Genomic DNA, 56,275 nt, shown 5'->3' with positions numbered 1-56,275 from the left:
AACTGCGGGGGCACCATCGACGTCGCTTGCTTGGAGGTTGGCCGTCAGGGCTACACGGGCCCCTTCGGCTTGGCACTGGCAGTAGTACCGGTGGTGCTGCTCCTTATTTGTGCCGACGGCATGAGGCGGGGACGTCGGCTGGCACTGGGAATCGCTATCGGTGTTCAGCTGGTGGTGGTGGCGTTGTCGGCCATCTACCTTGGACTATTCGCCGGAATGCCCCGGCCGCCGGGCCGCCCGCAGGTGGGAATGCTGAACTCGGCAGTTGTGCATCTGATCCCCCTCGTCCTGGTCCCGTTGGTTCTTGCCATCCTTCTGTTCGCTTACCGCGGCCACTTCAGGGTGGTGTCTTCGGACCGCCTCCGGCGCAAGGTCTTCTGGTTGGTAGGACTCACCGGGGGAGCATTGATTCTGGCCTATACGGTGGTGTGGTTGGCTTCGGGAGGCATGGACCGCGACGGCGGCCTCTTGGGATTGGCGGCTGAGCTCGCCAGGCAGTACCTCCCCGTTCCCCTGCCGGGGGTCTACCGGAAGGTCTTTGCCGAACGAGACGTTCTGGAGGTCTTCCTCTTTTCCTATTCGGGTACGGTTTTTTGGCTTGTTGCCCTAGTGGGCGTGTGGATCCTGCTTATTCGCGGCCACCATTCCGGCGGCTTGGACCATCAGACACGGCAGGCTGCCCGCGCCCTAGTGAAGCGCGGCGGTGATTCGTTGTCGTGGATGGCCCTGTGGGAACCGAATAAATACTGGTTCAACCCTGAAGGCACTGGAGCGGTGGCGTACCAGCAGCATGGACATGTGGCGCTGACTTTGGCCGGACCGATTGGTTCCGCTGAACACCACGTGACAACGGCCAACGGCTTCTTGGACTACTGCTCGCAGCACGCGTTGATACCTTGCCTGTATTCGTGCACCGACGAGCTCTGGCCGATGCTTCGGGGGCGCGGTTTCCGCAGGGTGGCGGTTGCGCAGGAAACAAGGCTCCGGATCAGGGACCTGGAGTTCAGGGGCAAGGAGTGGCAGAACGTCAGAACGTCCCTGAATCGAGCCGGGAAGTTGGGGATATCGGCCAAGTGGGGCCGCTACTCCGAGCTGTCGCACGGAGTGCGCGCACAGGTGAGCGAGGTTTCAGAGGAGTGGGCGGCGCAGAAGAAGATCCCGGAGATGGGCTTCACGCTGGGCGGCCTGGACGAACTCGACGACGACGATGTGCTGTGCTGCGTCGCCGTGGATGACACGGGGCTTGTCTATGGGGTTACGAGTTGGCTTCCTGTTTACCAGGACGGCAGGGTGGTCAGCTGGACACTGGACTTCATGCGCCGGCGGGGCGACACCTTCCCTGGAGTCATGGAGTTCCTCATCGCCTCGGCCGTCCTCCACTTGCGTGACTCCGTCGAGGTGATCTCACTATCCGGTTCGCCGTTGGCCCGGGAGAAGGGCGAGATCGAGCAGCAGGCAAAAGGCCTGGCCGGAATTCTGGACGTTGTGGGGCAGGCGCTGGAACCTGTTTATGGTTTCAGGTCGCTGGCTTCCTTTAAGTCGAGATTCCAGCCCGAGTACCGAACACTGTATATGTATTACCAAGACCCGCTGCACCTTCCCGCAATGGGTCGCGCACTGAGCAGGGCGTACCTGCCGGGATTGTCAGTGCGGCATTCTGCGCGGCTGCTCAGGACCTTGGTTGGTTGAATTGTCAACGCTTATTCGAGGCCACGTTTTCGCATTTCTTCAAGGTTAGTAACAGTCGTTGTCGAAATATCAGACAACTTCGCTGGCATTACCTTGGTTAAACAGGTTGACCCCGGCCCTAAAGCCGGGGTCAACCTGTTTGCTGCATCTGCGACAAGCAGAATTCAGCGGGTAAGGCTAGACGACAGTAACGCCGGTTGCCTGGGGGCCCTTGGCGCCCTGACCGATCTCGAACTGAACGCGCTGGTTCTCATCGAGGGTCTTGAAGCCGCCGGTCTGGATCTCGGAGTAGTGAACGAAAACGTCACCGTCCGAGTCATCCGGGGTGATGAAGCCGAAGCCCTTTTCAGCGTTGAACCACTTGACGGTTCCCAGTGCCATGTATTTCTCCTCATTATGGAACAGCAGTCCGATACACCTCGTACCGGCTTTGTTACTCCGCGAGAAGACCATGGAATCCGTCCGGGATGGGCCCGGATGGTTTCGCAGGAGCTTCACGCTCGCAACTCGTCTTGCGAGCATGAAAACCACCTACACAAAGACTGCTACAACACTTTCATGTGCCCTGCCGGAGGTCAACGGTCTTTTGGGCAATTCGGGAAAATTTTCGGTAAAAAGAAGGTAACAGGAGGCCCTGCAATTCCCTCAAGGCTTTGTTACGACAACCATTGGCCGTTGCGCAGCACGCCGGTGAGTTCCAGATCCTCATTGGTAACTACAACGTCGGCGCGGAGGCCGCGTCGCAGTCCGCCTACTTCGTCGGAAAGTCCCAGGACAGCCGCGGGCACTGCCGTTGCGGAACAAATCGCGTCAGGAAGTGCGACGCCGGCCGCGACAGTCTTGCGGACTATCTCCAGCATGGTTGCGGTGCCTCCTGCGATGGATCCGGTGGCATCCAGGGTGGCGACGCCGTCGCGGACAGTCACGGGGGAGGGGCCCAGCATGTAGCTTCCATCCGACAGTCCGGCGGCCGCCATGGAGTCGGTGACAAGGACGATGTTGGCGGCTCCCACGAGCTGGAAGACCGTGGCTACTGTGCTGGGGTCCAGGTGGGTGCCGTCCGCGATGAGCTCGACGACTGCCTTGCCTTCCTGGGCCATCCGCAGGCAAGCGGCAACAGGGCCCGGTGCACGGTGATGCATGGGAGGCATCCCATTGAAAAGGTGAGTGACCGTGGGAAGTGAGCTGACGCCGTCGAACCCCGCTGACTCAAGCCCCTCGCGGGCCGCAGCCAGCGACGCCGCCGCAGTGGCGTCGTCGCAGTCTGTGTGGCCCAGTGAGGGGGTGACACCGTGGGAGGTCATCAGGTCCACCAGCGCAGCGGCCCCCGGAAGCTCCGGGGCGTAGGTCATGGTGGCGAGTTTGCCGGCAGCGGCGCCGACGAGCTCGTCCATGAGGTCAAGGTCGGGTTCCAACAAGTAGTCCGGGTTCTGGGCTCCGCAACGGGCGTGGGACAGGAAGGGACCTTCGAGGTGGATGCCGGCCACAAGCCCTTCGTCAACGAGCTTTACGTAGAGCTCGATGCCGCGCAGGAGGTCCTCGCGGGGAGCCGTGACCATGCTGGCAAGGAATGTGGTGGTCCCTGAACGGTGGAGGAACTCGATGGCCTTGCGGGCCGAAGCCTCTTCGCCGCCAGGAAAATCACCGCCGTTGCCACCGTGGCAGTGAACGTCCACGAGGCCCGGGATGAGGTAGCTGCCGCTGGGAACGCCCAGGCGGATTGCGCTCTGGAAACCCTCGAACGTCTCAGCATCAAATCCGTCGGCTGGTCCGGCGTAGGCGATCCGGTCACCGTCGATCGCAAGCAGCCCGTCCTCCACCACCTCGCCATCGCTGACAAGCGTTCCTTTGATGATCTGGTGGCTTGGCGCGGAAGAAGTGGGAAAACGGGATGCGGCAGTCATGGTTTTGATTCTAGTGGTCTGCGGCACACTGGCTTGAAGGTGCGGGCCTAGAAGAGCCGCGACTCACTGTCATCCACGCCGCGCATCGCGTCATAATCCAGAGTGACGCAGTCGATGCCGCGATCATTGGCCAGGACCTTGGCCTGAGGCTTGATCTGCTGGGCGGCGAAGATCCCGCGAACAGGTGCCAGCAGGGGGTCGCGGTTAAGCAATTCCAAATAGCGGGTGAGCTGCTCAACGCCGTCAATGTCGCCGCGGCGCTTCAGCTCAATGGCCACTGTGGCGCCCTTGGCATCCCTGGCCAGGATGTCCACTGGGCCGATCGCCGTGAAGTACTCGCGTCGTATGAGCGAATATCCGGATCCCAGAAGCTCGATTTGCTCGGCCAACAGCCGTTGGAGATCCGCTTCGACGCCGTCCTTGATCAGGCCTGGATCAGTGCCGAGCTCATGGGAGGTGTCGTGCAGGTGCTCATAGATGTTGATGATGAGGCGGTCATCGGTTTTGGCGGACTGGACCGTCCACTGTTCCACCACCCCTTCTTCCACCTCGGTCTCCTCCGGGGACGTCACCCGCAGCGTGGCTGGTGGGCTCATCCAGTTCAGCGGCTTGTAGGAACCACCGTCGGAATGCACCAGCACGGAACCGTCCGCCTTGACCAGCAGCAGCCGGGTGGCGAGGGGGAGGTGGGCCTTCAGGCGGCCAACGTAATCAACAGAACAACGGGCTATGACGAGTCGCACCCGCCCCACATTACCGTCTGTGCCCGGTTGTCTGGGGCAGAATGGAGGTATGCCCCGCTCCAACCGTCCCCGCCGCAACGCGTCCGGCCCACGTACCGGCGGTGGTGGAGGCAAATGGACGGAACCGGTGCCTGAACTCGACCTCGAGCGGGCCCGGGCGGGGATCGCCCGGCGCGAAAGTGCGCCGGACGGCGACTGGATGGTGCGGACCATGACGGCCAAGAAGGCGGAAAAGCAGTACATCTGCCCGGGGTGTTCAACGGCGATCCTGCCGGGAATCGCGCACCTGGTGGTGTGGTCCGACAACCACCTGTTCGGCCAGGCGGCCGGGTTGGCTGAACGCCGCCACTGGCACACCAATTGCTGGACATCCCGGACCTACCGGTACCGCTGATTCGCTTAGGCTTGGAAGCATGACTTTCGACCCCGCCTCGTTCGTTTTCACCCCGCAGGATGCTCCCTCGGAGATCCGCGCCTCCACGGTCCTCCCGGCCAAGCGCGAAAATGTGGAGTTCACCACCGAGGACGGCAAAGTGCTGCGCGGCGAGCTTGCCATGCCGGAGTCGGGGGAGATCACAGCCACGTTGATTACACTGCACCCGCTGCCCACCCACGGCGGATTCATGGATTCGCACGTCTACCGGAAGGCTTCGTACCGGCTCCCTGCGCTGGCCGGAGTTGCTGTGTTGCGGTTCAACACGCGCGGCACCCAGTCGCCGCGGGGGACCAGCGACGGGCAGTTCGAGGAAGGCATTGGCGAGCGTTACGACGTCGAGGCGGCCGTGAGGTTCGCGGTGGAACGTGGCCTTCCCAATCGATGGCTCGTTGGGTGGTCCTTCGGTACCGAGCTCGCCCTGATGTACGGAGCGGTGGAGCCTGTTGCGGCGCAGATTGAGGGTGCAGTCCTGTTGTCGCCCCCGTTGCACCGGGCCACGGACGTTCATCTCAAGGAGTGGGCCGCCTCCGGCAAGCCGCTAACCGTCTTGGTGCCTGAACATGACGACTACCTGCAGCCGCCTGAGGCAGCCCAGCGGTTCAGTTTGGTGCCGCAGGCCCGGCTGGTCGGCGTCGACGGCGCCAAGCACCTCTGGGTGGGCGAGAAGTACGCGGCGCGGGTGCTGAATGAAATTGTCGACGACGTCACTCCCGCAGGTGCCGGCGTTGACGGTCTGCCCCGCGAGTGGGCGGGGCCGGTTACGACCGGATAGCCGGATTTTCCATGGAGTACAGGTAATGCCCCTCAACAACATGTCGGGGGGCATTACCTGTACTCCAACACAGGGAACTCAGTGCCGGTCTTGTCGGATGATGAAGACTTCCTTGATGAGCAGCATGATGGCCGCGGCAGTGGGGATGGCGATCAGGGCGCCGAGCACCCCCAGCAGGCTGCCGCCGGCGATAACGGAAATCACCGCTACGGCACCTGGGACAGCCACTGCGCGCTGCATGATGCGGGGCGAGATGAAGTACGCCTCGAACTGCAGGTAGGCGAAGTAGGCGATCGCGTAGACAACCGCCGTCTGCCAGCCGCCGGTGAGCGCCACCAGGATGACAACGACGGCAGCGATCATGCCGCCCACCAATGGAATGAATGCCAGCAGTGCAACGACGAACGCAAGCAGGACGCTGAAGGGGATGCCCAGGATGGTCATCACGATGAAAGCGAAGATCGCGTTCAGGAGCGCAACGCAGGCCTGGCCGATCACATAGTTGCCCACGGAGTCGGTGATGGCTTCGGAGAGCGCCTCGACCCTGGGTCGCCGGGAGCGGGGAGCCAGGCGGTAGGCCCACTTTTTCATGGACGGAAGGGCTGCGAGGAAGTAAAGGCTCAGGACCAGGACAATGAGCGAGCCGAACAGTCCATTCGCCACAGTGGAACCGAAGCCCACCACGCCGCCGAAGATGCCGCCCATGGCTTCAGGATCCTTGACGAACTTATCCAGCTCCGTTGTGATCCGGTCCCGAACGCCAAACTGGCTGTCGGCGTTGCGGAAGAAGTCGGAGTCGAGGAAGCCTCGGATCCACTCGGGTGCTTGGCGAACGATTTCCGACACCTGTTCAACGATGGTGGGAATCAATGTTGCGAAGAAACCGGCGACGGCGAGTACCAAGGCCGAGACGGAGATCAGGATGCCTGCGGGGCGGGGGACCCTGCGGGACTCCAACCACCGGACCACGGGGTCCAGGCCGAGTGCAATGAAGAGGGCGGCGACGATCCAGAGGATCAATTGGGTCGTGTTGCTGGCGATGTAGAAGACTGCCAAGGCAACGCCGACGCCTGCAGTCCCCATGAACCCTACATATAAGGGGTGCTGCGAGGACATCCGGGGGCCGGGCGCCCCGAAGCCGTGGTCGTCCTCGGGGCGGAGGCCCTCGCGGGTTCCTTCATCTTGGTCTTCCGGAGGCATCTCGAAGCGAACACGGGTACGGGCGCCGGGGATGGGCTGCCGCAGCCTGCGGCCGAGGGCTGCAAGGCGTCCGGTTCGGACAGGAACCGTAGCGGCGGTGCCGTCTGAGGGCGCCTCCACCGCACTTGACCCGGGCTCATTGGCGGGACGGGGTTCCAAGTGGTCTTTCACGCGGTTTAGCTGCCTTTTCATTGGTGGAGCGAGGGTGAATCAGGCGCCGGATGGCCCGAATATCATGATCATCGCCACACTATCAGGAGGGCCGAACAGGGCTGCAGGGGCGCCACGGCGGGGTTTTCCGGATGTTGGGGAGATCACGCCGATCTGACTCTCTGATAACAAAACGGTTACCCTTGAAGTTCAACGACCGCTGATGATAGGTGATCCTGTGCGTTTGAAGACTGCAGCCTTGCTGGTGCTGCTGGGCCTGCTGACGATGCTGGCCGGCATTGGCCAGCTGACTTTTTGGGCCCCCGCCGAGACGGTGACGGCTTCGGTTCCCAGCGATACCAAAGCTGCCCCGCTGACCGTGATCGACCCAAAGTTGATCGCTCTCCATGACGGGCCGGTGAAGATCAAGATCCAAGGTGAAGGCAACTTCATGGTCGCCACGGGTCGCCCGGACGACGTCGAAGCGTGGGTCGGAAAGACTGCCCACACCACGCTGTCCGGAGTCTCGGCTGACCAGAAATCGCTTGAGACCGCCTCAGTCGACGGAGAGGCCACTGCGCCGTCTCCGGCTGGATCCGATCTCTGGGTCAGCACCGAGGACGCCAGCGGCGACCTGGACTACACCTGGAACCCTCCCGCTGATGGCGAGTGGTCCCTTCTGGTAGCCGCAGACGGAACCCAGCCTGCGCCGTCGTCCATTTCCATGACGTTCCCGAACAACGCCACCACCCCCTGGGCCGTGCCGCTGATTGTCTTGGGCATCATCATCATCCTGGTTGGTGCGGCTTTGCCGTTCGTCGCCAAGGCCCTCAGCAACCGCCGTCATGACGGGGAGGGTGATGGCCCGCACGATGGCGGCGAAACCACCACCTTGCCCGTGCAGACGCCGGCCAGCGACGCCGCCCGCCGTCGTGGCAACGAAACCGAAGGCCCCGCCCTTCGCGTCACTGCCCTCGCTGCTGCCCTGGCAGCCGTGATGGTTGGCGGAACCGCCGTCGCCGCGCAGGCGACGACGACCCCCGAGCCGACCACCACCAGCGCTGCAGCGGCCCCCGCTGAAGGTGAAGACGGCACGCCGGTTCTGTTGGAGTCCCAGTTGCAGCGGATCCTGGAGCAGGTTGCCAGCACCGTGGATGCTGCCGACGCCGCCAAGGACGCCGCCAAACTGGCTCCGCGCGTTGACAAGATGGAACTTCAGATCCGCACGCAGAACTACAAGATCCGATCGGCTGTCTCTGCCTACGAACCGCGCATGCCTGTCCGTGCCACCAAGCTCCAGAGCAGTGTTATCAGCACCAAGCGCGATTGGCCGCGCACGGTCTTCGCCCTGACGCAAGGTGAAGGAAACGTTGTTCCGCAGGTACTGACGCTCGTACAACTTTCACCGCGTGAAAACTACAAGCTGTGGGCCAGTGCACCGCTGCAGCCCGGCACCAACTTCCCATCCTTCCCCGTCCCACGGGAGGGAACCGAGGCCGTTCCCGCCGCCGACAACACCGGCTTGGCCTACAGCGGCAACGAGGCCTTGGGCATCCTGGCTGAAATGCTGACCACTCCTGACTCTCCGAACCGAAGCAAGTTGGCCGATGGACAATCGTCGCCGTACATCGCTGGGGCCCTCGCCTACCAGGCGGACACTGTGAAGAACGGAACCAGCGCCAACTTCAAGTTCACGCACACTCCGGTTAATAACCAGACCGTGGTGTTGCGCACTGCCGATGGTGGCGCACTGGTTGTCGGCCGCCTGGACTTCGCTTTTGAGGGAACGCCCAAGGCCGCTGGCGATAAGCTCCTGCTTGAAGACGATTCCGCAGTCTTCGCCGGGGGCAAGGAAACCACAACAGGCATGGTGCTGAACTTTGCCGAGTCCGTGGCCGTGTACATTCCGCCGGCCGGCTCAACCGATCCGATGAAGCTCGTGGCAGCTACGCGTGGCCTGGTGGGGGCCAGCTTCAAGTAGGCGAACCCTTGGCAGGGCAGCGGCTAGAGTGGACGATATGAGTTCGCCCGGATACCGACCCACTCCAGCCGCTGCCAGCCAGCTCAATCTTCGCGGCGCAGTCGACCTCTCGTCGTTGCGCCGCCAGGCCGCGCCCCCGGCGCCACCGGCCTCCGTTTCAGCGGACGGCGGGGCGCCTGACGGCGGCGACGCCGGCAAGGCACCGCTTCGTGTGGAGGCCACTGAAACAAACTTCCAGGACCTGGTGCAGCTGTCTGCCCAGATCCCTGTGCTCTTCCTCCTGTGGTCGCGCTACGCAGCGGAATCTCCCGCAGTACTTGAAGCTGCCGAGCGAGTCGTTGAAAGCTACAGCGGTCGTTTGGTTCTTGCAGCCGCGGACGTTGACGCGTTCCCGCAACTTGCCCAGGCTTTCCAAGTGCAGGCCGTGCCTACCGCCGTTGCCGTGATCAAAGGCCAGCCCGTTCCCCTTTTCCAGGGTCCGGCCGACGACGAGCAGATCCGAAACCTCGTGGACGAGCTCCTCAAGGTGGCCGCTGCCAACGGCGTCACCGGAAGCATCGGTGACGCCGCCCAGGACGAGGACACCGAACCGGAGCCAGTGCCGCCGCTTCACCAAGCCGCCATCGACGCGATCGAGGCCGGTGACTACGCCGGAGCAGCCTCCGCCTACAAACAAGCCCTCCTCGAGCAGCCTGCCGATTCGGACGCCAAAGCCGGCCTCGCCCAGGTTGAGTTGATGGCCAGGCTGGACAAACTCTCCGCTCCCGACGCTGAAAGCCTTCGCGAACAGGCCGCCCAAGAGCCGGACAATGTCCAGGCCCAGTTGGGCGTCGCTGACCTCGACATCTCCGGCGGCCACATCGAGGACGCCTTCAACCGCATCATCACCTTTATTGGCAGGAATTTCGGTCCCGAGCGTGAAACTGCCCGCGTGCGGCTTCTGGAGCTCTTTGAGGTAGTCGGAACACAGGACGAACGGGTGGCCAAGGCCCGCCAGGGACTCGCGAGGGTTCTCTTCTAGTGCCGTCAGCACTGTTCTCCCCATTGCAGTTGCGTTCGCTCACCGTGCCTCACCGCGGTTGGGTGTCACCCATGTGCCAGTACAGCTGCCACCCGGAGACCGGAGAGGGCGTCCCCAACGACTGGCATTTGATGCATCTGGGCGCTTTCGCCGCGGGTGGCGCCGCTCTGATCATGAGCGAGGCCGCCGCGGTGAACGCGGCGGGCAGGATCAGCCCCCTGGACGCAGGCCTGTACTCCGATGAGCAAGCAGCGGGCTGGGAACGCATAGTCCGGTTTGTGCACCAGCATGGGGCCGTAGAGTGCAAAATCGGTGCCCAGTTGGCCCACGCAGGGCGCAAGGCCTCCACGTACTGGCCGTTCTCCGGCCGATCGGGTTCTGTACCGGAGTCCGACGGCGGATGGCTTACCGTGGGACCCACCAGCCAGGCTTTTGACGGCTATGCAGCGCCGGCGGCCATGAGCGAAGAGGACATCCAGGGCGTGGTGTCCGATTTCGCAAGTGCGGCAGCCCGCGCCGTGGCTATTGGCTTCGACACCGTGGAGATCCACGGCGCACACGGGTACTTGTTGCACCAGTTCCAGAGCCCCCTCATCAACACCCGAACGGACGGCTGGGGTGGAAGCGAGGACGGCAGGAACAAGCTCATGCTCGCAGTGGTGGACGCAGTCCGTGAGGTCATCCCTGATTCCATGCCCCTCCTGCTCCGAATATCGGCGTCCGACTGGGCGGATGGGGGAGTGGACGTCGCGGCGTCTGTCCGTCTTGCCCGTGCAGCGTCCGAGCGCGGGGTGGATCTGGTGGATGTCTCCAGCGGTGGCGCCGTGGCGCATCAGGACATCAGGGCCGTGCCTGGCTACCAGGCGGGATTCGCCGAGCAAGTAAAGCGCGACGCCGGTGTCCCCACCGGGGCGGTGGGGCTCCTCACGAGTGCCACACAGGCAGAGGATATCGTCGCCAACGGCCGCGCCGACGCCGTTTTCATGGCCCGTGCGGCCTTGCGCGATCCACACTGGTGGCTGAGGGCAGCCTATGAACTCGGCCATGACATTTCGTGGGTTCCGCAATACCAGCGGGCCGTTCCCCGCCACGGCTTCTAGGGCTCCCTCAGGTTCCCGCACGCGCGGTTAGGCTGGTCACATGACGGAACCACGCCATGAACCCACGCCCATGTCCGCGCCGCCACACCTTGACGCGCCGCCACACGCCCTGCAACCGCCCCAGGCCGCGGCTCCAGCCGCACCGAGCGAAGGTTCCGTTGCGGGGGCGCCGATTGCTGCGCTGTCCATTCGAGGCTTGGCCAAGCGCTTTGGAGAGAAGATCGCCGTCGATGGTGTGAGCCTCGAGGTACCCGCGGGGTCGTTCTTTGGGATGGTCGGTCCCAACGGTGCCGGAAAGACCACCACTCTTTCCATGGCTACAGGATTGCTGCGGCCGGACTTCGGCACGGCCCTGGTTCACGGCGTGGACGTTTGGGCGCGGCCGCTGGAGGCCAAGAAGCTCATGGGGGTCCTGCCTGATGGTGTACGCCTCTTTGACAGGCTGACGGGCGAGCAGCTGGTCACCTACTCGGGACTGTTGCGCGGCATGGACCGCGATGTTGTCGGGACCCGGGTGTCTGAATTGTTGGCAGCCCTGGACCTTGAAGCGGACGCCGGCTCTTTGGTGGTTGATTACTCGGCCGGTATGACCAAGAAGATCGCTTTGGCTTCCGCCCTGATCCACGCGCCCCGCCTCTTGGTCCTGGACGAGCCGTTCGAATCGGTGGACCCGGTGTCCGCTGCGAACATCCGCGGCATTCTTGAAAGCTACGTCGCCTCAGGCGGCACCGTGATCGTTTCCAGCCATGTGATGGATCTGGTCCAGCGCATGTGCAGCCATGTTGCAGTGGTGGCCGGTGGCCGCGTGCTGGCGGCGGGATCCGTGGACGAGGTCCGTAACGGGTCAACCCTGGAAGAGCGCTTTGTCCAATTGGTGGGCGGCGGACACCGGACGGAGGGGCTGGAATGGTTGCGCACCTTCTAGGCCTGAAGTGGCAACTGCTCCTCAATGGGTTCAAGCGCAGTCCTTGGCAGTTGGTCGGCATGGCCCTCGGGCTGCTTTATGCCCTGGGCGTCCTGGTCCTCCTGGTGGGCGGCTTGATTGCCCTTCGGTGGGCCGACGCCGAAATTGCCCACACCGTTGTGGTCCTGGGCGGTGCCGCCACTGTCCTGGGATGGGCGATCATTCCGCTCGTTGCCTCGGCTGCGGACATGACCCTGGATCCCGCACGTTTCACCACGTTCGCTATCCCGCCAAGGCAACTGCTGGCCGGACTCGCCCTGGCGGGCTTCATCGGGATTCCGGGGCTGGCTACCCTCATAGCGGCCTTGGGGTCTGTTGGAACCTGGTGGCGCAGCGTTCCGGCCGTTACCGGGGCGTTGGTGGGGGCGGTTTTGGGAGCCTTCACCTGCGTGGTGTTGTCGAAAGTGGTGACGACGGCGACTGCCGGTCTTGCCTCCTCGCGACGCTTCAAGGATGTCAGCAGCATCATCGTGTTCATCCCATTGATGTTGCTGGGGCCCATCATGGTTGGTGTCGTCGACGGGGTACGAAGCAGCGCTGACTATCTCCCCGTGCTTGCCCGCACTGTCTCCTGGACACCACTTGGTGCCGCGTGGTCCCTCGGGGGCGATCTTGAGGCCGGTGACTTCGCAGCGGCAGGATTGAAGTTCCTGATCTCGGCGGTCACCATTGCCGGTCTCCTCCTGTGCTGGCATCTCCTGCTGCAACGCGCCCTGGTGACACCTCCCTATTCCGGAGGATCGGCCAGGAAGGGCGGCAAGCTTGGACTGTTCGGCCTTCTTCCCGCAACGCCGTCCGGTGCTGTTGCCGCGCGGGCTTTGATCTATTGGATGAAGGACCCCCGCTATGCGGCATCTTTGGTGATTGTCCCGCTGTTCCCGGTCCTCTTCTTCTTCAGCGGCTCACAGGGAGGTGGCTATGGCTTGCTCATGATCCTTGGGCCTTTGACCGCCTTCATGATGGCATGGTCGATCTGCGCTGATGTTTCCTACGACAACACTGCATTTGCCCTGCACCTTGCTGCCGGAGTTCGAGGGGTTGACGACCGGCTGGGACGGGCCATGGCCTGCCTGGCCATCTCCCTCCCTGTGGTGCTGGTCTTCACGGTCGGACCGCTTTTCGTCACGGGTGATTGGCAATGGCTGCCCAACCTCCTGGGCTTGTCGCTGGGTACCCTCTTCACGGGCCTGGGCCTTTCCTCCGTGATTTCTGCGCGCTACAACATCGCCGTGCCCCTCCCCGGCGACAGCCCCTTCAAGAAGCCGCCAGGAAACGTGGCTCAGACCCTGGCCGTCCAGGCCGTGGGGATGGGTGTCCTGGCGCTACTGCTGATCCCGGAACTTGCCCTGGTGGCTGTCCAGGCGTTCAGCGGCGGTCCTGAGGCGGGCTGGATCAACCTGGCCGTTGGTCCTTTGCTCGGCGTCATACTGTTCGTAGTGGGGGTCCGTCTCGGTGGAAAATGGTTGGACGCCCGTGGTCCTGAAATGTTCGCCCAGCTCAGTGTGAACCGCTAGTTGCGTAACAACCATGCCCAAAGGTGGGACATGGGATAACCTCTCAGACAGATAGTTCGACGACCCTTACCTAGAAAGGCGTGACGATGGAAGTTGTCATTCTCCCTGGCACCAAACAGATCGGTGCGCTTGCCGCCGACGCCATCGAGGCGCTGGTCCGCCGCAAGCCGAACGCTGTGCTGGGCCTGGCAACAGGGTCCTCGCCGCTGCCTGTCTACGACGAGTTGGCGAGTCGCTATGAAGCCGGGGGCCTGGATTTCAGCCAGGCCCACGGCTTCGCCTTGGACGAGTACGTCGGCCTGGAAGCCGGACACCCGGAGTCCTATCGCGAGGTCATTCGCCGCGAATTCACCAACCGTGTCAACATCAAGCCTGAGAACGTCCATGGGCCGGACGGTGCGGCAGAAGACCTCGAGGCGGCGTGCCAAGGCTACGAAGACGCCATTAAGGCTGCGGGTGGCGTGGACCTCCAGATCTTGGGCGTGGGCACGGACGGGCATATTGGCTTCAACGAGCCCGGCTCCTCCCTGGCTTCCAGGACGCGCATCAAAACGCTGATCGAACAGACCCGCAAGGACAACGCCCGCTTCTTCGACAGCATCGACGACGTTCCCCACCACGTTGTGACGCAAGGCCTGGGGACCATCATGGACGCCCGGCACGTGGTGTTGATCGCAACAGGCGCTCAAAAGGCTCAGGCCGTGCGCGATTTCGTGGAAGGCCCAGTAGCGGCAATATGTGCGGCATCCATTCTGCAGATGCACCCTCACGCCACGATCTTGGTGGACGAGGCTGCCGCGTCATCGTTGAAATTGGCGGACTACTATCGGCACACCTACGACAATAAGCCGGAGTGGCAGGGCCTGTAGACGGTAAGATGTTTGGCATGACTACGCTTCCTCCGGATCCATTCGAAAACGACCCCATGCGCGAGCTTTCCGGAGCCGGAACGTCCACTGCCACCATTGAGCGCGAGGAAACGCGCCAGGAAGTGGAGCCCGGCGACCGCGAGCGGTTTTCCCACTATGTGCGCAAGGAAAAAATCATGGAGTCGGCTCTGACCGGCGAACCCGTCATTGCCCTGTGCGGCAAAGTCTGGACGCCGGGTCGCGATCCCCAGAAGTTCCCGGTCTGCCCGGAGTGCAAGGAGATTTACGAAGGCCTCCGCCCCGGCAACGACGGTGGAAAAAACGGCGGCCCGGGCAACTCCAAGTAGTGGGTGGGAAGAGAACACAGGCCCCTTCTGATCGTTACCGCCTCGCGGTCCGCTGCGGCGTGCCGGGAGAGCGTGGGACACTTGTCGCTGCCGTCAGGCCGGGGGAATCAGCATGACAGAAACACTTTTTGGCGGTCCATCCCTGCCTCCGGCGTATCCGGAACGTGCCGCGTGGGGTACAGCCCCCAAGCTCCGTGCCTGGCAGCAGGAGGCCCTTGATCTCTACATGACCCGTAACCCGAAAGACTTCCTCGCCGTGGCTACGCCGGGTGCGGGTAAGACCACTTTCGCGCTGCGGATTGCCACCACCTTGCTGGACAGCGGAGTGGTGAACCGCATTACCATCGTGGCACCCACCGACCACTTGAAGCGGCAGTGGGCAGATGCTGCAGCCAAGGTGGGTATCGCCATCGATCCCAACTTCAAGAACTCCGATGGCCAGCACGGCCGCGGGTTCGTGGGCGTAGCTGTGACGTATGCGCAGGTGGCCAGCAAGCCCATGCTGCATCGGGCGAAAACCGAAGCTGCCCGCACCCTGGTGATTCTGGACGAGATCCACCACGGCGGCGAAGCCCTCTCGTGGGGAGACGGGCTGCGTGAGGCCTTTGACCCGGCCGCGAAGCGCCTGTCGCTGACAGGTACGCCGTTCCGTTCGGATACTTCGCCTATTCCTTTTGTCGAGTACGCGGAGGACCGGGACGGTATCCGCCGTTCCAAGGCGGACTACACCTACGGTTACGGCAACGCCTTGCGGGACCACGTGGTGCGCCCGGTGCTCTTCATGGCTTATTCGGGCCAGATGCGCTGGCGGACCAGCGCTGGCGACGAGATGGCAGCCTCGCTTGGTGAGGCTGCCGTCACCAAAGACATCACCTCGCAGGCCTGGCGCACGGCGTTGAACCCCACGGGCGAATGGATTCCAGCCGTGCTGGCTGCGGCGGACAAGCGGCTCAGTGAGGTACGGAGGACTGTGCCGGATGCCGGTGGCTTGGTCATTGCCACGGATCACGACGACGCACGCGCTTACGCCGGGCAGCTGAAGAAGATCACGGGGCAGTCGCCCACGGTGATCCTTTCGGATGATTCGAAGGCCTCCAGCAAGATCGAGGAGTTCTCCGCCGGCGACAAACGCTGGATGGTGGCCGTCCGCATGGTGTCCGAAGGCGTGGACGTTCCTCGCCTGTCGGTGGGCGTCTATGCAACGTCAACGTCAACGCCACTGTTCTTTGCCCAGGCCGTTGGCCGCTTCGTGCGTGCCCGCAAAAGGGGAGAGACGGCGTCGGTGTTCCTGCCGTCAGTACCTCCGTTGATGATCCTCGCCAATACCATGGAGGCGGAGCGCGACCATGCGCTGGACCGTCCCGAGAAGGACGACGACGGACTCTTCAGCCCCGAAGAGAACCTGATGGCGGAGGCCAACCGCGAGGACAAGGCCTCAGACGAGCTGACCAAGGGAAAGTTCGAGGCCCTGGACTCACAGGCGTCATTTGACCGCGTGCTTTTCGACGGCGGCGAGTTCGGCACGGGAGCGGACATCGGTTCCGACGAGGAACTGGACTTCCTTGGCATTCCAGGACTTCTGGACGCCGAACAGGTTGGAACCCTGCTGCGTCAGCGCCAGCACGAACAGCAGTCACGGAAGAAACGCCAGTCGCCGTTGGCTGCTGCGGCATCGCCGGCAATTCCTGACCACCGTATGCTGATGGACCTCCGGAACGAGCTGGCGAAGAACGTGGCTGCATGGTCGGCCCGTACCGGTACACCGCACGGAGTGGTTCATACCAAGCTGCGTGAAGTGTGTGGTGGGCCGGCAGTTGCCCAGGCCAACGAGGAGCAGCTGCAGGCCCGCCTGCGGAAGCTCCAGGACTGGTTCATCGGCAGGAAGTAGCCACCCTGCCTTGGTCAGGCAGGGGTAGGCAGGGGCTGGTAGGGACAGACAAGGCCGACTGGCAGACAGACGAAAGGGCGCCGCTTTCTGCGGCGCCCTTTCGTGTGCTGATAGGTGATGGGAGGGTCAGTCGCGTTCAACCTCGACGCCGGCCGCTTCCATTTCGTCGAACGCCTCGGAGAGGTCCTCGGCGATGCCTGCCGTGAGCCCGGCGATCACGGAGGTGTTGTACCCGGCCTGGATGGCATCGAGTGCGGTGGCTTTGACGCAGTAGTCGGTGGCGAGACCCACCACCACAACCTCTTCGACATCGTGGCTCTGCAGCCAGTCGTCCAAGCCGATCGCGTCTTCATCAAGGACTTCCGCCACCGCGGCTCCGGCTTTCAGGTCGCCCGTGGGGACGTCGTCTTCCGGCGCCAGGACGCCCTCAAAACCGGAGTAGGCAGCCGTGTACTGTCCCTTGCGGAAGTAGGCCTGGATGTACTCGGGGTCCAGGTCCTCGTGGAGCTCCGCCCCTTTCGTCCGGGCCTGGCAGTGTGGCGGCCAGGAGTCCACCATGTCGGGTTCGTCGGAGAAGTGGCTTCCGGGTTCGATGTGCCAGTCCTGGGTTGCCACGATGTGGTCGAAGTGTTGCTGGTTGGCGTCAACAAATTCGGTGATGGCGCCGGCTACCGCGGCTCCGCCTTCAACTGCGAGGGTGCCTCCCTCGCAGAAGTCGTTTTGCACATCGACGATGATCAGGGCCCTGGACATCAGTTCTCCTCGTAGATGGTGGGAATGGCAGCTTCGCCGCGTTGCAGGCGGTTCACGACGGCGGGCAGTTCAGCCATGGTGGCCGCGTGCCTCTCCTTGGCCCGGACTACGCCTTCAGGGCCGGTCCACCCGGGCAGTACCTCGCCGTTCTTGACGAACTGCTGGAGCAGCGAGCGGTCGTTGCCGTCATCCTCGGGCCGGTGGCCGATACCCACGATTTCATGGGTGGCGCGGCCCCGTTCATTGAGCTTGCGGAGGGCGTATTTGCGTCCGCCCACGCTTGCCTTGTTCTTGGCGGCCTTGGCAACGGAGATGAATTCGCCGGCGTCGTTGGTGCGGCTGACCAACTTGTAGACCATGCTGGCTGTGGGGGCGCCGGAGCCGGTAACCAGAGAGGTGCCCACCCCGTACGAGTCCACCGGGGCGGACTGCAGGGCCGCGATGGCGAACTCGTCCAGGTCCGAGGTCACCACGATGCGCGTATTGACGTTGCCAAGGTCGTCCAGCATCTGCCGGACCCACTGGGCCTGGGCCACCAGGTCGCCTGAATCGAGTCGTACCGCTCCGAGCTTGTCGCCGGCGAGTTCGACGGCGGTTCGCACCGCCGTCTCGACGTCGTAGGTATCCACCAGCAGCGACGTTCCGGGCCCGAAGGCCGCGATCTGTGCTTCGAAGGCTTCACGTTCGGTGTCATGGAGGAGCGTGAAGGAGTGTGCCGCGGTGCCTACGGTCTTGATGCCGTACCGCCGCCCGGCTTCCAGGTTGGAGGTGCTGGCGAAGCCAGCGATTACCGCGGCGCGTGCGGCCGCCGTCGCCGATTCCTCCTGGGTGCGCCGGGACCCCATCTCGATGCATGGCCGGGAACCGGCCGCAGAGGTCATCCTCGAGGCAGCGGAGGCAATGGCGCTGTCGTGGTTGAGGACTGAGAGGATGTACGTTTCCAGGATGCAGGCCTCAGCGAACGTGGATTCCACGATGAGGATGGGGGAATTGGGGAAGTAGGCATCGCCCTCGGCATAACCCCAGATGTCCCCACTGAATTTGTAGTTGGCCAGGTAGTCCAGGGTCTCTTGGTTGACCACCTTGTTCTGCTCCAGGAACGCGAGCTCGGCGTCGCCGAACCGGAAGTCGGCGATGCCCTCCAGCAGGCGTCCGGTGCCGCCCACCACGCCGTAGCGGCGGCCGTCAGGCAGTCGCCGGGCGAAGGCTTCAAACACCGACCGGCGATGGGCGGCACCCGAGTGAAGGGCGGCCTGAAGCATCGTCAGTTCGTAGTGGTCTGTGTACAAGGAAGTTGCGGGGTGGTCCCACGACGTGGCTCTACTCACGAATTCACTCTAGTGCGAGCCGCCATAGAATGGACAGATGAGCCCTAGCGTTGCGTTTGGCACAGACATCGATGAACGGACGGAAGCTGCAGAGCAGACGTCCACCGATGTCCTGACAGCCCCTGATGTCCCCTGGAACCTGGTGATCTGGAACGATCCCGTCAATCTCATGAGTTACGTGAGCTACGTGTTCCAGAGTTACTTCGGTTACTCCGAGTCCAAAGCACACAAGCTGATGATGGAGGTCCACAAGAAGGGCCGGTCCATCGTGGCGTTCGGGAGCAAGGAACAAGTGGAGCAGCACGCGGTGGCCATGCACGGCTTCGGCCTCTGGGCAACGGTGGAGAAAGCCGCCAGCGGCAACGAGACACCCGGAAAGGGCGGCCGCCAACGTGGCTAAGGCATTCAAGTACGGTCTCAAGGGCATCACTGGATACCTTGAACCGGCGGAACGGGACCTCCTTCGCGGTTTGTTGGACGATGTAATTTCCATGCTGGAATCCGATGTCCGGGAAAATGAGGACCCGTTGGCGGCGCTGATCGGGTTGGACATGGACGTGAAGCAGCCCAGCGACCGCGCACTTCTGCGGCTCTTGCCGAACGTCATGAAGGACGACGACGGCGGCTCCCTGGAATTCAGGCAACTCACCGAACGCTCCGTCCGGGAGAATAAGATCGGTGCCTTGAAGGCTACGGCCATGGGCCTGGACAAGGACGACCTTGCCCTGACGCTGGAGGATGCCACCCGCTGGTCCATGGCGTTGAACGACGTTCGGCTGGTGCTGGCCGAACGCCTGGACATCCGGGACGAAGCAGACGCCGAGCACATCCACAGCATGCAGGACTGGAGCCAGGCGGAGGACGTGGAGAGCTATTTGGCCTTGGTGTACAACTTCACCACATGGCTGCAGGAGTCCTTGGTGCAGGCCATGATGTCCGCCAGGCAGGCAAAATCCTGATCCGGGCGGCCGACGGAGTTCCCGTCCTGTGACACATCAGACACGAGGCGGAGACCACAGGTAATGGCCGCACACCATGGGAAGCCTTATTCTCGAATAATTATGACTTCAGCATCGGGCAGTTCAGCGGGCGCCCAGGGCAGTGGCGCCTCCACCAGCACCGGGGGCATCGTGGGGGCGCGCCCGATCGGCATCTTCGACTCCGGCGTGGGCGGCTTGACGGTGGCGCGGTCCATCATCGACCAACTTCCCAACGAGTCCATCCTGTACGTGGGCGACACCGCCAACGGGCCCTATGGTCCACTGCCCATCGCCGAAGTACGTGCCAACGCCCTGGGCGTCATGGATGAACTGGTGGACTCAGGCGTCAAGCTGTTGACCATCGCCTGCAACTCCGCTTCGGCCGCCGTACTCCGGGATGCCCGGGAACGCTACACGGCCCGGTACGGCATTCCGGTCATCGAAGTCATCCAGCCCGCAGTCCGGCGTGCCGTCTCTGCAACGCGTTCCGGCAAGATTGGGGTGATTGGGACCTCTGCGACCGTGGGGTCGCGGGCTTATGAGGATACGTTTGCCGCTGCTCCGGACCTCACCATCACGTCCGTGGCGTGCCCCGCGTTCGTGAACTTCGTAGAGGCCGGCGTTACTACGGGAGCTGACCTCCTGGCTGCTGCCAATGAGTACCTGGCGCCGCTCAAGCAAGCGGGCGTGGATACGGTCGTCCTGGGGTGCACCCACTACCCGTTGCTGACCGGTGTGATCTCCTTCGTAATGGGCGAGGATGTCACCCTGGTGTCCAGCGCCGAGGAAACCGCCAAGGACGTCTACCGCGCACTGGCCAACAACGGCATCCAGCGCACCGAGCCCAGCGCTCCGAGTCACGAATTCATTGCCACCGGTGACGCCGCCCAATTCGAGACCCTGGCCCGCCGTTTCCTGGGACCGGAAGTCCTCTCGGTGAAGCACGTGGACCACGTTGCCGCGCAGTACCCCACAGGGAGCTTGGCTCGCATAACCCCTGAAATGCTGGAAGCGGCGCGTTCCGGATCCGGCCTGTCGCGGCGGTCCTACTTCGTGCAGCCCGATGACATCCTCAATGCCGGCGCAACCATGGGGCGTGCCTGGTGAAACTGACCATCGTAGGGTGCACCGGTTCCTTCCCCGGTCCGGGCTCCCCGGCGTCGTGCTACCTGGTGACAGCGCACGACGGTGAGCGCGAGTGGAAGATTGTGATGGATCTGGGCAGTGGTGCCCTCGGTGCCATCCAGCGCTACACCGATCTGGAGGACATTGACGCGATCTTCCTCACCCACCTGCACCCGGACCACTGCATGGATCTGTGCGGACTCCACGTCGCGGTCCGCTGGAAGCCCGGCGGCTGGGGCAGGGACAGGCTTCCCGTGTGGGGTCCTGCGGCTACCGCGGACAGAATGGCCACAGCCTACGGACTTGAGCTGGACCCGGGCATGCATGAGGAATTCGACTTCACCAACTGGACTGAGCTCAAGCCCGTTACGGTCGGTCCCTTTACCGTGACGCCCTTTGCCGTTAACCATCCTGTGGAAGAGGCCTACGCCCTCCGGGTGACGGCCACGGAACCGGGCAAGGACGGGGTCCCTGTCACCAAGGTCCTGACCTACTCCGGGGACACCGATTCCTGCCAAGGGTTGGAGGACGCGGCCAAGGGATCCGATCTCTTCCTCTGCGAGGCGGCGTTCGAGGAAGGCCGGGACGACGACATCAAGGACGTGCACCTCACGGGCAAACGGGCGGGTGAAGCGGCGACTAACGCCGGTGCCAAGCGCCTGCTCCTCACGCATATTCCTGTGTGGACCTCGCAAACCAAAGTATTGTCCGAGGCCAAGCCTGTCTTCGCAGGCGACGTCGCCGTGGCGGTTGCCGGGGTGCATTACACGATCTAGCGGCAGGCGGCACGGGTACCACCGTCATCGTCGCTAAGCTTGGAGCATGACTTCTGAAGCTACCGCCACACCCGTCATCCGCGCTGATGGCCGGACTCCCGACCAACTGCGCCCCATCAGCATCACCCGCGGTTGGTCGAAGCAGGCCGAGGGCTCGGCGCTGATCGAGTTCGGCAACACCCGGGTTCTGTGCACGGCTTCGCTCACCGAGGGCGTACCCCGCTGGCTCAAGGGGGAGGGCCGCGGTTGGGTCACCGCCGAGTACGCCATGCTTCCCCGGGCTACCAACACCCGTTCGGACCGGGAGTCCGTCAAGGGAAAGATCGGTGGGCGCACCCACGAGATTTCGCGCCTTATCGGCCGTTCTTTGCGGTCCATCATTGATACCAAAGCCCTCGGCGAGAACACGATCGTCCTGGACTGCGACGTCTTGCAGGCGGACGGCGGCACCCGCACGGCCGCGATCACCGGCGCCTATGTGGCGCTTGCAGAGGCCATCCGTTTCGCCCGCGAGAACAAGCTCATTGCCCGCAACGCCGAGCCGCTGGTGGACACCATCGCAGCAGTCTCTGTGGGCATCATCGACGGCGTCCCCATGCTGGACCTCCCATACGTTGAAGATGTCCGCGCCGAGACGGACATGAATGTGGTGGTCACCGGCTCCGGCAAGTTCGTGGAAGTGCAGGGCACCGCTGAAGGCGCTCCCTTCGACCGCGACGAGCTCAACGCACTGCTGGACCTCGCCCTGCTGGGTACCACCCAGCTGTCCGCCATCCAGCGTGAGACGCTGGCGGAGGCTCCGTGAGCGCCGCAGGTGTGGACCAGCCCCGGTTGGTCCTTGCAACCCACAACAAGGGCAAGCTGAAGGAACTCCGCGAACTTCTTCGAGGCCAGGTTCCGGGGTTGGACGTCGATACCCAGGTAGTGGATGCCGCTGCGGCCGGAGCGCCGGACGTTGCCGAAACGGGTGTGACGTTTGCCGAGAACTCGCTCCTTAAAGCTCGCGCAGTCGCTGAGGCGACTGGCCTGGTGGCCATCGCGGACGACTCAGGCTTGGCCGTGGATGTACTGGGCGGGGCGCCGGGCATTTTCTCGGCACGCTGGTCCGGACGGCACGGGGACGATGTCGCCAACCTGAACTTGCTGCTGGCGCAACTTTCCGATGTGCCGGATTCCTTCCGCGGTGCAGCGTTTGTTTGTGCCGCTGCCTTGGCCGTTCCCGGACCTGACGGCATTGCCCAGGAAACCGTGGAGTACGGCCAGCTGGAGGGAACGCTGCTGCGTGAACCTCGCGGTGAAGGTGGCTTCGGCTATGATCCCGTCCTGCAGCCGGCTGGAATGGACCGGAGTTGCGCGGAACTGACCTCCGAGGAGAAGAACGCCATCAGCCATCGGGGACAGGCGTTCCGGGCGTTGCTTCCGTCGATCGTTTCCGCGTTGTTGAAGGCCGGTTCGAACTAGTACCCTCCAGACAAAACAAATGGCACCCCGCGAATGCGGGGTGCCATTACTTGTTGGAGCTGGTCTCCGGCGCTCAGTGCTCGCCGTGCTTGCCGCCCTCGTGTTCCTCGATGAATTCCTCCACGGGGTCGGTACCTTGTGCAGCCGCCTTGCGCTTGGCCATGAAACCACGGGCTACCTCGATGAAGACCGGAATGACCGAGATGAGGACGATGACGATGAAGATGATGTCCAGGTTGTCGCTGACCCACGGCACCCGATCGCCAAGGACGTAACCCAGCAGGGTGACACCGCCACCCCAGAGTAGGGCGCCGATGACATTGAAGAGGAAGAACTTCCGCTTGTCCATCTGGGCCACGCCCACGATCACGGGCACGAAAGTGCGGATGATGGGGACGAACCTCGCCAGGATCAAGGCCTTGCCGCCATGCTTTTCAAAGAAAGCATGGGCACTTTCGACGTTCTCTTTCTTGAAGAGCTTGGAGTCGGGGCGGTTGAAGATCGCAGGGCCGGCCTTGGAACCAATGAGGTAACCGGTTTGGTTACCGATGATCGCAGAGACGATGATCAGGGCCGCCAACGCCCAGATGTTGAACTTGATGGTGTCTGTGGCCACCAGGAGACCCGCGGTAAAAAGCATGGAGTCGCCGGGGAGGAAAAAGCCCACCAGCAGACCTGTTTCGGCAAAGACGATGCCGCACACAAGCAGCACAACCCAGGGGGCGAGGGCCGGGTCGGCCAGGAAGATCTGGGGGTTCAACCAGTCCGGCAGGAACGAGGCCATGGCTGGCTGCACCGGTCCAGCGCCCCCGATGGTGGATACGGCAAGGTCGCTCATCGCAGAAAAGATCACCCAACAAGCCTACTTGACGGCCGTCGTTGTGATTTTCGGGGGAGACCCTTGACTCCTGCCTCACTGCTTGTATGGTTAGTTACATGAGTAATGAACCAGTGAGGCGGCGGTGCTCATGATCGATGACAGCAAACCGATCTTTATGCAGATCGCCGAACTCATCGAGAACGGAATCGTGGACGGCAGTATGGCCGAAGAGGCGCAAGTGCCCTCCACCAACGAGTTCGCAGCGTTCCACCGCATCAACCCGGCAACCGCTGCCAAGGGCGTCAACCTGCTGGTGGATTCAGGAATTCTCTACAAACGCAGGGGGATAGGGATGTTCGTGGCTACAGGGGCGCGCGCCCAGGTGATAGCGCGCCGCACCGAGGAATTCTTCGAACAATACGTGAAGCCGCTGGCGCTGGAAGCCCGCAAGCTGGGCATCTCGGCAGAGCAGCTGAACACCATGATTGAACGCAGCTCCGGACTCGCGCCGGAATCCGGAACAGACAAGGAAAGGAGCGCGGCCCTGTGAACGACACCATCGTCGAGGCCCGTAACCTGTTCAAGCATTACAAAGAGCTCAACGCGCTGGATAACGTCAACCTGAGCCTCACGGCCAACCGCATCTACGGCTTGTTGGGACGCAACGGCGCTGGCAAGACTACCTTGATGTCCATCCTCACAGCCCAGGCCTTCGCAAGCTCGGGGGAAGCCCTCGTCTTCGGTGCCAGCGCCTACGAGAACGACTCTGTACTGTCCCGGATTTGCTTCATCCGTGAATCCCAAAAATACCCGGATGACTTCCAGCCCCAGCACGCCTTCCGCTCAGCTGCGTTGTTCTACAAGAACTGGGACCAGGAATTCGCGGACCGGCTGGCCGAGGACTTCCAGCTTCCGGTCAAACGGCGGATCAAGAAGCTCTCCCGCGGACAGCTGTCCGCCGTCGGCGTCATTATTGGCCTCGCCTCACGCGCGGAACTGACGTTCTTCGATGAACCGTACTTGGGACTCGACGCCGTAGCCCGGCAGTTGTTCTACGACCGGCTGGTAGAGGATTATGCCGAGTACCCGCGAACCATCATCCTGTCCTCCCACCTGATCGATGAGGTCGCCAACCTCCTGGAACACGTAGTTGTTATCGATCGGGGCCGGATCATCATGGACGCTGATGCGGAGGACATTCGTGGTTCGGCTGTCACCGTTTCCGGTTCCGCGGACAAGGTGGACGCCTTCCTGGCCGGCCGGAAGATCCTCCACCGCGAAACGCTGGGCTCTTTGGCGTCCGTCACCGTGGACGAGGCACTGGACAGCCGTGAGCGGACCGAAGCCCAGGAGCTGGGACTTGAGTTGTCGCCCGTTTCCCTGCAGCAGTTGGTGGTCCGCAAGACCATGGCCGGGGCGGCCGCCACCGGAACAGGTACTGGAGACTTCGCCGATGACACGATGGAGGCAAGGCGATGAGCAGGACGGTAGCAGTTGCCCGGATGCAACTGATCAACAAATGGACGTACATCGGATGGCCTTTGACCATCCTGGCGGCATCCTTCCTGATGTCGCTGGCGATTTTCGCGCTCATTCCCGTCAATGAGGGCAAATACGGTGGCGGCAGCCAGGCTCCCATGTGGTACTTCCTGGTCCTCGGGATACAGAGCATGACCCTGGTCTTCCCGTTCTCCCAGGGCTTGAGCATCAGCCGCCGGGCGTTCTACCTGGGTACCTTGGGACTCTTCTCGCTCATCGCCTTGGGCATGACGGGCCTTTACCTGCTGGGTGGCGTCATTGAACGTGCCACCAACGGCTGGGGCGTCTACGGATTCTTCTTTAGCATTCCGTGGGTAACGGACGGTCCCTGGTATTCCACGGCAGCGTTCTTCTTCGTGGTGATGATGTTCATGTTCATCATCGGATTCTGGTTCGCCACCATTTTCAAGCGATGGGGAACCACTGGCACGCTGGTCTCAACGTTGGGAACGTCGATTGCCTTGATCGGCCTTGCCGCCCTCACCACGCTGCTTGAATGGTGGGGACATGTTGGAGCCTGGTTTGCCCAGCAGACACCGTTGAGCATCAGCGGGTGGGCAGCCCTCCTGTGCGTCGTACTTGCCGCAGGCTCCTACACCACCCTTCGTCGAGCCACGCCGTAAACGTGGCGATGTAGCGTTCGCCACAATGAAGTCCGGAAGGGCCGCCCCGCCGTAGAAATCGGCCAAGGGCGGCCCTTCCCGCCTGTAACCTTGTCCAGTGGCATTGGACTTTACGGCGATCGACTTTGAAACAGCCAACGGCTTCAGGGGGTCGCCGTGTTCGGTTGGCCTCAGCAAAGTCCGCGGTGGCGTGGTAGTTGAGGAAGCCTCCTGGCTGATGCGACCACCGGAGAACCACGATCACTTCGAGTTCCACAACACCCGCATTCATGGCATCCGCGCCGAGGACGTGGCTGGTCGCCCCAGGTTCGGGGAGCTCTTCCCGGAAATCGGCGCGTTCATTGGGAGCGACGTGCTCGCCGCCCATAATGCAGCCTTCGACCTTGGAGTCATCCGGTCCGGCCTGGAAGTCTCCGGTCTTGCCGGGCCTGCCTATGACTATGTCTGTACCGTGATGCTGTCCCGTCGCTGCTATTCGCTGGTGTCCAACTCTTTGCCGTATGCGGCAGAGGAAGCGGGTGTGCCCTTGGTCAACCACCACGACGCTGCCGAGGATGCCCGTGCCTGCGCCGGCATCCTGGTGGACATTGCCCGGCGCAACAACGCCAACAGCATCGCCGAACTCTATCTTTCGCTGGGCCTCACCTTGCCCCAGCAGCCCGCCTTCGACCCCGCGCTCGGCCTGTCCAAAGCAACCATGTCTGCGCTCGCAGCCAGGACCGGCAGCACCATGGACCGTACGCCGGGACAGGCTGTTCCTGTTGGTTGGTCAGCGTGGCCGGAAGAAGGCCCCAACCCCCTGCCGAATCCCGCGGCAGAACCGGGCCACCCGCTCTTCGGGCAGACCGTGGTTTTCACGGGCGACCTCACCATCACCCGACCGGAAGCGAAATCCCGGGCAGCAGACATGGGCGCACGGCCGGAGAGCCGGGTAACCGCAAGGACCACTGTGTTGATCGTTGGCGATGGGTTCGTGGCTGGCGATCTTCGGGCCGGGCGGTTGACGGGCAAAGCCAAAAGGGTCCTTGAACTTCACGCCAAGGGCCAGCAGATCGAGGTTGTCTCAGAAGGTGAGTTCCTCCAGATGGTCGGCGGCGCCTAAGAGCGTCCCACACGCTCTCTCACATCCCGCTTCCATTTCCCACACGCTCTCTCACATCCCGCGGTGTGCCCGCCGGACTATCGCGAGCGTCGTCACGGAGCGGATCGGCACTTGGACAGGATCTGCCTCTGGGCAGGTGAGAAAGGGGCGGGGACGGGGTTGTTAAAGTGCGATTGGGTCATACTGCGCAACAATGCTTCCCGCCGGATCGGCCGCGCTCCTAGCCTTGGTACATGACCAAGCCCTCTCTTCCCCCAGCACCGGTGAGCCAGCCAGCGGATGCTCCCGTGAGCAGTGGGGTTGATTGGCGGAGTGTTTTCGCGTTCCCCAACCCCGTCAATGAATATGCAGCACGGATCACCGCGGGGCTGGTAGTGGTGCTGGCGGTTGCCACGCTTCTGACCGGGTGGGCATGGGGGCTGGTCGCCTTGGCCGTCGGTTTCTGGCTGCGTGTGCTGTTCGGCCCCCGCATTTCTCCGCTGGCCCTGCTGTCCGTCAAAGTCCTGGCACCCAGGATCGGGCACGCCAAACTTGTAGCCGGTCCTCCCAAGCGCTTCGCCCAAGGCATCGGAGCCGCACTGACGAGCGCCGCCGTCGTGCTGTTCTTCATTGGTTACCAGCCAGCCGCGTGGGTTTTGCTGGCCCTTCTCATCGTGGCTGCTTCGCTGGAAGCATTCGTCGGTTTTTGCCTGGGCTGCGCCATTTTTGGTTTCCTGCAGCGCAGGGGGCTCATACCGGCTGAGGTCTGCGAAGCGTGCAATAACATCACGCTTCGCAGCGCCTGAGGTCCATCAGCCGGTGGTTACGGCAAGCAAGCTGTCCGCCATGCCGCGAATAACCTCGGGTGCTTCCAAGGCTTCAAGCCAGTCAGCCGGCAGGCACTCCTCGCCGTAGTAAGCCCCCAGGATATTGCCTGCTATGGATCCCGTGGAATCACTGTCGCCGCTGTGGTTGATGGCCACGGCAATGGCGCGGCGGAAGTGCTCCGTCGGTTCAGTGGCGCTGGTGGACAGGACGGCATAAAGCCCGACGGCGAGTGCCTCCTCGGCGACCCAACCCTCGCCGAGCGCTGCGGTCATTTCTTCGGGACCCAGCATGGTGGGCTGCGCCGACAGCTGCAGTGCGGCTTCCAACCGCTCCGCAAGCTCAGCCGCTTTCGTGGGGACGTTGTTCACATAGGCCAAGGCATCCGTGGCGGCACTGCGGATATCGCTGCCGGCAACGAGATTGTGGATCAGCAGGCTGAAAGCCGCTGCGCTGAGTCGTGCCGACGGGTGTCCGTGGGTCAAGGAGGCGGCGTCGGAGCTGAGTTTGTAGACAGCTTCCCGCGAGATATGGGGGATGAGCCCAAACGGTGCTGAGCGCATCACCGTGCCGCAGCCTTTCGAATCGGGATTGACGGGCCGGGCCACCGTCCCCATTTCTCCAGTCGCGAGGCCGCTGAGGCAGGCGTTCCCTGGAGCACGGCGATGCCGAAGGACGGCTTGGCCATCGATCCACCGCGGTTGCGGCACGGGGGCAGACGCGGAAACGGCGACGTCCTGGGTGCCCAGCCAACGCAGGTACGCCAGCCACAGGCAGGCGATCTCGTCCGCGGCGACGCCGTCGTTGGCCCACTCGAGGGCTTCCACGAGGCCATCAACCGTGTACAGCGTCATTTGCGTGTCGTCCGAGAAGTGACTTTCGCCGTCGAGCTGTCCAAAGGACGTCAGTCCGGCGGAACCGTAGTGTGCGCGAATCGCCGCGATGGAGTCGAACTCCACGGCGTAGCCCAGGGAATCGCCCAACGCTCCGCCCAACAGGGAGCCCCGGACGCGGGACTCGAAGGACGGGGCAACGGGGGAGGAAGCTTCAACACTCATGCCAGTAACTTACCGTGCCCGTCAGTGGCCGCTGGTATGGTGGGGAAGCTGCCCGCCACTGACCAAACCCTTGGAGAGACAACGTGCGTGAACCTGCTTGGCGACGGACAGGCAAGACTCCTGACTACAGGTTTTCGCTGGCGAACGAGCGTACCTTCCTGGCGTGGATCCGCACATCCCTGGCCTTGCTCGCCGGCGCAGTTGCTGTGGACCAGCTGGCTCCCAATATCGCTCCGACACCCGTCAGGCTGGTCCTGTGCGTCCTGCTGGCACTCGTCGGCGCCGGCCTGGCCGCACTGTCCTATCGCCGCTGGGGGCAGATGGAAGCCGCGATGCGCAACGACCAAGCATTGCCGTTCTCAAGGGTGATGCTGTTCATGACCATCGTGGTGGCCATCGCGGCCTTCGCCTTTGCCCTGCTGATCCTGGTGGCCCGTTGAGTCGAGTGCCCCGATGAGCATGGACGTCCGTGATCCCGGCCTGCAGCCCGAGCGCACCACATTGGCTTGGCGCCGGACGCTGATCTCGCTGGTGGTGGTGGACTTGTTCATCTGGCGGAGCTGGCTCACATCAGAGCCATCGACGGGAAACATCGTTGCCGGCCTTCCGGGGCTCGACTACCAAGGGATCTGTGCCTTGATGGCCGCAGCCGCCACTGTTGTCCTTGCCTCCGCAGTGTGGGTTCGCTCACGGCAGCTCCACGCCGGAAATGCGGCGGCTTCCGCGCGGCTGGTCCTGGTCAGCACCCTCGCGGTGATGGGTTTGGGCGCCTCCGCCATCGCGGCCATCGCCCTGGGCGGCTAAGCTCGGAGGCGGGATTCAGCAACCGTCCAGACTCGGCTGCCAAAATGCTCAGGGGCCCGGGCGCCCAAGCCGGGCATCCGCAGAGCTCACCCCAGAGCTCATCCCGAGAGCTCAACAAAGTGCAGCGCGCTGTGCCGCCGGCTTCAACCAACCGTTAGGACTCATTCGACATGACCACACCTGTGCAGGCCACTTCCGATCCACAACCGGGGCTCATTGCACGGTTGTCGGCTGAAGCGCTGGGATCGATGTTCGTTGTGGTGGTAGCTGTGGGTGTGGCCATCTTCTCCAACCCCTCGGGTGCGCCACTGCCGGCAGCCTTGGCAACGGGCCTGACGGTGACAGTGGCCATGCTGGCCTTCGGCTACGTCTCCGGAGGGCACTTCAACCCGGTGATCACCTTGGGCAACCTGATCGCGGGCCGTATCCGGGCCGTCGCTGCCCTGGCCTACATCGCGGCGCAGGTTATCGGCAGTGTGGTGGCCGCGGCCTTGGTCTACTTTGTGGTGCTGACCGTACCTGTCCTCACGGACGCGCGGGCGGCCTTTGGGTCCGTGGCGCCGGGGTACGGCGAGCATGCAGCGGCCCAGACGCAATTGGCAGGCGTCCTCCTGGTCGAGGTGGTGGGTTCAGCCCTGCTCGTTGCCGTGTTCCTGGGTGCGACGGCGGGTCGCCGAGCCATTCCGGCCTTGGCTCCTTTCGCAGTAGGACTGTCAGTTGCCGTGTTGCTCCAGTTCGGACAGGTCCTGGGTAACCTTCCCTTCAACCCCGCGCGCGCAACCGCCCAGGCCTTCTTCAGCCCGTCATGGGCGTTGGATGGATTGTGGCTCTTCTGGGTGGCCCCGTTGATGGGTGCCGCACTTGCCGGACTCGCTTTCCGGGGATTCCGTGGCCTTTCCTCCACCAACGACTCCGAAACAGGCGACCTTCCGGGCAGCAGCGATGGCGTCAACGATGCTTTCGATGACGCCGATGACCTGCCGGAGGACATTGACGCCAAGGACGCATCGCCAAAAGCCGAGGCCGTGTTGCCTGCTCCGGCTGCGCCCGCCAAAGATGACGCACGCGACTTTTTCGACGGCAAGAAGGGCTAGCAGCCGGCCAGGATCGACGCCGGGCGGCTTGTCTGCGCTTTATTGTCGGTGACCCCGGTTAGCTTGGAATTATGCGGTTACTCCACACATCCGATTGGCATCTGGGCCGATCATTCCACGGCGTTGGCATGCTCGAAGCCCAACGCAACTTTGTGGACCAGTTGGTGGCGTTCGTCGAAGCCAACTCGGTGGACGTCGTCCTGATTGCGGGCGACGTTTACGATCGTGCCCTGCCGGGCTTGGACGTCGTCAAGCTGCTGGACGATGCCCTCGTGCGCCTTACCCAGGCCGGCGCGGGCGTGGTGCTTACCAGCGGTAACCACGATTCCGCCATCAGGTTGGGTTTCGCTTCCCGCCTGCTGGAGCGCGGGGGAGTGCACTTGCGCACGCGCGTGGAGGATCTGGACGTGCCAGTGGTTTTTCCCTTTGGAGCGGAAGGGGAGAAGCAAGGCAACGTGGCCATCTATGGCGTTCCGTATCTGGAGCCCAGGCTGGTGGCAGAGCGGCTGGGCGTGGACAACGCAAGCCACTTCGATGTCACGCAGGAAGCCGTGGAGCGGATCAGGCGCGATGTTGAGCACCGCCGCGAAGCCGGGCCGGTTCATCCGGTGGTTCTGGCACACACCTTTGCCAGCGGAGGCATCACGTCGGAGAGCGAGCGGGACCTCAGTATCGGAGGGCTCGGTGCCGTGCCCCTGGATCTCTTTGACGGCTTCACTTATACGGCGTTGGGCCACCTTCACGGCCGTCAGCAATTGGCCGCCAACGTCCGTTACTCAGGCTCGCCGCTGGCCTATTCCTTTTCCGAAGCCAAGCACCTCAAGGGCGCTTGGCTGGTGGACATCAGTACAGCCGGCGAGATCGACGTCCGGGAAGTGGTGTGGGAAGCGCCCAAAAACCTCGCCGTGCTGCGCGGCACGCTGGACGACCTCCTGGGATCCGACCAGTACGCCTGGGCGGAAGAGGCCTACTGCCAGGTCACGCTTACTGATGCACAGCGGCCCAACCAAGCCATGGAACAACTGAGGGTACGCTTCCCGGACACCCTGGTCCTTGCCTTCGATCCTGAAGGTGCCGGGACCCGGACCACGACGAGCTACAGTGATCGCCTCGCCGAGGCCCGGGACGATCTTGAAGTCTGCTGCGGCTTTCTGGAGCATGTCCGGGACCGTAGCGCCGGGGACGCCGAAGAGGCCGCGCTTCGGGAAGCTCTCGAAGCCGTTCGCTTGGAGGAGGCGGAACTGTGAGAATCCATCGCCTGGAAATCGAAGCTTTCGGCCCGTTCGCCTCTGCCCAGCACATCGACTTCGATCACTTGGGGGCGCAGGGACTCTTCCTCCTCAACGGCGCCACGGGAGCAGGTAAGACCAGCATCCTTGATGCCATCTGCTTTGCCTTATATGGAGCCGTGCCAGGCGCACGCCAGGAAGGAAAGCGGCTTCGCAGCGATCACGCCGCACCCTCGGCCGAACCACGCGTCGTTTGTGAATTCTCGGCTCGCGGCCGACGTTTCGAAGTGACGCGGTCGCCTGCCTGGGAACGCCCGAGTGCGCGGGGCCGGAAGGGGTTCACCACCCAGCAAGCCAAGACCCTCCTTCGGGAATGGAACGCTGGAAGCTGGGAGGAGAAATCCTCAAGGAATGACGAGGTTGGCGCGGAACTCTCGGACGTCTTGGGAATGGACAGGGAGCAGTTCACCCGCGTGGTGATGCTTCCCCAGGGTGACTTTGCTGCGTTCCTTCGATCCAAGGCCAACGATCGCCTGGAACTCCTGCAGAAGCTCTTCGGCACGCAACGCTTCGAAGCCGTCGAGCGCCAGATCGCGCGTCAGGCTGCGGAAGCCGCCCGGGCCGTGCAGGAGAACGCGACGGAACTGAAGATGTTGCTTGACCGGGTTGCTGCAGAATGCGAGCAGCTGGGGCTCGACGGTGCCGAGTCGGAAGCCGGTGGCACTACTGCTGGAAATACGGGTGCTGGAACCACTGCCGCCGAGGAGCCTGAGTCATGGCTGGCCCAGATGGAAGCCATGGTGAACGCTGAATGGATGCGGAGGAAAGACGAGGCAAGCCACGCAGAGTCCCTGTCCTCGCGCCTTGATGAACAGCTGCAACAAGCCCAGGAAAAATCCTTGCGGCATGGTCGGCTCGGAGCCGCAATGCAGAGGCGCGTCCTCCTTGAACTAGCCGCGCCGCGGGCACTCGAAAACAAGGACAAGCTGGGGAGGCATCGCCGGGCTTCTGTCCTGAGCGGCCAGCTTGATGCCGTCGACTCCTCCGTACGCAAGTACCGCGCGGCCGTTGCCCAGGTTGAGGAAATCCGGGGGAGGCTCGAAGCAGCAGGCTTGGACGCGGCAACCCCCACCACATCCCTTGAAGGCCTCAAAGCCACGTATGCGGTTCTTGAGGCACGTCTTCCTGACGAACAGCGCCTGGAGGACATGGCGGCCCGCCTTGCCGCCAAGCGTGGCGAACTGGCACGCCATGAAGCATCCGCGGAGGAGGCGGTGGCCACCTTGGAACAGCTGCGCGAAGAAGCGTCAGCTGTGAGCGGCCTGATCGAACCCCTGGAACCGGTAGCCGATGGGCTCGCCGAACTCGAACGCGAAACGGCTGCAGCTGCCGAGCTGGTGGGCATCGTTTCCCGCCACGCCATGGCAGCCAATGAGTTGGAAATGATCTCCGCGAAGCACCTCCACGCCCGCGCCACGTCCCAGGACCACCGGCAGGACTGGCTGGACATCCGCGAGCTCCGCCTGGCCAACGCGGCGGGGGAGCTGGCGGCGGCGTTGGAGAGCGGTCAGCCGTGCGCTGTGTGCGGGAGCGTGGAGCACCCCCACCCCGCCGCTGCTGTACGGTCAGCCCTGTCCTTGGCTCAGGAAGAGGAAGAAGCCAGGGAACGGTTCGACGCCAGCGAGAAAGCTCTGGGGATCCTTGCTGAGCAAGTGTCTGTGGCAGCCCAAGTCCTTGCCGGACTGGCGGCCCAGGGAGGCACCCTGGATGCTGCAGAGGCTGAGGCGCGTCTGCTGTCCGCCCAAACGGCCACCTCGGCTGCGAAGAAGGCATCCCGGACCTTGGACCAGCTTCGGAGCAAGCAGGAGGTCATTACCAAGAGGCTCGCTCAAGTGCAGGAGCAACACGCAGAGGACACCGGCGCAGCTGCCCGGGCGTCATCGGCAGTCCTTCACCTGCAGGAGCAGCATGACGCCCTTGAAGCAGACCTGGCAGGTTTACGGGAAGATTTCCGGAGCTTGCGTGAACGTTTGGACGCCCTCTCCGCCGAGCGCGTGCTCCTCCAATCGGCAGCTGATGCTGACCGGGAAGTCGAGCGGGCAGGGCAGGCCCAGGCCGACGCCGCCGTTTCCCTCGAGAACGCCTTGCCTGACTCCGGGTTCGGCTCGGCCGAGGAAGCGCGCAGGGAACTCCTTCCACCCGCCGATGTGGTGGGCCTGGAAAAAGAGGTGGCTGATTTCGACACTGAGACGGCTCGGCTGGACGAGCTGTTTGCCAGCGAGGACCTGGTTCTGGCAGCCAAGGAAGTGCACATCGGCGAACTTCCATTGCCCGAGCCTGAACTCGCGGAGGCGAAGCTTCACGCGGCCAGTGCTGCGGACACGGCGAGGTCCGCGGCTTTGGCGGCGGCGCTGGCCGGCAAGTCGGCGGCGGCTGTTGTCCGGTTCCGGGACGAGTACAACACCTTGGCCCAGGCCGGCAGGGAGCCGCGGAAGCGGGCTCGTGTCCTGGCTGAACTGGCTGACACTGTTCGGGGTGCCGGGGACAACAACTACCGGATGAGCCTGAATGCCTATGTGCTGGCGGCCCGTTTGGAACAAGTGGCCCTCGCAGCCTCGGAAAGGCTCGTTGCCATGAGCGACGGCCGCTATACGCTGCAACACACCGACGCCAGGGCGGCACGGAACCAGAAGTCCGGGCTTGGCCTGGAAGTGGTGGACGAGTGGACCGGCCAACGACGCGACACGTCCACCCTGTCCGGCGGCGAATCCTTCATGGCCTCGTTGGCCCTGGCCCTCGGCCTGGCTGATGTTGTCCAGCAGGAAGCGGGAGGAGTCGACATCGAGACCTTGTTCGTCGATGAAGGCTTCGGCAGCCTGGATGATCAAGCGTTGGAGCAAGTGATGGACGCCTTGGAAGGTCTGCGCGACGGCGGCAGGGTAGTGGGATTGGTCAGTCACGTTGCGGAGATGAAGCAACGCATCACCAATCAGCTTCAAGTGGTCAAAGGACGGCACGGTTCCAGCGTGCGGATTGCCGAAGCAGTTCCGGTCTGACAGGTATCCGATAGACTTAACCCGTTACACCGGGTCGCGCGCATCGGGAGGAGGGACGATGCGCACTCTTTAGCGAACCCGGATTAATGGAAAAATCTTCTGTGGCCTCCCAGCCTTTGTCATCGGCGCCTACGCGCTCATCACGCCTGCCAGGCCGTTTCGCACGCCTTCCGGAACTGGCGGGACCTGGGTTCCTGCCGCTGGGCCTCTTTGCCCGGCTTCCCCTGGCCATGTTGACCGTTGGCACCCTGACGCTGGTGACCGCGGTCAGCCATTCGTATGCAATCGGCGGCATGGCTGCCGGAGCGGTCGGCATTGGCTCGGCTTTGGGCGCCCCCGTCCTTGGCTCGTTGGCTGATCGCGCAGGGCAGCGCATCGTCCTGCTCGTTGCCGCCGTCATCAATACCCTGGCTGTTGCCGGACTCCTGGCCGCGGCCTATGTAACTCCCGGCTACAGTTCAGTGGCCGATGCCACAGGCGTCCTCATCGCAGCCTTCCTCGCCGGCGCCAGCTGTCCCCAAGTTGGTCCCATGGCGCGCGTGCGCTGGATGGCGTTGACCACCCGTAACCTTTCTCCGAGCGGCCCTGGCGGCAGCAAGAGCGTCGCCGCCAACCGGGCGGACCTGGACACCGCCCTGTCCTATGAGGGCACTGCGGACGAGGTCACCTTTGTTCTTGGCCCGGCCTTGGTGGGCGTGTTGGCCAGCATGGTGGCACCGTGGTTGCCGCTCGCCCTTGCTGCTGTCATGACCATCACCTTGGTCCCCGCGTTTGCTGTCCACCCCAGTCAGCAAGCCGTGGTGCCGGCGCAACGGAAGGCGACGGCCGTCGTCGTGGTTTCCGGTGACCAAGGCACGCAGACAACCCCGCCGCGTCGCAGCCGATGGGCCGGTGCCGTAGTGGCCGTGCCGGTGGTGGCGATGGTGTGCATGGGCACCTTCTTCGGTGCCACGCAGAACGCCTTGAGCGCTTTCTCCGCTGAGTACGCGACGGCTGAGATCGCCGGGCTGCTGTATGCGGTGATGGGCCTCAGCTCGGCGGTGGCGGCTTTGTCTGTGGCTTTCTGGCCGCAGCGCTTCAGCTTGGCCTCGCGGTGGGTTGTGGCCGCGCTGGCGATGTCGGTTTTGTCCTTGCTTCTGCTTCTTCCTGCGGGCATTTGGCCGATGATCTTTGTGTTGCTGGTACTCGGCATTCCGGTGGGTCCGGTGATGGTCACGGTCTTCAGCATTGGTGGCGTTGTTGCACCGGCAGGCCGGATGGCGACGGTGATGACGGCCCTTGCCAGTGGCATCGTGGCCGGAACGGCCTTGGGCTCCTACTTGGCTGGACAGTTGGCCGAAACACAGGGCCCCGGTGCGGCGTTCGTGGTTTCCATGGCCGCCGCTGCCGGCCTGTTGCTGCTGGGGGTTGTCACGTCCCTGGCGATGAAGCGACGGCCTCAGGCGTAGTCAAGCGCTCCGGCGAGGGACAAGGCCATGAGTTCCACCAATCGCATGGACCGTTCCTCGTCGGGGTCGGCCAAATGTTGCATGCTGATGCCGTCGATCCCCGAAATGAACAAACGGGTGATGTCTGCCAGATTCGCGGGGACGGGTTCGCCGGCGGCCTGAGCTGCTCCGCGGAACAATTCCAGTGTTGAACTGACCCAACCGTCGTACATGGAGCGGTTCATCAGCAATGCCTGCGGCTGGTCTTCGGCTTCCACACGGAAGCGCCGGAGCAAGAGTTCGAACGTGGTGACCTGCTCGTGAGGATTCTCCAGCATACGGCTCCAGATGCGTCGGGCGTGGGCACCCACCATGTGGCGCAACCCCATGCCCGGGTCGTCCACGGGTTCGAGTGCCTTGGCATAGTCCCGGCTGAGGAAGTTGTACACCTCTTCGAGGAGCTCGTCCTTGCTGCGGAAGCAGTAGTGCAAAGCCGCAAGGGGAGCGTCGGCTTCACTGGCGATTCGGCGGGTCGTAGCCGAGGCGAGTCCATCCTGTGCGATCACCCTGGCTGCCGCTTCGACGAACTGCAGCCGCCTTTCTTCGGCGGGAACCCTGGCCATCCGTTCACCTTCCTCATGGTCATTCCACCCGTGATCGGCTTCACCGAACCAAGGGTCTCATCGATCGTAGGTGCTATCCGCCGTGACGGCCTTTTGGCCGTGCCGTGAAGGCGGAAAAGTCCTCTGGAAGAAATTTTACGTCAAAACCTAGTCAAGTGACCCAGTCAAGCGACATACTTCTTGGAAGAACGTTGTCTGCATCACATTTTGATGCGGTGACCTGAGGAGAACCGATGCAAGATTTCGCTGATCTGGTGATCGTGAATGCCTCGGTCCACACCATGGACCCGGCACAGCCAGACCGCATGGCAGACGCCATCGCCGTCAAGGACGGCCGCATCGCGGGGCTTGGCCAAGAAGAAGTGAGCCAGTGGATCGGGCAGAACACGCGTGTGGTCGATGCCGAGGGTGGGGCCGTCATACCGGGCATCAACGACGCCCATCTGCACTTCGTGTCGGCGGCCATGGCCGCCTTTGGGTATGTGCGCCTGGACCCGGCAGTGGCGCCGGACTGGGCGGCCGTCGTCGACGTCGTCTCGGCAGCGCAGGTGGGGGAGGACGGCTGGATTCGTGCCCATGGTTGGGACGAGGCCGTCCTGGGGCCGGCAAAGGGGCATCTGCTGGATTGCGCGCCCGGCACGCCCGTGGTGGCATTCGACAGCACAGGCCATCAACTCCTTGCCAACCGGGAAGCGCTCCGCCGAGCGGGGATTACCGCTGCAACGCCGGACGTCGACGGCGGGGTGATCGTGAGGGCAGTAGATGGCAGTCCCATCGGCCTGCTCCAGGACGGAGCCATGGAACTCGTCTCGCGGGCCATGCCGCCGGTTCCCGCAGCGACGCTGCGCCCCGCGCTGCTAAGCCTCCAGGAACAGTTGCACTCGCTTGGCATCACGTCCCTCACCGACCCTGGCCTGGGTCCGGCCAGCGCGGGACTCATGGACGGGGCCGGCTCGACGGCGGCACTTGAGTTGCTGGGCGACCTCGCCGCTGCGGATGAGCTGACGTTGAGGATCAACGTCCTGATGCTCTTCGCGGGAACCGGTGGAGCCAATGCCCAAGCCATCGACGCCGGCCTCCGCAGTGGGCTGGCAGGAACCTACCTGAATCGCGGCATCGATCCGGAGCAGTTGAGGATCGCAGGCGTGAAGATTTTCGCGGACGGGATTCCACGCAGCGGCACCGCCTGGATGAGCGAGCCCTACGGCGCGGCGTGCACGCACGGCAGCCTGGTGATCCAAGGAGCCACTGATGAAGGGCGGGTGGCCGAACTCAACAAGATCCTGAAGCTCATCAATGACGCCGGTCTGCAGGCCGGTGTCCACGCCACGGGAGATGCTGCCACCGCCGCTGCCGTGGAGGCGATCATCGCAGCGGACGGCGGATCCGGAGGGACGTCATCCTCGGCCGGGAATCGCCACTACGTCATCCACGGAGCCTTCAGCGATTCCAGCCTGCTGAACACCATGGCGTCCCGAGGCATTGGTTACAGCACCAACCCCCTGATCCGCCAAGAAGCAGGTGACATCATGCGCCAAGTGCTCGGTGAGGACAGATTCTCCCACCACCAACCCCTGCATTCAGCCTTGGAAGCGGGCGTCCGTTTCAACTTGGCCTCCGACGCTCCCGTGACCAGCGCGGACTGGCGACGCACCGTAGTGGCTGCCGTCCGCCGGGCCACCCGTTCCGTACCGGGCAGGCACCATGATCCGGAGCGGATCACGGGCCTTCAGGCGTTGGCCGCCATGACCGTTGACGCCGCCTGGCAGGACCACGCCGAGCACTTCAAGGGCGCACTGATACCCGGCAGGGCAGCTGACCTGTGCCTGCTGAACAACCCATGGCCCGCCGATGACGAAATCGAGAAGCTCCTGGACACAGGGGTCAGCCTCACCCTGAGCGGCGGCCGCGTAGTCCACCAATCCACCAGCTAGAACCATCCCTTTCCGTTCCACCATTCATGATTCAAGGAGCACCACATGCGACGCACTATTCCTTTGGCCGTGGCCGCAGTCCTGTCCATGGCGCTTGCAGCCTGCGGGGGCGGGTCGGGCCCGGCTGCCGCCCCAGCCGCGGACGGTACCACCACACTCAAGGTGGGAACCATCGGCATCGGGTCCGATGCCGGTATCCGCCTGGCCGTTGACAAGGGCTACTTCAAGGAGCAGGGTCTCAACGTCGAGATCTCTGTCATAGCCAACCCGCCGGCAGGCATTGCAGCTGCCCAAAGTGGTCAGATCGACGTCACCTACACGCCCTCCATTCCGCTCCTGAACGCTCTGAGCCAGAACGTGCCGCTCAAGATCGTCGCCGCCGCGGACGGTTACAAGGACGGGGCAGGAGAAGCCAGCGACCTCAACCGCGTGGACGACACTGGCCTCCTTGTCCAGAAAGCATCCTCCATCACCCGACCGAAGGACCTCGAAGGCAAGAGCGTCAGTGTTCCGGCACGGAAAGCGCAGCTGGAGGTCACGGTCAGCAAACTGGTCAAGGACGACGGGGGAGATCCCGCCAAAGTGAACTGGATGGTCCTCGACCCGTCGTCGGCCCTGCAATCGCTGAACTCCGGACGCGTTGACGCGGCCTCCCTGGTTGCCCCCTTTACGTCCAAGGGAGTCTCCGAGGGCAACCAGCTGTTGGCTTCGCCAGGGGTCGAATTCTTCGAACAGGGAGCCATTGGACTCTGGGTTTCCGGGGCCAACACTGTCAAGTCCAAGGAAAAAGCCCTGGAGGGTTTCAAGGCAGCCATCTACAAGGCGAACGCTTACGCCAACGGCCACATCGATGAAGCCCAGCAGCTCAGCGCCGAGATCACCAAGACTCCGTTGGAGGTGGTCAAGTCCGGTGCGGTGAACTACTGGCCGGAGGAGGTTCGCTTGGAGGACATCGAGCGGGCCAACAACAATCTTGCCGACCTTGGCTTCCTGAGTGCCCCGGTGAAGCTGCCTGCCGACATCATTTTCGACAAGTAGGCAGAGGAGCGACGTGGGAGATTCATCATGAAAGCATCCATCCGCCCCTTCGCCTTCAGTGTCCTTGGCGTCGCGGCAGCCCTGGTTATCTGGCAGGTCCTCGCGGACGCCAAGGTGGCAGGAAACGCTCTTCCTCCGGCCACCACGGTCTTCACCACCCTCGCGACCATTCTGGGGACTGGCACCTTCTGGTCCTCCCTCGGTGCCACCATCGGCATCGCATTGCTCGCATTGGCAGTGGCCGCAGTGGCGGGAGTAGCAATCGGGTTGCTTGTCGGCAGCTTCGAAGCCGTCCGGTACGCCACCTTGGCAGTGCTGGAGTTCCTCAAGCCAGTCCCGCCGATCGTCATCCTGCCCCTTGCAGTGCTGGTCCTGGGACCCACCGTCGAGATGTCGCTGTTCCTGGTGGTGTTCGGGTGCTTGCTCCCCATCGTTATGCAAACCGTTGACGGCGTGCAGGGCACCGATCCCGTGGCACGCGACACCGCCCGATCCTACGGCATGGGTGAGGGAGAAATCCTGGCTCGGGTGGTGCTGCCCAGTGCCATGCCCTACATCGGAACAGCGATGCGAGTGGCAGCGCCCGCCGCGTTGGTGGTCACCGTGGTGGCGGGACTGCTCGGCGGCGGTCCAGGCCTGGGCCAAAACATCTACCAAGCCCAAGCAGCAGGTGACTACGCCACTCTGTATGGACTGGTGATTGTCCTCGGTGTCCTGGGTCTGTTGTTCCAAGGTGCCACCAGGCTGGCCGAGCGCCGTGTCCTGCACTGGCATGAGACCTACCGGGAAGTGGTGCCCTGATGCGAAACCTCACAATGCGTAACTGGGTGATCGGCGCAGGCGCCCCCGTACTGCTGCTGGTGGCGTGGTGGTTCCTCTCCGCGAACTCCACCGATCCCTTCTTTCCCCCGTTGGAAACCATCCTTGTCCGTTTCCAGGAGTTGTGGCTCTTTGACCACTTCCAGTCCGATGTCCTGCTCAGCTTGGGAAACCTTCTTATCGGTTTCGCCATCGCAGCCGTGGCGGGCATTGCACTGGGCTTCATTACGGCCCTGGTTCCGCCGGTCCGGTGGATGATCGACCCTTTGATCCACTTCCTTCGGGGTATTCCGCCGGTGGCACTGGTACCGATCTTTATTTCCCTCATCGGCTTCGGTACCCAAATGCGTGTCACAAGCATCGCGCTCGCGGCGTTGTTTCCCACCATGATCGCCACAGTGGACGGCATCCGCAGCGTTAGCAACGACCTCTTGGACGTCGCCAGGGTCTACCGCCTGACACGGAAGGAGCGAGTGCTGAATGTCCTCCTTCCCGCGGCGGCTCCACAGATCTTCTCCGGGCTCCAGGTGAGCCTGCAGGTGGCCTTTATCGTGATGATCGCCAGCGAAATGCTGGGCAGTTCGCAGGGTATCGGGGCCATGACCTTGCTGGCCCAACAGAGTTTCATGACCGCTGACATGTGGGCAGGGATCCTGCTCCTGGGCGTCATCGGATTCCTGGTCAACATCCTGTTCGGCCTGCTCCGGCGCAAGGTCCTGTCCTGGTACATCGGATCCCGTCGCCTGGCGCGTGCAGCATGAGCAGCCGTCAAGCCCCGACTCTTCCCACCCGCAACAGAAAGTCCACCATGGCACAGCAACCAGAAACCCGCGTCAGCGAAACCACGCCACGGCTGGACGTGGCGCATCTCGCAAAGACGTACGGCAGCGGCGGAAAAGCCCGCACTGTGATCGAAGACCTGACCTTCACCGTGGATGCCGGCGAGGTTGTCTGCATCGTGGGTCCTTCGGGCGTTGGCAAGACGACGCTCCTGAAATGCCTGGCAGGGCTCCAACCGGCCACCAGCGGACGGGCGTCCATTGACGGGCGGACCATCAGCGGCCCGCCTCCGGAAATGGCACTGGTCTTCCAGGACTACAACCGATCACTGATGCCATGGCTCACCGTCCGGAAGAACTTGGTCCTTCCCCTGCGGCACCTCAAGCTGCCCGCAGCGGAACTGAAAGAGCGCTGCGACAGTGCGCTGGCCGCCGTCGGTCTCTCCCACGCAGACAACCAGTATCCTTGGCAGCTGTCAGGAGGCATGCAGCAGCGTGTCGCGATTGCCCGGGCACTGGCCTACCGGCCCGAAATCCTGATCATGGACGAGCCTTTCGCCTCAGTGGACGCGCAGACCCGCTTTGACCTGGAGGATCTGTGCTTGACGATCCGGAGGGACTTCAACATGACCATCCTGGTGGTGACCCACGACATCGACGAGGCTGTCTACCTCGCGGACCGGGTAGTGGTGCTGGGGTCCCGGCCAGCGCGCGTCCTGAAGGTGGTGGACGTGGACCTGCCCGCGCCGCGCGACCAGATCACCACGCGCTCGCTGCCGGAATTCGCGCGGCAGCGGACGGATGTGCTCTCGCTCATCAAGAGGCCCGCATGACGGGGCAGCGCCGCAGGACCGATAACCGCCGACCCAACGTGCTGTTCATCATCGCCGATCAGCTCCGGGCCGACCACTTGGGTTTCGGTGGCAATGGCACGGTCAAAACGCCGCGCTTGGATGCGCTCGCGGCCAAGAGCATCGTTTTTGAGAACGCGACAGTGGCCAACCCCACGTGTATGCCAAACCGTGCCAGCCTGATGACCGGAAGATGGCCGTCCGCGCACGGGACGCGGTGCAACGGCATCACCTTGGATCCGCTCACGCAGACCGTTCCAGGGTCCCTGGGCGCGGACGGCTATCGGACTGTGGGTGTGGGAAAGCTGCACCACCAGAACATGGGCTGGGAGTTTGAGCCGCACCAGGCCGAGGAGATCCGGGCCACCGACCCCATGTTGCTGGACGCGGGAGCAACCGACGCCCGTCGCCCGGCTTTCCCTCCGGGGTGGGACCAATGGGAGAACCGTGATGCACACGATGATCGGTTTATTGCGCTGCCCTCGGACTACTACGGCTACCAGCATGTGGACCTGGTGATCGGCCACGGGGACCGGCCCGGCGGCCACTACGTGCACTGGGCACGCGAACGGGGCGTCGACCCGGAAATGCTGGGTGGTCCTGCAAATTCATCCAGCACGTACGGCGGGTGGGACCAGGTGTACCAGACGGCCATTCCGGCGGAGGTACACCCCACGAGCTATGTGAGCGAGAAGGCAATCGAGCACCTCAAGGATGCCGCGGGCCAGGACCAGCCCTTCTTCATGTTCGTGTCCTTCCCCGATCCCCACCATCCGTTCTCTCCGCCGGCGGGCTATTCGGACCTCTATGATCCAGAGGACTTGCCGCTCCCGCTCGGCTTTGACCAGGATCACTCAGGGTCGCCGGCGCACGTGAAGGACATGATTGAGCGCCGTGGGGAGCCCAACATGGACCCGACCATGACGTGGGCGGCCACCGAGGACCAGTACAGGAATGCCGCTGCCGCGCAATATGGCCTGATCACCATGATGGACGAGCACATCGGCCGGATCCTGGACGAGTTGGACCGCCAGGGGTTGGCCGAGGACACCATTGTGGTGTTCACCAGCGATCATGGAGACCTGTTCGGCGACCACGGCCTGATGCTCAAGCACTTTGTCCACTATCGGGCAGTGACCAATGTGCCCTTGGTGGTGCATCTTCCCGGCAGCCCGCCGCGCCGCACCGAGGCTTTGGTTTCCAGCGCGGACCTTGCCCCGACACTCCTGGAGCTCACTGGCTCCCAAGGCTACCGGGGAATTCAGGGCCGCTCGCTGGTGCCGTTGCTGCAGGGGAAGGCGGAGCATCATCGGGACGCGCTGTTGGTGGAGGAAGAGCAACCGTTTGGTTTGGACGGACTTCCGGGGCCGGTCCGCATGCGGACGGTCATCACGCCCGAGGGCCGGTTGACCCGGTACTTCGGCACCGGGATTGCCGAACTGTACGATCACCTCTCCGATCCGGGGGAATTGATCAACCGTGCGGGTGATCCCGCTTGCGCAGGGTTGGAGGACCGCCTGCTGCGGACCATGCTGGAGGAGATGGCGGCCCTGACGGACCAGGGGACGGCCCCGACGGCGGCCGCATAGCAGCGGCCGCCAGGTTACTGCCGCCCAGCAACTGCTCGACGGCGTCTGCCGGGCTTTCGGTGCAAGGGCCGTCAGTCGCCGTTGCGGTAGCCGGTGGGGGAGTTCCCGAAGGCGGCCCTGAAGATCCGGCTGAAGTGCGCGGCGTCGGTGAATCCCCAGCGTGCGGCGATGGCCGTGACGGGGCGATCGGCCAGCACGGGATCCCTGAGGTCCCGCCGGCAGCGTTCAAGCCGGCGCTGGCGGATGGAGGAGGCCACGGTGGTGCCGATTTCCTGGAAGAGATCGTGCAGGTGCCGGGTAGAGATGTAGTGCGCCGCTGCAATGCTTCCGGGGGAGAGGCCGGGATCGCCGAGGTTGGCCTCGATGTAGTCGTGGATGCGCCCCAGCAACAGGAGGTGGGGATCCCGGCCGGTCTCGATCAGTTGGTCGAGCTCACCGTTGAAGAGCGTTGTCACCAGGTCCAGGGCATTGTGGACCAGCCGGAGCCCATTGGCACCGGAGAGGGCTTCAAGGTTGTCGGCCAGCTTCACCAGGAAGGGGCTGATGAGTTCGCCCAGGCCTTCATCTCCCGGAATCCTCAAGGCAGTCACGTGACCCATGGCTTCAGCCGGCAAGTCCAGCAAAACGTGCGGGAACATCAGCACCAGAGTGCGGAAGTCGTCGTCGAACGTTAGCTGATACGGGCGGGAGGTGTCGTAGATGGAAAGATCGCCAGGGCGCAACACGGCTTCACGTTCGTCCTGAACAAGACGACCGGACCCGGTGAGCTGGATGCTGAGCTTGAAGTAGCGACCACTGGACTTGGCAATCAGTTCAGGCGTACGCAGGACAGTGTGGGGTCCGGCGGTGATTTCCACAACGGAGATCTGCCCCAGGACGCGAGCACGCATGGTGCCGTGAAAAGTCGAATTGCGCGGCCCCTGGGCCAGCAGGGGTACGAAGGAGGCAGAGATTGCCCTGCTCCACTCCTGGAACGACTCCGCCACGATGGTTTCCACGGTTGCGGGGCCCGTATCAGCCGCGACGGTCATCAACTTCCCTTTCAATGGCCCGCGGTGCCGCTGCCACTGGGGCCTGAATGCCGGGTGCGCGGACGTGAGCTTGCCCACGATTCTACACCGGAGCCCGCATGCCGCCGTGCTTGCGTGCAGCGACAAACACCTTGCCGTGTGAGACAAGTCACGCGCGCTCCCTGCGGTGGAAGATTGCGGAATGACAGACACCGTGCCGTGCAATCTCCCGCGGCACCGAGGCAGGAGCACACTATGAGCGTGGATAACCCCGTCAAGGGCAGGACCGCCGGAGCGGTCGGCACCAAGAGGCGGCTTGGCGTACCGGCAGTGACCTTCATGATTATTGCGGCCTCGGCGCCGCTCACCGTCCTCGCAGGCGGAGTGACCACTACCTTCGCGGTCACCGGCGTGACGGGGGTTCCGTTGTCCTTCCTCATCCTGGGCGGAATCCTGGCGCTGTTCGCCGTGGGATATGCCGCGATGAGCCGCTACGTCACCAACGCCGGTGCCTTCTACGCCTACATCGCCCAAGGCATCTCAAGGCCCGCCGGGGTCGGAGCGTCGCTGATTGCCCTGATGGCCTACAACCTGATGCAAGTGGGCATTTATGGACTCTTCGGCTTCACGGTTTCATCGCTCCTGTCGGCCCGCCTGGGCGTCAGCGTTCCCTGGTGGATCCCGGTACTCGTCTGCATCGCCATCGTGGGGTGGCTGGGCGTGAACAGGGTGGATCTGTCCGCCAAAGTGCTCGGGGTCCTGGTGGCCCTCGAATTCCTGGTGGTCATTGTGTACGACGTCATCAGCCTCGCCGTGGCTCCTGAGGGAATCAGCGCTGTGACCTTCAGCCCCGAGAGCCTGTTTGTTCCCGGGATCGGAGCAGTCCTGTCCTTCGGCATTGCCGCGTTCATGGGCTTTGAATCCGCCGCCATCTACGGTGAGGAGTCCAAGGACCCCAAGCGCACTGTAGCGCGGGCTACGTTCGCAGCAGTGGGTATCATCGCCGTCTTCTACGCGGTATCGGCCTGGGCCATGACCATGGGGGCTGGCCCGTCCGCTGTCATCGAGACGGCCACCGCCAATGGTCCGGACATGATCTTCGCTTTCCTTGGCGCCAACGGAGGCGTGCTGTTGAGCGACATCGCCCAAATCCTCTTCGTCACCAGTCTCTTCGCCGCACTTGTGAGTTTTCACAACGCCGTGGCGCGCTACTTCTTCTCCCTCGGACGCGAACGCGTCCTGCCGTCGGCGCTCGCCAAGGTCCGGACGGACAGCGGGGCCCCGTTTGCCGGTTCACTGGCGCAGACGGTGATTGCCGTCGTCGTGACCCTGGCTTTTGCCATCGCGGGATCCGGTTCCGAACTTGGCGAACTTTACCCTGTGCTGACCATGTTCACCTGGCTGACCAACAGCGGTGCCATGGGCTTGGTGCTGCTGATGACCGTGGTGTCCTTGGCCGTGATCGGCTTCTTCCGCCGTCAGCAGCACGGAGCGGGTTTGTGGGTCAGGGTGATCGCCCCAGCCCTGGGATTTGTGCTCCTTGCCATCGTGTTTGTTCTCATAGTGGCCAACTTCAACGTCTTGCTGGGCCAGACAGAGTCCACCGCCGCTACGTTCGTCTTACCGATGCTGGTCCTGTTGCCCGGAGTGGTGGGTGTGGTGTGGGGCCTGCGTCTGCGGCGCTCGCAGCCGGCTCTTTACGCCCGGATTGGCCACGGGTCGGACGACTGAAACCGTACCCAGAGAGAAAACCCCGGCACGTTCCACGTGCCGGGGTTTTCTCCGTCCCACCTTCAGGTCAGGTGGCGGTGGCTGGATTCAGTTCCGGCGTGTGATGGGTGATGCTGATCAAGCGGCCGTGTGCGCCGAACGTGAAATGTACGGGTTCCGTGCCTTCCTCGTTCCAGCCGAAGAGGCTGCCGTGGGAGCGGATAGCGCGGGGATCACGGTGGTCGGCCACTGTGACCGAACCGCACGGGATGACTTTCTCCCGCCAGGTGAAGACGAAGATTCCGGGGCGGACCTGGAAAACGGTGTTGGAGTCGGTGTCTGCCAATCCGCGCTCCGGACCGGCGAGGCACTGCCAGGTGTACCAGGTGGGGCTGAGGTAGATGTGTTCGTAAGCGTGTGAGTTGCTGTACACCCATTCGACGCGCCGGCCGATGAGTGCCGTGCTTTCCGAGATGGCCTCGCCCGTGCCAGGGTAACCATCCAGTGTTCCGGGGCGGAAGTCGTGGTGCACGGCGACACTGGAGGCGGTGGCCCTGCCGAGCGCGGCGCCGATGTAGAGCGCCCGGCCCTGCGCAAGATCAAGGACCAGGGATACGGCGAGTTCCGGTTCCAGGACACTCTGCCATTGGCAGTAATACAGTTCCTCGGCTACAACGAAGGCCTCGTAGGCGGCTGTTCCTGCGTGGCCGGCTGCAGCCCATTGCACTTCTTCGTCGTCGAAGCTGAACGTCATGGGTCCGCCGTCACCGCGGACTGAAAATTGTTGTCCCGCAAGGTCCTGCACGGTTGGGGCCTTATTGGCGTCGAAGCCAGGGGCCAAGCCGTCAAGGGGCAGCCAGTTGGAGGTGTCAAGAAGATTCAGGCTCATGGATTCCTTCTCGTGCTCGAAAGAAGGACCGGACGGCGTGTCCGGTCCTTCTTCGAGTATTCGGTGCCCATGCTCCGGAGTCTTGTGCTGTGGGGCACATCACTTGACCTGGAAGGAAAGGCTTAGGCCAGCTGGCTTTCGATGCGTGCAGCACTGGCGGCCAGTGCCTTGCCAACGGCGTCGGCGTCCTGGTCCAAGCGGATATAGACGACGGCGATCGCGGCCGGCCGCCCGCCCGGAACCCTGATGGGGGAGGCGATGGAGGATAACCCGGCTATGACTTCGTCGTGGCTGGTGGCGTAGCCGAGGCGCCGGGCCTCGTGGGCTTCGGGGCGGTAGGGGTTGCCGGCACCCACTTGCTGCCAGCGCTCCTCCGTCATGGTTGATTGGATGGCGATTCCGGGAGCTCCGGTGCTCACGGGGTGCCGGCTTCCAGGGTGTTGGGCGAGTGCGGCGCCGGAGTGCCGCGGCTCCACGGTGACCAGCGTGACGCATTCCTGGTGATCCCATACCGCTACGAAGGCCGTCATATGCAGCGTGTTGGCCAGCTGGGTGAGCTCCGGCAGCGCCGCGGTTTGCAGGTTGCGCGAGACGCCGCTGGCGAGGACTGAAAGGCCGGGGCCGGGCTGGACGCGGCCGGAGTCGTCGCGAACCAGCAGGGAGTGATCTTCCAAAGTGCGCAGGATGCGATAGGCGACGGAGCGGTGCACGCCGAGTGCCTCGGTGAGTTCGGCGATGCTGAGGGGGCGCTCGGCCGCGGCGAGGATCTCCAATGCCCGGATTCCCCGCGAAAGGGTTTGCGACGGCGGAGCTTGCGTTGCTGCTTCCTGCTGACCGTTGACGTCGCTGCTGGCTTTCATGCGCACCATCCTATGTTGGCCGATGATCGCAGGGGCTGTGCTTTGGGTCACAAGCTGTAGTATTCTTTCCTAACTGACCGTTCTGTCGGTTAATGCATCTCGCTCGCCGACCAGTCACTCTCACCCCATGGAGTTCCAATGACCGCAACTTCCACTGTCGACTCCCCGTCAGGACCCAGCAGCAAGCGCGAAGAGCGCCGGGTACTGGCCGGGACACTGGTGGGCACCACCATCGAGTGGTACGACTTCTTCATCTTTGCCCAGCTCACGGCCACGCTGTTGGCGCCGTTGTTCCTCTCGCCACTTGAGAAGTCCAACCCGGGAGTCGCGCAACTCCTGTCGTTCGCCACCATCGGCATCAGTTTCCTGTTCCGCCCGCTGGGCGCGTTCGTAGCCGGCCACCTCGGCGACAGGATGGGCAGGAAGGCCGTCCTGGTCATGACGCTCGTCATGATGGGGGCTGCCACCGCGTTGATCGGCCTCCTGCCCACCTATGCCACCATCGGCCTGTGGGCACCCGTCCTGCTGATCACCCTTCGTGTGGTCCAGGGCTTCTCAGCCGGCGGTGAATGGGGCGGTGCCGCGCTCATGGCTGTGGAGCATGCACCGATCAAGAAGCGCGGGCTCTTCGGGGCCTACCCGCAGATCGGTGTTCCCATCGGCATGATCCTGGCCACTGGGCTGCTGTTCCTCCTGCAGTCGGGCATGTCAAAGGAAGACTTTGCCGCTTGGGGTTGGCGCGTTCCGTTCCTGCTGTCCGTGGTCCTCATTGTGGTGGGATACCTGATCCGTCGCGCTGTTGGTGAGAGCCCGGTGTTCAAGGAAATCGCCCAGCGCAAAGCCGAGAGCAAGGCACCGCTCGGTGATCTCTTCCGCAAGAACAAGAAGGAAGTTGTCCTCGCTGCGCTGATCTTCATCGCCAACAACGCCGCCGGCTACCTGCTGATTGCCTTCTTCATCTCCTACGCCACACGAACATTGAAAATGCCCACTCCGCAGGTCCTGTTGGCCACCACCATTGCGTCCTTCGGCTGGCTCATCTTCACCATGGTGGGTGGCTGGTTGTCGGACAAGATCGGCCGCGTCAAGACGTTCCTGATCGGCTATGGCCTGGTCTTCGCCTGGATGATTCCCATGTTCATCCTGATCGATTCCAAGGACATCCTGCTCTACGGAACCGCACTGTTCGTGCTGACCATTGGGCTGGGTCTTTCCTATGGACCGATGTCCGCTATGTACGCCGAGATGTTCCCCGCCCAGGTCCGGTATTCCGGAATCTCCATCGGCTACGCCCTGGGTGCGATCCTCGGTGGAGCCTTCGCGCCGCTGATCGCACAGGCACTCCTGGATTCCACCAAATGGTCCGGTTCGGTGGGCCTCTACATCATGGGTCTGTGCATCATCTCCGCAGTGGGCGTCATCCTTGCCAAGGAGACCAGGGGCCGGCCGCTGGGCTACAGCGTCCACCACTAGTCCACCTCGCGGAAGTCGTATACCGGGTGCGGTCCATAGGGGCCGCGCCCGGTATTCGTTAAGAGCCTGTGACCCGGGAAATGCGGCTACTGACGGCCGCTGACGCTGCAGCTTCCAATTGGCCTACGACGTCGGCATCGGAGAGTTGCTCGAATCGCTCGTAAAACGCGCCAACAGCGTGGAACTTTCCCGGCGTGTGGAGGGAAAATACGTGGTCGCACACCCTTGCCAGGGACGTCGATGCCTCCAACGATGCCACTGGGACTGCCGCCACCACGGTGCTGGCTCCTCCCGCCCGGACCGCTTCGACGGCGGCACGCATGGTGGCGCCGGTAGCGAGTCCGTCATCTGCCAGCACTACGGTTTTACCCCGCAGGTCATGGCCGGTTCCCGGGTACTGTTTTGCGCGGCGAAGCAGCTCGGACCGCTCGTGGGCTTCCACGGCATCCAGTGCTGATTGCAGAATTCCGTGGGCGAGAATGAGTTCCTTCAACGGCTTGTTGACGATGCGGAGGACCTCGCCCTGGGACCAAGCCAAAGCCCCAAAAGCGGTTTCGTCCCTGCCCGGGATGCCCAGCTTACGGACCAGGACGGCGCCGAACGGCAGGTACAGCTCGGAGGCTGCAGCCGCTGCCACCGGTACACCGCCACGGGCGAGGCCGAGGATGATGGTGTCCGGGCGCTCCCGCAACTGGGGGAGTCCTTCCGCCAAGCGTCGACCGGCTTCCGCGCGGTCCTTGAAACGCATGCCCATCTGCTCCACTTCCACGTTTTTCCTTGCACTTCCAAGCCTACCGTCCACACCTTGCCCGGTAACGCCTCCACTGAAAGCATGGCCTTGTGAACAAGCCCATCGGATATTGGATCAAGAGGCTCGACGCCGCGTTGGAGGTGCAACTGGACAGTACCTTGGCCAGGATCAAGCTCACGCGGCGCCAATGGCAGACCTTGGGCACCTTGTCGGAGGGCGCCTTGCTTCCGGACCAGCTGGAGACAGCCCTGCAGCCGCTGTGGGGTGGGGATGTACGGTTGCGTGAGCGGGAACTGGCCGCCTTGGTGGGCCGCGGCATGATCACCATGATCGACGACCGCCTCGCCCTGAGTGACCGAGGCCGGGAGAAGTACCATGAAGCCCAGCGCCTGGTGGACGATGCCCGCCACGACTTGTCCATGGGCATCGGCATCGATGAGTACGCCATGGCCCTGAGTGTCTTGGAAAGAATGTCCCTTAACGCCGAGCGGCTGGCCCGCTGATGAGGGGCCAGCCACTGCGGGACAAACTTCCCGGACCGGGAACAGGGACTACACGCCGAGGAACTCGACGGCCGCTTCCTTGAACGCCCGGCTTGTGATGACGTTGGTATGAGTGCGGCCCGGTACAACAAGGGTCTCCACCATGCCGCCATGCTTGCCCGCGATGGACGCAAGCTCCGGCATGGTCGCAGCCCTTTCGTCTTTCTCGCCGGCAACCAGCAAGAGGGGCATGTGCGGGGCCGCCTCTGCAGGATCGAAAGGCTCTCCCTTGATGGCCTCGATCAGCGACAACATGGCGAACAGGTTGTTGCTGGGCAGCATCTGCGCCATTTTCAACAGCCCTGCCGTAGAGGCATCCTCGATGGGCGTGCCGTCTGCCAGATGCCGTTGCGCAGCCACAAGGTCGAACGCTGCCAGCGGATCTGCTGAGCTTGGGCCGCCCAGGACCATCCGGTGGACAAGATCGGGCTGGGTGGCGCCGAACTCCCACGCCAGCCGCGAGCCCAACGAGTAGCCGATGACGTCAAGTCCCGTGGAGGGGTCGCCGTCGCGGAGGGGCCGGGCCCTGGCGTCGGTGACAATCTGAAGGAGATCCGCGCGGATGCGGCTGGGCGTGTAGGAATCCAGGTCTTCGGGGGAGTGGCTCCGGCCATGCCCCGGCAGGTCCACGGTGATCACCAGGCGCCCGGCATCCTGCAGGGTGGTAATCCAACCGCTGTCCTGCCAGTTCAGTTTGCTGGAGGACGAGAAACCATGAATCAACAGGACAGGGCGGAGTCCGGCATCGGTGGCTGGCTCATGGACTTCAACAAACAGTCCAGGGTCGGTACCCTCCACGGTGTGCCTGTTCTGTTCCACGGTGTGCCTGCCGGTCATCATGTCAGTCCTCATCGAGTACGGCGCTCAGGCGGACCCGGCGCTTGGGTGCTTCGTCCTTGGGAACAGTGCCCACGATCCCGGCGGTATCGTCCGGAACCTCGAACACGATCAGCGGTTCGCCAACGTTGATGGTGTCACCGGGCGCCCCGTGAATACGCACCACTTTACCCGCCTGGGGGCTGGGCAATTCGAGGGCCGACTTGCTGGTTTCGATCTCCACGATCGGTTGGTTGCGTTCCACCTGCTGGCCGGCCTCCACCAACCAGTCCAGCACTGTGGCCTCGATGAGGCCTTCACCGAGGTCGGGAAGCGGGAAGGAAATTTCAGCCACGGCGGTACTCCAGTACGCGTTGGATCCCAAAGAGGATGCGGTCGATGTTGGGGATGTATTCGTCCTCCAGGTCGCCGGAGGGGTAGGGGACGTCGAACCCGGTTACGCGTTCCACCGGTGCCTTCAGTGTTGCGAAACAGCTTTGCGTGATGAGCTGGGCCACTTCGGCGCCAAGGCCGGAGGTCAGCGGCGCTTCATGAACGACGACGGCGCGTCGCGTCTTCCCGACGGACCTCGCCAAAGCATCGGCATCAATGGGCTTGAGCCAGCGCAGGTCAAGGACTTCGATGTCGATGCCGTCCTCGGCCGCGAGCTCGGCCACCTGGAGGCATCGGGCCACCATGGCACCCCATGCCACCAGTGTGAGGTGGCGGCCTTCCCTGACCACACGGGCGCCGGTGAGGCTGCCGCCGTGGGCCGTGCCGTCGTCGTGCGCTGCTGTGACAGGGACAGCGGCCGCGGAGGTGACATCCACCGGGCCCTTCTGCCAGTAGCGGGACTTCGGTTCCATGAAGATGACCGGGTCCGGCCGTGTGGCCGCGTACTTGAGCAGATGGTAGGCGTCGTGCGGGTTCGAAGGGGAGACCACCTTGAGGCCCGGTACGTGTGCGAACAACGCCTCGAGGCTTTCGCCGTGGTGCTCGGGTGCACGGATACCGCCGAAGCTGGGCACGCGCAGGGTGATGGGCATGGGCAACGTGCCGCGGCTGCGGTAGTTCATCCGGGCGATCTGGCAGACGATCTGGTTGATGGCCGGATAGGCGAAGCCATCGAACTGGACCTCGGGGATGGGGTGGAAGCCGGCCATGGCCAGGCCCACGGACATGCCCAGGATGCCGGATTCGGCCAGCGGGGTGTCGAACACGCGGTCCTCGCCGTGTTTGGCTTGGAGGCCGTCGGTGATCCGGAAGACGCCGCCCAAGCGGCCGCAGTCCTCACCGAAGATGACGGCCTTGGGGTTGTCAGCCAGGATCTCGTCGAGTGCCTGATTGAGGGCCTGTTGCATGGACATCTGCTGTACGGCCGCCGCGCCTGCGTTGCTGTCAGCGCTGCGCGGATCGGTGATGGTCTCAGACATGTTCGGACTCCTCGCGCCACGCGGTGGCCTGGGATTGAAGGGCGGGCGTTGGTTCCTGGAAGACCAGGCTGAACATTTCGGCGCCGGGGCGGGGGCCCAGTTCCTCGATGCCTGTACGGATGGCTTCCTCTTCCTCTTCGGCCTTCCGCTGTGCTTCGGCGAAGAAGGCTTCGTCCGCGATCCCTTCGGCGAGCAACCGCTGCTTGAACCGCTCCAGGGGATCCTGGCCGGCGTCCAACCTTTCCTCCTCCAGCGTGCGGTAGCGGCCGGGATCGTCAGCGGTGGAATGCGGGCCCCGGCGGTAGGTCATTGCTTCGATGACCACGGGACCGTTGCCGGCGCGGCAATGGGCGAACGCTGAGCGGGTGGCTTCGTGTACAGCCACCACATCGTTGCCATCCACTTGGAGGGACGGGATGCCGTATCCGGCAGCTCGGGCCGCCACGGAACCGCCGGCCACTTGGCGATCGGTGGGAACGGAGATGGCCCAGCCGTTGTTTTGAATGAAGAAGACCACCGGTGCCTTCATGACGGCGGCGAAGTTCATGGCTTCATGGACATCGCCCTGTGAGGAAGCACCGTCGCCGAAGTACGTGATGGCTACACCGTGGTGGCCGGAAGCCTTGCCGGAGAGTGTCTGTCCGTGGGCCCAGCCAACGGCGTGCAGGACTGAACCCGCCACAACGGCCTGGATGGGCGCGAAGCGCGACTCCAACGGGTTGTACATGCCGCCATGCCAGGTCGCCTTGTGGGTGGACATGTAGCCCACCATGTCCAGCCCCATGGCCCGGGCTACGCCCATCTCCCGGTACGTGGGGAAAACGAAGTCGCGGCTCCGGTCGACGGCGTACCCGCTGCCTACCTGGGCTGCCTCCTGGCCAAGCTCTGGAGCATAGCCGGGAATGATGCCTTGGCGCTGCCAGGCGACGGCCGCTGTGTCCAGGTGGCGGACGGCTGCCATCAGCGTGTACAGCTCACGGAGTTGATGGTGTGTGAGCGGGGCCGCGTCGTCATCGACGGCGGCCAGCACTGGTTCGGTAGTCATGGCTGTGACCCTAGTCACCCATTCCAGGCATGCGCAATAAGCGTAGTTTGAAGGAAACACTTTGTACAACTTGGCTAACAGAAGAAGCCCTGCACAGTACAAACTGTGCAGGGCTTCTGTGTTGAGCTAAGCAGGTGGTTACTTGACGTCCAGGGTCTGCTTTCCAGCCTTCGCCCTGGCATTGAGGAAGCAGCCAGCGGCGATGACGAGGATGAGCAGGAATGTTCCGATCAGCTGCCCGGCGCTCTCCGGGTTGGCGAAGCCCACCACGAAGATGGTGCCCAGCAGGACCAAACCCACGATGGTGAGATAGGGGAAACCCTTCATGCGCAGGGGAAGCTCGGTTCCCTCGCGGTCCGCCCTGCGGCGCAGGATGAACTGCGACACCAAGGCGGTGCCCCAGACCACCAAGCAGGTGGAGCCCACCAAGTTCAGGAGGGCGGGCAGGATCTTCTCCGGGAACAGCAGTTCCAACACGGTGGCGATGAAGCCGAATGCGACGGAGATTCCGACGGCGGCGACCGGCACCTTGGCGCCGCTCAGCTTGGACAGGAGGCGGGGAGCCTCGCCGCGCTCGGACAGGGAGAAGATCATCCGGGACGCGCCATAGAGGTTGGCGTTCAATGCCGAGAGCAATGCCACTACGGCCACCAGTGTGATGGCTGTTGCGGCGCCGGGGATTCCTGCGATGTCCAGGACTCCGGCGAACGGGGACTTCAGTCCTTCGGAGCCGACCGGAAGCACGGCTGCGATAACGAAGACCGAGCCGATGTAGAAGACCAGGATTCGCCAGACAACCGTGCGGATGGCCTTGCCCACGCTGTGCGAGGGGTTCTCGGTTTCGGCCGCTGCCACGCTGACGATCTCAGTGCCGCCGAATGCGAAGATCACCACGAACAGGGCGGCAGCCATGCCGCCGATGCCGTTGGGAGCGAAGTCGCCGAAAGCGGAGAATCCGGGCGACGGGACATTCGGCAGCCAGCCGAAGAGCAGCGCTGCGCCGATGAGCAGGAAGATGACGATTGCTGCCACCTTAAGGATGGCGAACCAGAATTCAAACTCACCGAAGTTGCGGACGCCCACCAGGTTGATGGCGGTGAAGGCCACCATGAAGACGAGCGCCAGGACCCATACAGGAATGACCGGCCAAATGGAGAACAGGAGGCCTGCCGCTCCCAGGGCCTCGGCCGCGATGACCACCACCAGTTGCAACCACCAGAGCCAGCCGATGGTTCCGCCAGCGGTCTTGCCCATGGCCTTCTCGGCGTACACGGAGAATGCGCCGCTGTTGGGGTTGGCAGCAGCCATTTCGCCCAAGGCCCACATGACCAGGATGATCAGTGTCCCGGCGATGAGGTACGAAATCAGGACTGCCGGACCGGCGGCCTGCACTCCCGCGCCCGAGCCGAGGAAGAGGCCGGCGCCGATCGCGCTGCCGAGCCCCATCATGGTCAGCTGGCGCGGTTTCAGTGAGTGGCCTAGGCCGGACGTTGGTGCAGGAGCCGCGATGGACTTCGTTGTCATACGTGTCTACCTTCTATGGATTACATGCTGGT

55 protein-coding genes (1 of these 55 running past the window's edge) are annotated in these 56,275 nt (G+C 63.5%); 37 read left to right on the top strand and 18 right to left on the bottom strand.

Annotated features, from left to right (window positions below):
- On the top strand, window positions 1-1,689 hold the 3' portion of the coding sequence (locus ACR30Z_RS00800; RefSeq protein WP_144649779.1) for a DUF2156 domain-containing protein. It extends 828 nt beyond the left edge of the window; only the last 1,689 of its 2,517 coding nucleotides appear in the window; its start codon lies beyond the left edge, outside the window; its stop codon occupies window positions 1,687-1,689.
- 177 nt (window positions 1,690-1,866) lie between these two features.
- Here the strand turns inward: ACR30Z_RS00800 and ACR30Z_RS00795 are convergent, their stop codons facing one another.
- The 3 genes from ACR30Z_RS00795 to nucS all read right to left on the bottom strand — a co-directional run bounded on the left by ACR30Z_RS00795 (window position 1,867) and on the right by nucS (window position 4,336).
- Window positions 1,867-2,070, bottom strand: coding sequence for a cold-shock protein (locus tag ACR30Z_RS00795; protein ID WP_018776337.1), 204 nt, complete (start codon window positions 2,068-2,070; stop codon window positions 1,867-1,869).
- 275 nt (window positions 2,071-2,345) lie between these two features.
- Entirely contained in the window at window positions 2,346-3,593 is a 1,248-nt protein-coding gene (gene nagA / locus ACR30Z_RS00790; protein ID WP_144649777.1) for an N-acetylglucosamine-6-phosphate deacetylase, read from the bottom strand.
- A 47-nt stretch (window positions 3,594-3,640) separates the two neighbouring features.
- The gene (gene nucS / locus ACR30Z_RS00785) at window positions 3,641-4,336 is read right to left on the bottom strand and encodes an endonuclease NucS (protein WP_434370964.1); all 696 of its coding nucleotides are present in this window, start codon (window positions 4,334-4,336) and stop codon (window positions 3,641-3,643) included.
- A gap of 49 nt (window positions 4,337-4,385) precedes the next feature.
- Between nucS and ACR30Z_RS00780 the strand changes: the two genes are divergently transcribed.
- Window positions 4,386-4,730 (top strand): ATP/GTP-binding protein, encoded by a 345-nt coding sequence (locus tag ACR30Z_RS00780; protein ID WP_144649773.1) that lies wholly within the window; start codon window positions 4,386-4,388, stop codon window positions 4,728-4,730.
- 19 nt (window positions 4,731-4,749) lie between these two features.
- Window positions 4,750-5,544: an alpha/beta hydrolase gene (locus ACR30Z_RS00775; RefSeq protein WP_144649771.1), complete on the top strand. Its 795-nt coding sequence runs from the start codon at window positions 4,750-4,752 to the stop codon at window positions 5,542-5,544.
- Between the two features lie 78 nt (window positions 5,545-5,622).
- On the opposite strand, the gene ACR30Z_RS00770 is transcribed toward ACR30Z_RS00775, so the two are convergent.
- Window positions 5,623-6,915: an AI-2E family transporter gene (locus ACR30Z_RS00770; protein ID WP_144649769.1), complete on the bottom strand. Its 1,293-nt coding sequence runs from the start codon at window positions 6,913-6,915 to the stop codon at window positions 5,623-5,625.
- A 202-nt stretch (window positions 6,916-7,117) separates the two neighbouring features.
- On the opposite strand from ACR30Z_RS00770, the gene ACR30Z_RS00765 reads away from it, so the two are divergent.
- The 8 genes from ACR30Z_RS00765 to ACR30Z_RS00730 all read left to right on the top strand — a co-directional run bounded on the left by ACR30Z_RS00765 (window position 7,118) and on the right by ACR30Z_RS00730 (window position 16,578).
- On the top strand, window positions 7,118-8,875 hold the full coding sequence (locus tag ACR30Z_RS00765; RefSeq protein ID WP_144649767.1) for a hypothetical protein: 1,758 nt from the start codon (window positions 7,118-7,120) through the stop codon (window positions 8,873-8,875).
- A 37-nt stretch (window positions 8,876-8,912) separates the two neighbouring features.
- Complete coding sequence (locus ACR30Z_RS00760) at window positions 8,913-9,896, top strand: tetratricopeptide repeat protein (RefSeq protein ID WP_434370963.1); 984 nt, start codon at window positions 8,913-8,915, stop codon at window positions 9,894-9,896.
- Entirely contained in the window at window positions 9,896-10,996 is a 1,101-nt protein-coding gene (locus ACR30Z_RS00755) for an NADH:flavin oxidoreductase/NADH oxidase (RefSeq protein ID WP_144649763.1), read from the top strand. Before ACR30Z_RS00760 ends, ACR30Z_RS00755 begins: the two co-directional genes overlap by 1 nt.
- Window positions 10,997-11,066: 70 nt before the next feature.
- Complete coding sequence (locus ACR30Z_RS00750) at window positions 11,067-11,921, top strand: ABC transporter ATP-binding protein (protein WP_434371372.1); 855 nt, start codon at window positions 11,067-11,069, stop codon at window positions 11,919-11,921.
- Window positions 11,903-13,474, top strand: coding sequence for a transporter (locus ACR30Z_RS00745; protein WP_434370962.1), 1,572 nt, complete (start codon window positions 11,903-11,905; stop codon window positions 13,472-13,474). The genes ACR30Z_RS00750 and ACR30Z_RS00745 overlap by 19 nt, the downstream gene beginning before the upstream one ends.
- A gap of 86 nt (window positions 13,475-13,560) precedes the next feature.
- Entirely contained in the window at window positions 13,561-14,343 is a 783-nt protein-coding gene (gene nagB, locus ACR30Z_RS00740; protein ID WP_144649757.1) for a glucosamine-6-phosphate deaminase, read from the top strand.
- Window positions 14,344-14,351: 8 nt separating this feature from the next.
- On the top strand, window positions 14,352-14,690 hold the full coding sequence (locus tag ACR30Z_RS00735; RefSeq protein ID WP_089595519.1) for a DUF3039 domain-containing protein: 339 nt from the start codon (window positions 14,352-14,354) through the stop codon (window positions 14,688-14,690).
- 112 nt (window positions 14,691-14,802) lie between these two features.
- Window positions 14,803-16,578, top strand: a complete 1,776-nt coding sequence (locus ACR30Z_RS00730) for a DEAD/DEAH box helicase (RefSeq protein ID WP_144649755.1) — start codon at window positions 14,803-14,805, stop codon at window positions 16,576-16,578.
- Between the two features lie 126 nt (window positions 16,579-16,704).
- On the opposite strand, the gene ACR30Z_RS00725 is transcribed toward ACR30Z_RS00730, so the two are convergent.
- Together ACR30Z_RS00725 and ACR30Z_RS00720 are read right to left on the bottom strand one after the other, a co-directional pair.
- Complete coding sequence (locus ACR30Z_RS00725) at window positions 16,705-17,331, bottom strand: isochorismatase family protein (RefSeq protein ID WP_144649753.1); 627 nt, start codon at window positions 17,329-17,331, stop codon at window positions 16,705-16,707.
- Complete coding sequence (locus ACR30Z_RS00720; RefSeq protein WP_144649751.1) at window positions 17,331-18,659, bottom strand: nicotinate phosphoribosyltransferase; 1,329 nt, start codon at window positions 18,657-18,659, stop codon at window positions 17,331-17,333. The genes ACR30Z_RS00725 and ACR30Z_RS00720 overlap by 1 nt, the downstream gene beginning before the upstream one ends.
- A 37-nt stretch (window positions 18,660-18,696) precedes the next feature.
- Here ACR30Z_RS00720 and clpS point away from each other — a divergent pair, with 37 nt between their 5' ends.
- The 6 genes from clpS to rdgB all read left to right on the top strand — a co-directional run bounded on the left by clpS (window position 18,697) and on the right by rdgB (window position 23,001).
- Window positions 18,697-19,059 carry an ATP-dependent Clp protease adapter ClpS gene (clpS, locus tag ACR30Z_RS00715; RefSeq protein WP_018776321.1) on the top strand — a complete coding sequence of 121 codons (363 nt, stop codon included), beginning with the start codon at window positions 18,697-18,699 and terminating at the stop codon, window positions 19,057-19,059.
- The gene (locus ACR30Z_RS00710; protein ID WP_144649749.1) at window positions 19,052-19,618 is read left to right on the top strand and encodes a DUF2017 domain-containing protein; all 567 of its coding nucleotides are present in this window, start codon (window positions 19,052-19,054) and stop codon (window positions 19,616-19,618) included. The genes clpS and ACR30Z_RS00710 overlap by 8 nt, the downstream gene beginning before the upstream one ends.
- A gap of 63 nt (window positions 19,619-19,681) precedes the next feature.
- Window positions 19,682-20,746, top strand: coding sequence for a glutamate racemase (murI, locus tag ACR30Z_RS00705; protein ID WP_144649746.1), 1,065 nt, complete (start codon window positions 19,682-19,684; stop codon window positions 20,744-20,746).
- The gene (locus ACR30Z_RS00700) at window positions 20,743-21,540 is read left to right on the top strand and encodes an MBL fold metallo-hydrolase (protein ID WP_144649744.1); all 798 of its coding nucleotides are present in this window, start codon (window positions 20,743-20,745) and stop codon (window positions 21,538-21,540) included. The genes murI and ACR30Z_RS00700 overlap by 4 nt, the downstream gene beginning before the upstream one ends.
- 46 nt (window positions 21,541-21,586) lie before the next feature.
- Entirely contained in the window at window positions 21,587-22,345 is a 759-nt protein-coding gene (rph, locus tag ACR30Z_RS00695) for a ribonuclease PH (protein ID WP_011775233.1), read from the top strand.
- Window positions 22,342-23,001, top strand: coding sequence for an RdgB/HAM1 family non-canonical purine NTP pyrophosphatase (gene rdgB / locus ACR30Z_RS00690; RefSeq protein WP_144649742.1), 660 nt, complete (start codon window positions 22,342-22,344; stop codon window positions 22,999-23,001). Before rph ends, rdgB begins: the two co-directional genes overlap by 4 nt.
- 73 nt (window positions 23,002-23,074) lie before the next feature.
- Here the strand turns inward: rdgB and ACR30Z_RS00685 are convergent, their stop codons facing one another.
- Window positions 23,075-23,839, bottom strand: coding sequence for a DedA family protein (locus ACR30Z_RS00685; protein ID WP_144650038.1), 765 nt, complete (start codon window positions 23,837-23,839; stop codon window positions 23,075-23,077).
- 130 nt (window positions 23,840-23,969) lie between these two features.
- Here ACR30Z_RS00685 and ACR30Z_RS00680 point away from each other — a divergent pair, with 130 nt between their 5' ends.
- The 5 genes from ACR30Z_RS00680 to ACR30Z_RS00660 all read left to right on the top strand — a co-directional run bounded on the left by ACR30Z_RS00680 (window position 23,970) and on the right by ACR30Z_RS00660 (window position 27,870).
- The gene (locus ACR30Z_RS00680; protein ID WP_434370961.1) at window positions 23,970-24,371 is read left to right on the top strand and encodes a GntR family transcriptional regulator; all 402 of its coding nucleotides are present in this window, start codon (window positions 23,970-23,972) and stop codon (window positions 24,369-24,371) included.
- Window positions 24,368-25,300, top strand: coding sequence for an ABC transporter ATP-binding protein (locus ACR30Z_RS00675; RefSeq protein ID WP_144649738.1), 933 nt, complete (start codon window positions 24,368-24,370; stop codon window positions 25,298-25,300). Before ACR30Z_RS00680 ends, ACR30Z_RS00675 begins: the two co-directional genes overlap by 4 nt.
- Window positions 25,297-25,983, top strand: coding sequence for a hypothetical protein (locus ACR30Z_RS00670; protein WP_144649736.1), 687 nt, complete (start codon window positions 25,297-25,299; stop codon window positions 25,981-25,983). The genes ACR30Z_RS00675 and ACR30Z_RS00670 overlap by 4 nt, the downstream gene beginning before the upstream one ends.
- A 97-nt stretch (window positions 25,984-26,080) precedes the next feature.
- Complete coding sequence (locus ACR30Z_RS00665; protein ID WP_434370959.1) at window positions 26,081-27,085, top strand: exonuclease domain-containing protein; 1,005 nt, start codon at window positions 26,081-26,083, stop codon at window positions 27,083-27,085.
- 233 nt (window positions 27,086-27,318) lie between these two features.
- A complete protein-coding gene (locus ACR30Z_RS00660; protein WP_144649732.1) occupies window positions 27,319-27,870 on the top strand; it encodes a DUF4395 domain-containing protein in 552 nt (183 codons plus the stop codon).
- A gap of 6 nt (window positions 27,871-27,876) precedes the next feature.
- Here ACR30Z_RS00660 and ACR30Z_RS00655 read toward each other — a convergent pair whose 3' ends face one another.
- Complete coding sequence (locus ACR30Z_RS00655) at window positions 27,877-28,947, bottom strand: ADP-ribosylglycohydrolase family protein (protein WP_144649730.1); 1,071 nt, start codon at window positions 28,945-28,947, stop codon at window positions 27,877-27,879.
- An 83-nt stretch (window positions 28,948-29,030) separates the two neighbouring features.
- Here ACR30Z_RS00655 and ACR30Z_RS00650 point away from each other — a divergent pair, with 83 nt between their 5' ends.
- The 6 genes from ACR30Z_RS00650 to ACR30Z_RS00625 all read left to right on the top strand — a co-directional run bounded on the left by ACR30Z_RS00650 (window position 29,031) and on the right by ACR30Z_RS00625 (window position 36,578).
- On the top strand, window positions 29,031-29,387 hold the full coding sequence (locus ACR30Z_RS00650; protein ID WP_434370957.1) for a YidH family protein: 357 nt from the start codon (window positions 29,031-29,033) through the stop codon (window positions 29,385-29,387).
- Between the two features lie 13 nt (window positions 29,388-29,400).
- Entirely contained in the window at window positions 29,401-29,751 is a 351-nt protein-coding gene (locus ACR30Z_RS00645; protein WP_434370955.1) for a DUF202 domain-containing protein, read from the top strand.
- 170 nt (window positions 29,752-29,921) lie between these two features.
- The gene (locus ACR30Z_RS00640; RefSeq protein ID WP_144649728.1) at window positions 29,922-30,845 is read left to right on the top strand and encodes an MIP/aquaporin family protein; all 924 of its coding nucleotides are present in this window, start codon (window positions 29,922-29,924) and stop codon (window positions 30,843-30,845) included.
- A gap of 71 nt (window positions 30,846-30,916) precedes the next feature.
- The gene (locus ACR30Z_RS00635) at window positions 30,917-32,092 is read left to right on the top strand and encodes an exonuclease SbcCD subunit D (RefSeq protein WP_434370953.1); all 1,176 of its coding nucleotides are present in this window, start codon (window positions 30,917-30,919) and stop codon (window positions 32,090-32,092) included.
- Window positions 32,089-35,130 carry an AAA family ATPase gene (locus ACR30Z_RS00630; protein ID WP_434370951.1) on the top strand — a complete coding sequence of 1,014 codons (3,042 nt, stop codon included), beginning with the start codon at window positions 32,089-32,091 and terminating at the stop codon, window positions 35,128-35,130. The genes ACR30Z_RS00635 and ACR30Z_RS00630 overlap by 4 nt, the downstream gene beginning before the upstream one ends.
- 86 nt (window positions 35,131-35,216) lie before the next feature.
- On the top strand, window positions 35,217-36,578 hold the full coding sequence (locus tag ACR30Z_RS00625; RefSeq protein WP_434370949.1) for an MFS transporter: 1,362 nt from the start codon (window positions 35,217-35,219) through the stop codon (window positions 36,576-36,578).
- Here ACR30Z_RS00625 and ACR30Z_RS00620 read toward each other — a convergent pair.
- On the bottom strand, window positions 36,569-37,180 hold the full coding sequence (locus tag ACR30Z_RS00620; RefSeq protein WP_144649720.1) for a TetR/AcrR family transcriptional regulator: 612 nt from the start codon (window positions 37,178-37,180) through the stop codon (window positions 36,569-36,571). The genes ACR30Z_RS00625 and ACR30Z_RS00620 overlap by 10 nt on opposite strands.
- Window positions 37,181-37,413: 233 nt before the next feature.
- On the opposite strand from ACR30Z_RS00620, the gene ACR30Z_RS00615 reads away from it, so the two are divergent.
- Genes ACR30Z_RS00615 through ACR30Z_RS00590 form a run of 6 tightly spaced genes read left to right on the top strand, consistent with a single transcriptional unit; the run spans window position 37,414 to window position 44,190 of the window.
- Entirely contained in the window at window positions 37,414-39,114 is a 1,701-nt protein-coding gene (locus ACR30Z_RS00615; protein ID WP_434370946.1) for an amidohydrolase, read from the top strand.
- A gap of 45 nt (window positions 39,115-39,159) precedes the next feature.
- On the top strand, window positions 39,160-40,152 hold the full coding sequence (locus tag ACR30Z_RS00610; RefSeq protein ID WP_144649715.1) for an ABC transporter substrate-binding protein: 993 nt from the start codon (window positions 39,160-39,162) through the stop codon (window positions 40,150-40,152).
- 27 nt (window positions 40,153-40,179) lie between these two features.
- Complete coding sequence (locus ACR30Z_RS00605; RefSeq protein ID WP_144649713.1) at window positions 40,180-40,953, top strand: ABC transporter permease; 774 nt, start codon at window positions 40,180-40,182, stop codon at window positions 40,951-40,953.
- Window positions 40,953-41,732: an ABC transporter permease gene (locus ACR30Z_RS00600; protein WP_144649711.1), complete on the top strand. Its 780-nt coding sequence runs from the start codon at window positions 40,953-40,955 to the stop codon at window positions 41,730-41,732. Before ACR30Z_RS00605 ends, ACR30Z_RS00600 begins: the two co-directional genes overlap by 1 nt.
- The gene (locus ACR30Z_RS00595) at window positions 41,729-42,583 is read left to right on the top strand and encodes an ABC transporter ATP-binding protein (RefSeq protein WP_434370944.1); all 855 of its coding nucleotides are present in this window, start codon (window positions 41,729-41,731) and stop codon (window positions 42,581-42,583) included. Before ACR30Z_RS00600 ends, ACR30Z_RS00595 begins: the two co-directional genes overlap by 4 nt.
- Complete coding sequence (locus ACR30Z_RS00590; protein WP_144649707.1) at window positions 42,580-44,190, top strand: sulfatase family protein; 1,611 nt, start codon at window positions 42,580-42,582, stop codon at window positions 44,188-44,190. Before ACR30Z_RS00595 ends, ACR30Z_RS00590 begins: the two co-directional genes overlap by 4 nt.
- 71 nt (window positions 44,191-44,261) lie before the next feature.
- Here ACR30Z_RS00590 and ACR30Z_RS00585 read toward each other — a convergent pair whose 3' ends face one another.
- Entirely contained in the window at window positions 44,262-45,221 is a 960-nt protein-coding gene (locus ACR30Z_RS00585) for a helix-turn-helix domain-containing protein (RefSeq protein WP_434370942.1), read from the bottom strand.
- A gap of 234 nt (window positions 45,222-45,455) precedes the next feature.
- Here ACR30Z_RS00585 and ACR30Z_RS00580 point away from each other — a divergent pair, with 234 nt between their 5' ends.
- Window positions 45,456-46,931 (top strand): APC family permease, encoded by a 1,476-nt coding sequence (locus tag ACR30Z_RS00580; protein WP_144649703.1) that lies wholly within the window; start codon window positions 45,456-45,458, stop codon window positions 46,929-46,931.
- A gap of 67 nt (window positions 46,932-46,998) precedes the next feature.
- Here the strand turns inward: ACR30Z_RS00580 and ACR30Z_RS00575 are convergent, their stop codons facing one another.
- Both ACR30Z_RS00575 and ACR30Z_RS00570 read right to left on the bottom strand, forming a co-directional pair.
- Window positions 46,999-47,799: a MoaF C-terminal domain-containing protein gene (locus ACR30Z_RS00575; protein WP_434370939.1), complete on the bottom strand. Its 801-nt coding sequence runs from the start codon at window positions 47,797-47,799 to the stop codon at window positions 46,999-47,001.
- Between the two features lie 122 nt (window positions 47,800-47,921).
- On the bottom strand, window positions 47,922-48,668 hold the full coding sequence (locus ACR30Z_RS00570; protein ID WP_434371371.1) for an IclR family transcriptional regulator: 747 nt from the start codon (window positions 48,666-48,668) through the stop codon (window positions 47,922-47,924).
- A gap of 129 nt (window positions 48,669-48,797) precedes the next feature.
- Between ACR30Z_RS00570 and ACR30Z_RS00565 the strand changes: the two genes are divergently transcribed.
- Complete coding sequence (locus ACR30Z_RS00565; protein ID WP_144649699.1) at window positions 48,798-50,132, top strand: MFS transporter; 1,335 nt, start codon at window positions 48,798-48,800, stop codon at window positions 50,130-50,132.
- Between the two features lie 58 nt (window positions 50,133-50,190).
- Here ACR30Z_RS00565 and ACR30Z_RS00560 read toward each other — a convergent pair whose 3' ends face one another.
- Window positions 50,191-50,901, bottom strand: coding sequence for a phosphoribosyltransferase (locus tag ACR30Z_RS00560; RefSeq protein WP_144649697.1), 711 nt, complete (start codon window positions 50,899-50,901; stop codon window positions 50,191-50,193).
- A gap of 71 nt (window positions 50,902-50,972) precedes the next feature.
- On the opposite strand from ACR30Z_RS00560, the gene ACR30Z_RS00555 reads away from it, so the two are divergent.
- Entirely contained in the window at window positions 50,973-51,386 is a 414-nt protein-coding gene (locus ACR30Z_RS00555; RefSeq protein ID WP_144649695.1) for a MarR family transcriptional regulator, read from the top strand.
- 48 nt (window positions 51,387-51,434) lie between these two features.
- Here ACR30Z_RS00555 and ACR30Z_RS00550 read toward each other — a convergent pair whose 3' ends face one another.
- The 5 genes from ACR30Z_RS00550 to ACR30Z_RS00530 form a co-directional block, all read right to left on the bottom strand.
- Window positions 51,435-52,265 (bottom strand): alpha/beta fold hydrolase, encoded by an 831-nt coding sequence (locus ACR30Z_RS00550; protein ID WP_434370936.1) that lies wholly within the window; start codon window positions 52,263-52,265, stop codon window positions 51,435-51,437.
- A 1-nt stretch (window position 52,266) separates the two neighbouring features.
- Entirely contained in the window at window positions 52,267-52,596 is a 330-nt protein-coding gene (locus ACR30Z_RS00545) for a biotin/lipoyl-containing protein (RefSeq protein ID WP_434370934.1), read from the bottom strand.
- Entirely contained in the window at window positions 52,589-53,674 is a 1,086-nt protein-coding gene (locus ACR30Z_RS00540) for an alpha-ketoacid dehydrogenase subunit beta (RefSeq protein WP_434370932.1), read from the bottom strand. Before ACR30Z_RS00540 ends, ACR30Z_RS00545 begins: the two co-directional genes overlap by 8 nt.
- Window positions 53,667-54,719 carry a thiamine pyrophosphate-dependent enzyme gene (locus ACR30Z_RS00535; RefSeq protein WP_144649687.1) on the bottom strand — a complete coding sequence of 351 codons (1,053 nt, stop codon included), beginning with the start codon at window positions 54,717-54,719 and terminating at the stop codon, window positions 53,667-53,669. The genes ACR30Z_RS00540 and ACR30Z_RS00535 overlap by 8 nt, the downstream gene beginning before the upstream one ends.
- Before the next feature lie 138 nt (window positions 54,720-54,857).
- Complete coding sequence (locus ACR30Z_RS00530; protein WP_144649685.1) at window positions 54,858-56,243, bottom strand: amino acid permease; 1,386 nt, start codon at window positions 56,241-56,243, stop codon at window positions 54,858-54,860.
- Window positions 56,244-56,275 lie beyond the last annotated feature (32 nt).

The organism is Paenarthrobacter sp. FR1, from assembly GCF_051106045.1.
GTDB classification, from domain to species: domain Bacteria; phylum Actinomycetota; class Actinomycetes; order Actinomycetales; family Micrococcaceae; genus Arthrobacter; species Arthrobacter nitroguajacolicus_A.
Note: the sequence above shows the minus strand (reverse complement) of the source record. Positions and strands in the feature narration are given on the sequence as shown.

Bases quoted from the DNA above. Each gene is read 5' to 3' on its own strand.
- ACR30Z_RS00795 (WP_018776337.1), bottom strand. From the start codon at position 2,070: ATGGCACTGGGAACCGTCAAGTGGTTCAACGCTGAAAAGGGCTTCGGC.
- nagA (WP_144649777.1), bottom strand. From the start codon at position 3,593: ATGACTGCCGCATCCCGTTTTCCCACTTCTTCCGCGCCAAGCCACCAG.
- ACR30Z_RS00780 (WP_144649773.1), top strand. From the start codon at position 4,386: ATGCCCCGCTCCAACCGTCCCCGCCGCAACGCGTCCGGCCCACGTACC.
- ACR30Z_RS00775 (WP_144649771.1), top strand. From the start codon at position 4,750: ATGACTTTCGACCCCGCCTCGTTCGTTTTCACCCCGCAGGATGCTCCC.
- ACR30Z_RS00765 (WP_144649767.1), top strand. From the start codon at position 7,118: ATGATAGGTGATCCTGTGCGTTTGAAGACTGCAGCCTTGCTGGTGCTG.
- ACR30Z_RS00760 (WP_434370963.1), top strand. From the start codon at position 8,913: ATGAGTTCGCCCGGATACCGACCCACTCCAGCCGCTGCCAGCCAGCTC.
- ACR30Z_RS00750 (WP_434371372.1), top strand. From the start codon at position 11,067: ATGTCCGCGCCGCCACACCTTGACGCGCCGCCACACGCCCTGCAACCG.
- ACR30Z_RS00745 (WP_434370962.1), top strand. From the start codon at position 11,903: ATGGTTGCGCACCTTCTAGGCCTGAAGTGGCAACTGCTCCTCAATGGG.
- nagB (WP_144649757.1), top strand. From the start codon at position 13,561: ATGGAAGTTGTCATTCTCCCTGGCACCAAACAGATCGGTGCGCTTGCC.
- ACR30Z_RS00735 (WP_089595519.1), top strand. From the start codon at position 14,352: ATGTTTGGCATGACTACGCTTCCTCCGGATCCATTCGAAAACGACCCC.
- ACR30Z_RS00730 (WP_144649755.1), top strand. From the start codon at position 14,803: ATGACAGAAACACTTTTTGGCGGTCCATCCCTGCCTCCGGCGTATCCG.
- ACR30Z_RS00725 (WP_144649753.1), bottom strand. From the start codon at position 17,331: ATGTCCAGGGCCCTGATCATCGTCGATGTGCAAAACGACTTCTGCGAG.
- clpS (WP_018776321.1), top strand. From the start codon at position 18,697: ATGAGCCCTAGCGTTGCGTTTGGCACAGACATCGATGAACGGACGGAA.
- murI (WP_144649746.1), top strand. From the start codon at position 19,682: ATGGCCGCACACCATGGGAAGCCTTATTCTCGAATAATTATGACTTCA.
- rph (WP_011775233.1), top strand. From the start codon at position 21,587: ATGACTTCTGAAGCTACCGCCACACCCGTCATCCGCGCTGATGGCCGG.
- ACR30Z_RS00685 (WP_144650038.1), bottom strand. From the start codon at position 23,839: ATGAGCGACCTTGCCGTATCCACCATCGGGGGCGCTGGACCGGTGCAG.
- ACR30Z_RS00680 (WP_434370961.1), top strand. From the start codon at position 23,970: ATGATCGATGACAGCAAACCGATCTTTATGCAGATCGCCGAACTCATC.
- ACR30Z_RS00670 (WP_144649736.1), top strand. From the start codon at position 25,297: ATGAGCAGGACGGTAGCAGTTGCCCGGATGCAACTGATCAACAAATGG.
- ACR30Z_RS00660 (WP_144649732.1), top strand. From the start codon at position 27,319: ATGACCAAGCCCTCTCTTCCCCCAGCACCGGTGAGCCAGCCAGCGGAT.
- ACR30Z_RS00655 (WP_144649730.1), bottom strand. From the start codon at position 28,947: ATGAGTGTTGAAGCTTCCTCCCCCGTTGCCCCGTCCTTCGAGTCCCGC.
- ACR30Z_RS00645 (WP_434370955.1), top strand. From the start codon at position 29,401: ATGAGCATGGACGTCCGTGATCCCGGCCTGCAGCCCGAGCGCACCACA.
- ACR30Z_RS00640 (WP_144649728.1), top strand. From the start codon at position 29,922: ATGACCACACCTGTGCAGGCCACTTCCGATCCACAACCGGGGCTCATT.
- ACR30Z_RS00635 (WP_434370953.1), top strand. From the start codon at position 30,917: ATGCGGTTACTCCACACATCCGATTGGCATCTGGGCCGATCATTCCAC.
- ACR30Z_RS00625 (WP_434370949.1), top strand. From the start codon at position 35,217: ATGGAAAAATCTTCTGTGGCCTCCCAGCCTTTGTCATCGGCGCCTACG.
- ACR30Z_RS00620 (WP_144649720.1), bottom strand. From the start codon at position 37,180: ATGGCCAGGGTTCCCGCCGAAGAAAGGCGGCTGCAGTTCGTCGAAGCG.
- ACR30Z_RS00615 (WP_434370946.1), top strand. From the start codon at position 37,414: ATGCAAGATTTCGCTGATCTGGTGATCGTGAATGCCTCGGTCCACACC.
- ACR30Z_RS00610 (WP_144649715.1), top strand. From the start codon at position 39,160: ATGCGACGCACTATTCCTTTGGCCGTGGCCGCAGTCCTGTCCATGGCG.
- ACR30Z_RS00605 (WP_144649713.1), top strand. From the start codon at position 40,180: ATGAAAGCATCCATCCGCCCCTTCGCCTTCAGTGTCCTTGGCGTCGCG.
- ACR30Z_RS00600 (WP_144649711.1), top strand. From the start codon at position 40,953: ATGCGAAACCTCACAATGCGTAACTGGGTGATCGGCGCAGGCGCCCCC.
- ACR30Z_RS00595 (WP_434370944.1), top strand. From the start codon at position 41,729: ATGAGCAGCCGTCAAGCCCCGACTCTTCCCACCCGCAACAGAAAGTCC.
- ACR30Z_RS00590 (WP_144649707.1), top strand. From the start codon at position 42,580: ATGACGGGGCAGCGCCGCAGGACCGATAACCGCCGACCCAACGTGCTG.
- ACR30Z_RS00585 (WP_434370942.1), bottom strand. From the start codon at position 45,221: ATGACCGTCGCGGCTGATACGGGCCCCGCAACCGTGGAAACCATCGTG.
- ACR30Z_RS00580 (WP_144649703.1), top strand. From the start codon at position 45,456: ATGAGCGTGGATAACCCCGTCAAGGGCAGGACCGCCGGAGCGGTCGGC.
- ACR30Z_RS00575 (WP_434370939.1), bottom strand. From the start codon at position 47,799: ATGAGCCTGAATCTTCTTGACACCTCCAACTGGCTGCCCCTTGACGGC.
- ACR30Z_RS00570 (WP_434371371.1), bottom strand. From the start codon at position 48,668: ATGGTGCGCATGAAAGCCAGCAGCGACGTCAACGGTCAGCAGGAAGCA.
- ACR30Z_RS00565 (WP_144649699.1), top strand. From the start codon at position 48,798: ATGACCGCAACTTCCACTGTCGACTCCCCGTCAGGACCCAGCAGCAAG.
- ACR30Z_RS00550 (WP_434370936.1), bottom strand. From the start codon at position 52,265: ATGATGACCGGCAGGCACACCGTGGAACAGAACAGGCACACCGTGGAG.
- ACR30Z_RS00540 (WP_434370932.1), bottom strand. From the start codon at position 53,674: ATGTCTGAGACCATCACCGATCCGCGCAGCGCTGACAGCAACGCAGGC.
- ACR30Z_RS00535 (WP_144649687.1), bottom strand. From the start codon at position 54,719: ATGACTACCGAACCAGTGCTGGCCGCCGTCGATGACGACGCGGCCCCG.
- ACR30Z_RS00530 (WP_144649685.1), bottom strand. From the start codon at position 56,243: ATGACAACGAAGTCCATCGCGGCTCCTGCACCAACGTCCGGCCTAGGC.